Raw genomic sequence first — 56,206 nt, forward strand, 5'->3', positions numbered from 1 at the left:
AAGCCGCAGTCACCGCGCTCGCTCCTCGGGCCATGTGTGCTTGAGCAAAATAGCCTGGCTCAGCTTCCGCAAGGCCTCGATGGGCATGACCTGCAGCATTTCCGATGCCTATGGCTACCCCTGCATGTTGGAGGGTGCGATCAGGATACAACAACCGCGCGCCGACAGCTCCGATGCCAGGCTGGGTTGCCTCACGCATCATCTCTAGCAGCCAGTTTGGATTGAGCACTTCAATATCGTTGTTGAGAAGGCAGATATACTCACCCGAGCTCTGCCGAACCGCGAAGTTATTGATCGCGGAATAATTGAAAGGGTGTGGCCACCGAACGACCTTGACGCGTTTGTCCCGCGCAATCTCCTCCATGTATTGAAGCGTCTCCGGCTCGACACTTTCGTTGTCAGCTACGACTAGCTCAAGATTTGCATAGTCGGTTTCATGCAGAACTCCTTCTGCGCAGGTCCGAAGTAGCTCAACGCGGTCGCGAGTGGCCACCACCACACTGACTTTCGGTAACGGCTTAGGTGCCTCGTATTTCAGGCATACTGTGCCGAAGGGCCCAGCCTCTACTGCCTCAGCACGACCTTTCATCACACGCATCACGGCATCGAGCGTATCGGCACCGTGCTCGCGCCAAGCCATCGGGTCTGTAAGCGACGTCACGCGTCCGACATGGCTGGCACCGCTCTTGTCGGATAGCCTGAGAATGAGCTCGAACAGGTTAAGCGGAGGCTCGGCTTCACCTTGCAACAACAGATGTGATGCTGGCTCGATAGCTAATGCGCACGCAGCACTCAGATAGTCCTGAGAAAGGGCCATTCGACTGTCCCACTTAGGCTTGAGCCACATTTGCGGCTTTGCTCGCATACAGCCTAATTCAATTTCGTCGCCGTAAAGCACCGGAGCGCTGGTAGCTTGTTTGTGTCGCAACAAATGTGCCGAATAGCTCGCCAGCGAATATCGGGACAGACGGCCATCGGGCTCGAAAGGAACCAGCCACTGGATACCGCCCTCGATCGCAAGCTCCATACTCGCGGCAATCCCATTCAGTTGATTCGGGAATGTCCCGTCTATCAGTTTCAATTCCGGGTGTGTTTTGAGATCGTAGGTCACGCCGGGCCCGCGCGTGACAAAAACCTCTGAACCGTCGACCGACTGCCTGAGTGCGGACTGGATCGCCTTTTCGATCTCTTGCCTAGTATGACCGGACTTGACGTGAAGGTGAACGGCCATTCGCGGCGCTCGACCTTCGTTGCTGGCCTCCTCCACAAGATTGGTATCTTCCTCGCCCGCCTCAACGTTCCAACGCTGATTCGCAAAAGGAAGCCGGGCGATCGCCCGCTCGAGCTGCGTCCTGGCCCTCTTTCTTTTCCCGAGAATCCTCCAGCCGATTATTTTTGCCAAGCGGTGTGGTTGCGTGAACACCATAAGCGCGAGATCGCGTGGGCGCTGGCTGGATATGCTCTTTTCCAGAACCTCGGTCTCGGTCAGAACATCGCTCAGAAAATTCGAACTGTCGTGCAATGGGCTAGGCCTAATGCTGCTTTATCGTTAGGGGAGCGCTTCATACGCAAATCTAGCAAGAATTCACGATGAATCTGAAAACACTGTTCTGGTCGCTCGCGCTCCTGTTTTTGGGCGCATGTTCCAGCTTTCCTTCGAGCGGCCCCACCAGGAGCCAGATCGAGACTTCGGTTAATGACGCAGAGATAGCCGGTCTCGATATCGAGATTGTCCCCGTCGACAGCCTTGGCGCAGTCCCGCCAGCAGTCGCGCCTGTCGAGTGGCAGCTGCCGGATCTCGATGCTCGCCCAACCGATCTGATCGGGCCAGGCGACGTTCTCTCCATCACGGTTTTCGAAGCGGGCGTGTCGCTCTTCAGCGGCGATACCCTTGCACCGTCGGCTGCAGGCGGTGTCGGGTTCGACCCCGCGGTCAAGGCGCAAACGCTTCCACCGCGCCGCGTTGACGACAAGGGCTACATCGATGTCCCCTATGTCGGGCGTGTTCCCGTGCAGGGCAGCACCGTGGTAGAAGTCGAAGAACAGATACGCCGCGCGCTCAAGAACCTGTCGCAGGACCCGCAGGTACTCATCAATCGCGAACAGGTGATCGAAAACTCGGTCATCGTAGCAGGCGAAATCGCGCGCCCCGGTCGCCTCGTGCTTGAGACGAACCGGGAGAGCCTTGGCGATATCATCGCGCTTGCTGGCGGTTATCGCGGCCAAGCACACGAACTTGTGCTTCAGGTCGAGCGCGGCGAGAGCGTCGCTCAACTGCGGTTGGGTGACGTGATGTCGGGCCCGTATCGCAATCTTCGCGCGTTTCCGGGTGACAGGCTGACGATCCTTGACGAACCGCTCATGTTCTCGGTCCTCGGTGCAACCGGGCGAGTCCAGCAAATGCCGTTCCGGCGCGAGCGGATGACCGTGGTCGAAGCCATCGCGATGGCAGGCGGCCCGAGCGATGGTGCGGGCGATCCCAAGGCGGTATTCCTGTTTCGCTACGCAGGCCCTGACGGCACCGAGCCGACGGTTTATCACTTCAACCTGCTTGAAGCGCCGACGTACTTTCTTGCCCAACAGTTCGCTCTGCGCGACGATGATGTGCTGTATTTCGGTAATGCGGCCTCGAACCAACCGCGCAAGCTGATCCAGGCTGTCGGCCAATTGTTTGGCCCGATTGTCACCGCGACCACGCTTGCGAACAGTTTCGACAACGGCGGCGGTGGCAACAACACCGGTAACTAGTGAAGGCCATGGAGATGGCGATCGGATTGGTTGAGCATGCGGCAATCGCGGTCGCCATCCAGATCGCTATTGGCTTTACGACGCGGAACTGGTGGGCCGGCGGTTTGGCTGCCTGTTGCTACTTCATCGGACGTGAGCTTGCCCAGGCCGAGTATCGCTGGATCGAGGAGTATGGCGAAGGGCTGCGCGCCAATGCGCCTTGGTGGGCAGCGTTTGACAGCCGCGTTTGGACTACGGCGGATCAGTTCGCTGATTTCGTCGGCCCGATAGTCGCGTGCACCGTGCTGGCTTTCTCGATGAGCCGCCGGACGACGCAGCCTTAGTCCTCTATCGGCCGCCGCTTCCCAACAGGGGTCCAAGGCTGACCGATTTGCTTCTCCAGCCGGTCGCGCAGCTTCCAGAGCCAGCCGATCCGGCGTTCGGCAATGCCTGGGATGCTGAGCAAGTCCCCTCCGAGCCACGGCAGGAACGGATTGCGGCGCGAATAGGACCATATCTCGACGCGCTCGCCAGATCGGCTTGCAGGACCACGCGCGTGGAACCCGCCCGTATCCGCCACGACCAGCGTGTTTTCGGGAACGGCAAGCTTGATCGCCTCGCCCAGCCTCATCTGCGACAACATCGCCGAATTCACCCGCGGAGACCCGCGCGCTGACAGTCGGTCGATCGCTTTAGGGTCGGCAAGGCTGCGTTGATGTTCCCATTCGAGGCGTTCGGGCGTGAAACGATGCGACCCAGGCACATATGTGAACGGGCCGTCTTCTTCCTCGACCGGACGCAGGAACAGCCATGCCTTCATCGAGGAGTGGAAACTGTCTGCGTGCACGGTTTCCTGAGGGTCGGGATCATCGCCGCCGCAATTGCTTACGATGGTCTGGATATAATGAAGTGGTGTCGTGCGGAAGCTCGCGACGTAGTGAAACAGAGCGTTGATGTCCTTGCGCGCGAGGAACCTCTCAAGCTCGGGAACCGCCTTCAGCATCTCGGGATCGATTGCGATCCGGCGGGTAATCGCATCGCCCTGACGCATCTCGCGCGCTGGCCACCTGGTATTGAGAACCGCATCGCGCAGCGCGGCAAAATCCTCTTGCGGGATCACGTTTTCAATCTTTACGAACCCGTCGCGATCGAACGCTTCGCGCCATTCGCGCGGTACATGCCGCGCTAGGCGGCGACGGCGCCAACGACAAAGCCCGTCCGCAAGACGAACGCGCGCACGATGAAGCCCGCGCCGGTTGAGCCGCTGCGAGCCGATCAAGGGGTGGTCGAGAAAGCTCTTTGCACCCGTTGCAAGTTGCGCAGTCCAGACCGGCGCCATCAGGACTGACTTGATTGTCCCGGTCACGCTCATGCCGCCGCCGCGTCGCTCCTGCCGCCTTCGGCTGCGAGCGCCGACTTGGTCACCTCATCGATGCGCTGGAGCTGGCGCACCAGCCCCTCGAACCGATCGAGCGGAAGGGCATTTGGGCCATCCGAGAGCGCGTTCGCCGGATCGGGATGGGTTTCCATAAAAACCCCCGAGACGCCCGCCGCAACGGCGGCTCGCGCGAGAAGAGGCACGTATTCGCTCTGACCACCCGACCTCGATCCGAGCCCACCGGGCTGCTGAACCGAATGGGTGGCATCAAATACAACCGGACACCCCGTTTCAGCCATGATCGAAAGCCCTCGCATGTCTGAGACGAGGGTGTTGTAGCCGAACGAGGTCCCCCGCTCACAAAGCAGGAAGTTGTCTGGGCTATGCCCCGCGTTCTCAGCCGCCGAGCGAGCTTTGGCGACGACATTCTGCATGTCGGCAGGTGCCATGAACTGCGCCTTCTTGATGTTCACCGGCTTGCCCGTCGCTGCGACCGAGCAAATGAAGTCGGTCTGGCGAGCCAGGAATGCAGGGGTCTGCAAGACGTCAACCACTTCAGCAACAGGCGTTGCTTGCGCCGGTTCATGCACATCAGTCAGTACAGGCAGCCCGGTCTCTGCGCGGACCTTCTCGAGGATCCGCAGCCCGCCTTCCATCCCCGGCCCTCGGAACGATGTGCCCGACGTGCGATTGGCCTTGTCGAAAGAGCTTTTGAAGATCAGCAGGACACCCAACCGCTCAGCGATCTTGGCGAGTTCATCCGCAACCGAGAGCGAATGATCCTCGCTTTCGATCACACATGGGCCTGCGATCAGGAATAGCGGGCTACAGGTGTCGATTTGGCGGGAGCACAAGATCATGGCGGGACGTCCGATTAAAACTTTGAAATATCTGGTGGCTGCAAGGGGTGCAGGCGCAAGATTGCCCGTCATTGGCCTCACCTGCGTGTAAGCCAGTCTCTACCGGCTTGACATACGGGGGCGCAAGGGTCGATCAGTAGGGTTCTTTGGTCGCAACTTTTCCTGGTCGTATTTATTTCTCCGATGAACCAAGCGCTTCTGACAACACACGTGTCTTCTGCCCTGAAGACACTCGACATCGAAATCGGGGGTCTCAAGGACCTTAAACGCGCCTTGTCAGATTCCGGCTTGGGGAATGCGTTCGAGCGCGCTGTCGATGCGTTCAATTCGAACAAGGGCCGGATTATCGTCACCGGCATCGGCAAGAGCGGTCATATCGCTCGCAAGATCGCGGCGACTTTCGTATCGACCGGAACTTCGGCGCTTTACCTTCACCCCGGTGAGGCCAGCCACGGCGACCTAGGAACCATTTCGCGTGACGATGTCGTGTTCGCGATCACTTGGTCAGGGACGACGCAGGAACTGAGCGATATCGTGAACTTCTGCGGCATCAATAACCAGCAGCTGGTGGTTGCCACGGCGCACCCGCAGAGCTGGATTGGCAAGGCCGCTGACATTTGTCTGACGCTACCCATGGTGCGCGAGGCTTGCCCAAACGAGCTTGCTCCCACGTCCTCGACCACGATGCAGATGGTGCTGGGAGATGCGCTTGCCGTGGCTTTGATCGAAGCGCGCGGGTTCTCGCCTCAGAATTTCGGAATTCTGCACCCGGGCGGCTTGCTCGGAGCGAGGCTGACGACACTCGAAAAGGTCATGGCGACAGGCGAAGCGCTCCCTATGGTATCGCTCGACGCGACCCTGCGCGGTGCAACGATTGAGATGAGCCGCAAGCGTTACGGTTGCACGGCAATCGTCGATCAGGACAATCGTCTGGTGGGAGCCTTCACTGATGGCGACTTGCGCCGCTCGATCGCTGCCAATGATCTTGACGACAATATCGCGAGCCACATGTCGCCAAACCCGGTCACAGCCAGCCCGAAAATGATGGCGGTCGATGCGCTCGCCCTAATGAATGATAGCGCGGTTTCGGTACTCTTCGTGACCGAGCAGGAAGACCGGCTTGTCGGGATCGTGCACATGCATGACCTCGTCCGGCTTGGAATCGGTTGATCGCTCTTTCGTTGGGTCACGCTCGAGTTTGAGCTAGGTCAGGCGCACCATGATTTCGCCAGCAGATGACACTCGCTCTAGCGACCTGATTGTGATTCCGGCTCGCTACGGGTCGACTCGCTTGCCCGGCAAGCCGCTGCTTAAGATCGCAGGACGAACAATGCTCGAACGCGTCGTGGCCAATGCGCGTAAGGCTGCGCAGGCTGCTGGCGACTGCGATTTCGTGGTGGCGACCGACGATCAGCGCATTGCCGACCATGCGATGCAAATCGGCGTTCATGCAATCATGACCGACAGCACGCTCACCTCGGGAAGCGCGCGTGCTCATGCAGCGGCGCGTGAATATGGAACGCCTGAGCGGATTATCAGCCTTCAGGGCGACGCGCCTTTCATTCCTGCAGAAACGATTACCGCTTTGATTGATCGCCTGCGCGAAAGCGGTGCACACGTGGCAACCCCCGTGTTCCAGCTGGATTGGGAACGTCTTGATCGATTGCGCGCTCATAAGAAAGTAGCCCCATTTTCGGGTACAACTTGTCTGCGCGACAAGGAGGGTAAAGCCCTCTGGTTCTCCAAGAACATCCTTCCTGCGATCAGAGGGGAGGAAAAGCTGCGCACTGAGGCCCTGTCACCGGTTTGGCAGCACCTTGGACTTTATGCATATTCGAATGAGGCCCTCGAATGGTTCGTCGACCAGGAAGAAAGCAAATACGAGCAGCTTGAAGGGCTCGAACAGCTCCGCTTTCTCGAACACGGTTGGGCGATTGCGACGGTCCCCGTCTCGCCGCCCGATCACGCGCTGTCAGGGATAGACACAACGGAAGATCTGGCGATCGCGGAAGAAGCGATCGAGCGCTTGGGCGATCCGTTCCCGATTTGAGGATTGCGCCGCTTGCCGCGACAATCGCAAACGCTAGAAGCTCATCCATGTTTTTCATCGTCCGACACGGCAACACTTTTGACATCGCAACGCCGCCGCGTCGGATCGGCGCGCGAACCGATCTGCCCCTCACCGGGGCGGGCGTCGAACAGGGCTCAGCGCTGGGCAGATACTTCGCCGAGCGCGGCATTCAGTTTGCGCGGGCGTTTGTCTCTCCCCTGTTGAGAACGCGACAGACTGCATCGGCTATCCTTGATCATCAGTTCGAGGCTCCGCAGATCGAGCAAGCCTCATTCCTGAAGGAGATTGACCACGGGCCTGATGAAAATCAGACCGAGGACGAAGTGCTTCAGCGGATCGGAAAAGAAGCTCTCAGCGCCTGGGACCTCAAGGCTGAGGCCCCCAATGGGTGGATCGTCGAACCTGAAAAACGCATCGACGCATGGCGAGCGCTCTTCGCGCAAGGGCACGATACCTCGCCTATATTGCTCGTCACCAGCAATGGAGCGGCACGCTTTGCGCTGCTCGCAGATGGTGGGCTGCGCAAACAGGCCCAGAGGCTTGAAAGTTTCAAGCTGCCCACTGGCGGTTTCGGCATTATCGTTCGTGACGCGGATGGTGCCCTGAGCCTCAAAGAATGGGGCGTTCGACCGTGAGCCAGCCTACGCCGTTGCTGCGCGCCCCCCCCTTCCCCGGCTACCGACCTGGCAAAGCTGAGGCTCTTGCCGGCTCCGCTGCTGTTTCCGAAACCGACGCAGAAGCCGTAGTCGAAGCAATGCGCAAAGCGCGTGTTGGCGGAACCTTCTGGGGCAATCCCATTCAACTGTCTGATGAGCTTCGGGAAGCTGTCACCGTCGTCCGGTCACGCTCGCAGGATGAGCGCGACGGACTGGTGACAAATTGCGGCACAGACAAGACTATCGCTGTCGAAGCCACGGAACCGGATAACCCGGTCGATCCATGGAGCATCCTACCGCAGGCCGCGAAGTTGGTGGCGCACGGCGATGATGAATGGGTCGCTATCGCGGCGGTCTTGGGGCGGGAAATCGACGTCATCTCCTCCGGTCGATTCGGCGAGCCTGGCGAGAAGATCGAGCAACTGAAGAAGCGCGCTGCGGAGGCGATCATGCAGCCTTTCGCCGATCCGTTTTCAGGATCTTGGATCGCCCCGCTAAAAGCTATTTCGCTGCTATCCGAATGGCGGCGAGTGATTGATGCTAATCGCGGGGAGGAAGGTCATCGATTGGTCGCCGCTTGCGGGATCAGCTGGTGGAAGCGCTTTGAGATTGAGCGGTTTCTGTGGTCGCCAGGTCCTGCTCTACGCATCTTCCGTAGCTCTAGCCGCGCCCTTGCCTATGCTCAAAAACGGGACGGCGCGCTTGCGATATGGCCATCGCGCATTTCGCGGGCACTGGTTGAAGACGCTCGACGCAGAAACGTGCCGCTCGTACGGGTGGAGGACGGCTTCGTTCGCTCCGTCGGACTTGGAAGCAACCTGGTCCCACCGCTTTCGGTCATCGTCGATAGGACCGGCATCCACTTTGACCCTTCGATGGCAAGCGACCTTGAGAGAATTCTCTCCGAACACGCATTTTCCGCGAGCCTGACTGAGCGCGCCCGCCGCCTGCGCGAGATGATCGTTGCAGCGGGGATCAGCAAATACGCAAGCGGCCATTATGCTGCCGCTCGCGACCAGCGTGACAGTCATGCCAAGCGGATCATCCTCGTGCCCGGGCAGGTCGAGGATGACATGTCCGTACTTGCAGGAGGAGGTGGCCTCACTTCCAATCTCGAGCTCTTGCGCCGCGTCCGCGAGCACGAACCCGACGCAGAGATCTGGTGGCGTCCGCATCCCGATGTCGATGCGGGGCACCGCAACGGCTTCGTGGACGACACGGCGGCGCTCCAATTTGCCGACAAGATCGTTCGCGATGGGTCGATGGCCGACCTCCTCGACCAAGTCGATAGCGTGCATGTGCTTACTTCGCTGTCCGGATTCGAAGCATTGCTGCGCGGGCGCGATGTGACCTGCCACGGAACTCCCTTTTACGCAGGCTGGGGACTTACTCGTGACCTCGGCGAAGTTCCGGACCGCCGAGGTCGCACACTGACACTCGATCAACTGGTGGCGGGCGTGCTCTTGCTATATCCGCGCTATCTGGATCCCGTAACGGGTCTGCCTTGTCCGCCTGAGATCTTGATACAGCGCATGAGCGACCAGCGCACACCCAACCGACTCCAATGGGTCGCCCCGCTCCGCCGAGCTCAAGGAATAATGATGGCGCGACTGCGCAGAAGGAAACCCCGATGACCCGCGTGGTTCTGGACATCTCTCGCCTGATATCGCGGGTCCGTCATTCCCGGCCTTCGGGTGTCGATCGGGTCGAGATGGCCTACTGCCGCGGACTTCTAGCCGAGTTCGGTGACAATCTCGCATTCTCGGCCGTACACCCGACGGGGCGATACGGCCGGATCAATCGGAATGTCGTGTTGGAATATCTTGATCACCTCGAAGAGCGCTGGGCTCATCAGGGTGACATCGGCGGACAACGCTCGATCCCCGCGGTCCTGCCCTGGATGAGGCGTCTGATGCCTGTCCGCAAAGGCGTCGGCACGGCCGACGTCGTCGTGCAGGTATCGCCGCATCATCTCGATCAGACCGAAAAGAAGCGCGAGATCCTCGCACGAGAGCGGGGCAAGTTCGTGTGCTTGGTCCATGACCTGATCCCGATCGAATATCCCGAGTATGCGCGTCCCGGCGGACGGCGACTGCACGAGGCGCGGATGACGACCGTTGCCGAACTGGCTGACGTTGTGATCGTCAATTCTGCCGCCACCGGCACTTCGCTCTCAAACTGGATCGAGGCGCAGGGCAAGGCGCCGCCGCCTATTGATGTTGCCTTGCTCGGCACACAGGAATTGCCGGAAACGCTGGCGCTCGAACCCGACGATGGAAAGCCGTATTTCCTGTGCCTTGGGACCATCGAACCGCGCAAGAACCACCTGCTCATCCTGCATCTGTGGCGCAGCATGGCCCAGACGATGCCCGCCGAGGAGATCCCGAACCTCGTGGTCATCGGTAGAAGGGGGTGGGAAAACGAGCAGATCGTGGACCTGCTCGACCGCTCTCCGGCACTTGCTCCGTTCGTAAAGGAGATCAACAGCTGCGGCGACGATGAGCTCGCTGGCATGTTGCGGGGGGCAAGCGCGTTGCTGATGCCGTCTTTCGCGGAAGGCTATGGGATGCCGATTGCCGAGGCGTTGGCCTTGGGCACGCCGGTCCTTGCAAGTGACCTGGCCGCGCATAGGGAAGCCGGTGGCAATGCCCCCGACTACCTCGACCCGCTCGATGGCCCGGCCTGGCGCGCAGCCGTCCTCGATTACGCGAAAGAGGGCGCCATGCGGTCAGCACAGGTCGAGCGCATGCGCGACTGGCACGCCCCGGACTGGTCAGATCATATGAAGATTGCGGCCGAAGTGATCACTCGCACGGCGAGCTGAGCAGGGTTACTCGGCGGGCTCCAGAGCCTCTTCGGCGACGACATTCTCGCGCCGAGCCTTTTGATTGCCCTCGGCGCGGGTGCCGAAAAACCGGTCCCAAAAAATCGTCGTAACGCCGTAATTCTTGTGGGCCGCAATGAAATGGTGCTGCATATGGTGCCGTTTCAAACGCATGCCCAAAGGCCCATTCATTGACCAGTGGTGGCACGCATAGTGCGTCAGGTCATAAGCGACATATCCGCCGACAAAGCCCAGCGCGATCCAGGTACCTGCATCGCCAGCGGCGAGCCAGAGCAGCGACCAAATCAGTGCGCCAACCGGGATGCTAACGATTGGCGGCATCAGGTTGCGCAGTTCATCGCGAGGCTGTGCGTGGTGATTGCCGTGAATGACAAACACCATCTGCTGCAGCCACAGAGCCTTGGGCTCCCAGTGAAACAGCTTGCGATGTGCAAAATATTCGAAAAGGCTCCAGACGAACCAGCCGGAGGCAGTCAGAGCGATCGCCGCCAGCGGCGAGGCGGTTCCCCATCCGGCCAATAAGATGAGCGGAAGCACGATTGCCCAGGTCGCGACGAACCATCTCACGGAAATGACCGTAAGTTTCTCAAGCCATTGGTTCTCGAAAAGAACGAGGCGCTGTTCGTCAGAAGTGGGACCCTTCATGTCCTTTGACTCGATAGAAAACACATTTCGTTGTCAAGCGAGATGTGCGCTAGGACCGAGCAAACAACCTCAAGAATGGCTGCGGTGTTGCTCATGCGTGACGAATTGAAATCCAAGACCGGCAAGCTCTCGATTCTACTTACCGGAGGGTCAGGCGGATTGGGGAGTGCATTAGCCCTCCACCACGCGCGCCACGGAATTGAAATCAGCCTCTGGGGCCGCTCAGTGGAGCGCCTTTCTGAAACAAGGCAGGCGCTCGAAAAGTTGGGCGCGGTCGCCGATACGACGTCGTTCGACTTGCTAGATGCAAAAGCCGCAGTTGAGCTGATGTTGGCGCAGGATGATGGGATGAGTTTCGATGTGGCATATTTCGTCGCAGGGATAGGTGACACCCGCGGGGAAGGAGATCTTGTCGAAAGCCCGGATCAGATCCTCAGAGCGATTCGACTCAATCTGGCGGCGCCGGCCGCGATGGCCGCTGCACTCGCTGAACGGATGGCCGAGCGCGGAGGCGGGCGCATCGTGCTCATCGGTTCGGCTGCGGCGAACCACTCGCTTCCTTTTGCAGCTGCTTATTCAGCATCAAAAGCCGGACTCGCGACCTTCGCAGACGCGTTGCGAATAGCAGTGCGGCCTCATGGGGTCAGCGTGACGCTGGCCGCTCCAGGTTTCATCGACACCGCTGCCGGGCGCAACGGCTCAGCCAATCGCCCCTTCGAGATCCACGTCGATGAGGCCGCAAGGCGGATCGTCTTGGCAGCTGAACGCGGCGAAGCGAATTATGTCACGCCGTGGCAATTCAAAGCTCTGAAAGCGCTCGATATTCTTCTGCCTCGACCGATCCGAGACCGCTTTCTCGAAAGGCTCTCCCCCTAGGTCTCAGCCGTGCTGGAGCGGGCTTTCTTGGAGCTCATTTCAAGTATCGCCTGATGCAATTGTGCAGGCGAGAGGTCTTCGCGCGAATTGTCCATCGGCAAGATGCCGCCGTCGCGATCAAATCGCAGCATGACGTAAGGCGTATGCCTGTCGCCTCCGGGAGTGCTCGCTCCGGGAATGCTCGGTCGATGATCGCCAAAGAAGACCAGCAGGGCTCGCTTCTCAAGCGCCGCGATGCCTTTGCGCAAGTGGCCGAGCATGTCGTCGCCTGCCCGCACGAGACGGTCGTAGTTCTCGATCATGTGATCCGCACCCGCATCGCCATGTGGGGCCCAGGGGCCATGGTTCTCGATCGTCACCGAATAGATCAGGCGGGCGGAATCCGACTGGCGTCCTAGCTCGATAATCTTGTCGGCGACCGCTGCGTCGGTCACATATCGCCCCTCGCGCGGCGCTTTGAACTCGTCTTCGCTCACCAGTTCATCAAACCCGGCCGCGGGCAGGATCCGGTCGCGATTGTAGAAACGCATGTCATGCGGGTGGACGAAGAGACTTTGCCAACGATCCTTAGCAAGCCGGTTTGGCAGCGCGGACGATACGTCATCGAGTGCAGTCAGGTAGGGATCATACAGACGGAAACCGAGCTCTTCCTCGCCGCGGCCGAAGATTACGCCGTACTCGGTGCGCATAGTGTACGCGCCGAAGCCGCTCACCAACAGGTTGCCCCATTGCGCTGCGTCCGTGCGAGAGACTTCGAGCCAGGGAAGCGGCTCGTGATCGCTTCCAAACAGATCCTTTGGGTCGGCGTAGGATTCGCATTGAATGATCACGATCAGTTCGACTTCGTCGGCTGCTCCAGCTCTTTGATCATGGCCCTCGACCCGCGGATCGGCATGCAAGCTTGCCGGACTACTCTTCTGCCAACGCAGCCAATAAAGAAGGATCGACGGGACAAGGCCGAGTGACGTTGCGTCGCGAGCGATATTCGGCTCGTACGCGATTTTGCGCATCGTGCCGATCCTGACCCCCAAGTCCGTCAGGACGAGGCCCGCGCCAGCCAACATCGAGCCGTTGGCAGCCATTTCGAGATTTGGCCGCACGAGGATCGCGAGCACAATCGCAAGAACGGCAAGTGCAACAAGGCCAGCCGCCTTTTGAGGCTGCGTGAGAACGGAGAAGTAGAACTGCGGATGCCGGAACATAGCACCGATCAGAGCCAGATCGGTGAACAGCAACGGTTCACCAAGCATTCGATTTTTGGCGTTTGAGGCCAATACGGCCAGCAGGTGCAACGCTAGCGAGAAGATTGAAGCGAAGATCGGGTCTCCGCTCACCGCAAGAAAAAGACCGAACGGCACAAGAGTAGTGGAAGCAATCAGCCAAATCGCTAGAGGCCGCCGCATGAGTCGCGGCGCGTGTGGACGTGCAAGACCATCGATCAGCACAGAGCCGATCAATGTCGCTATCAACGCTGGCAAGAGGTCGAACATGTGCAATTCAATTCATCAACTTCGCGGGATTTCGGACCACAAGTCCCTCGCGCGATTAGGAATGTGGCGATAGAAGCCGCGCTCGTTCATTGCGAGTATTGTTTTGCTTCGCTCTAATGGCCGTGCTGCAAAAAGCACGAACCAGGGGTAGTTTGAGTGTTTTCTCATAATATCGAGGATTTTGGTGCCGAGCAGGGGCGTGAAAAGCGCGCTCTGACCGCTGGCGCGGCTCCATCGGAGCTTGACGCCGCGATTGGGTCGGCACCCGAAAATCCTCGCACCGTACTTCTCTTGCAAGGGCTGATGGGCCCGCTCTTCCGCCGTCTGGGCCAGGAACTGATCCGTTCTGGCCACAAGGTCTACAAGGTCAATTTCAATGGCGGTGACCGCCTTTTCTGGAGGCTACCAGGCGGTATCGATTTCCGCGATTCGCTGGAAAACTGGCCTGACGCGCTGCGCAGCATCATTCGCGAACGCCAGATCACGGATGTCGTATTGTTCGGCGACTGCCGCACGCATCATATGGCGGCGACGAAAGTGTGCCGCGAGCTCAATGTCCCTGTCCACGTTTTCGAGGAAGGCTATGTGCGGCCCGACTGGGTCACTCTCGAACTCGACGGCGTGAACGGACATTCGCGTTTGCCGCGCGATCCGGAATGGTATCGCAAGACCGCCGCTGCCCTCCCCGCAGTGCCTGAGCACAAGCAGGTGGCGTCGTCATTTCGTCGGCGCGCGCTTGAAGGACTGGTCTACAATTTCGCAGATGTCCTGACGCGCTGGCACTACCCGCATTGGTCGAACCACCGCCCGTGGCATCCACTGATCGAAGGCATTGGTTGGGTTCGCAAGCTTGCTCGCGGCAAAGGCCGCAGACAGCGGTCGGCTGCGGTGGTTGAACGGCTGCTTGGCTCAGACACGCCCTACTTCCTGTTCCCGCTACAACTTGCATCGGACGCGCAGATCCGGTTGCACTCACCCTTTGCCAGCATGACCGATGCGGTGATGATGGTCCTGCGCTCGTTCGCGGAGAACGCGCCTGAAGGCACGCGCCTGCTGGTCAAGGAGCATCCGCTCGACAACGGCGTCGTCGACTGGAGGCAGGAAGTGTGGTCGATGGCCAGTCTGCTCGGTATTGCCGACCGCGTCGACTATATGAGCTTTGGCGACATCGTTCCGGTGGCAGAGCGAGCAAAGGGTGTCGTTGTAATCAACAGCACAAGCGGCACGCTGGCGCTTGACATGGATGTGCCGGTGATTGCACTTGGACAGGCAATCTACGACATCCCCGACATCACGTTTCAGGACGGCCTCGACCGTTTCTGGACCGAAGCGACCCCGCCGGATCGCGGCACGTTCAATGCATTCCGCCGCGTTCTGGTTGAGCGTTGTCTGATCCCGGGCGGCTTCTTCTCGGAAGAAGCGCTCGACAAAGTGGTGCGTCACGCGGTTGCACGCTTCGAGGGCAAGGGCCTCCTGCCCGAATAACCTCGCCGCACCTCAGCCGATAGCTCAGCCGGGTGCGACGATGTTGTCGTCCGAATTGCGGTCCACGTATTTGTTGTAAGGGTCGATGCCGACAAAGGCAGGGCGGCGATCGGTCACGATAGTGATCTCCTGCTCACCCGACTGAACCGCACGGCGTTCGAGCAGGATCACATTTTCCGCTGCGAACTCTTCGCCACCGGGTCGTTCCGTGAAAAGCCCGACTTCGATCTGGTCGCTGAGATCGGCTTCGGTCTCGACCCCTTCGCCATCGGCATACAGTTTCGCCGCAGCCACGGTCAGCGTTGTTTCGAAACGTCCATCGTCGAGCTCGCGCACGACGGCTTCCTCTGCCTTCAGGTCATAGACCGTGATCCGCTGCAAGAGGTCGCGCACAAGACCGCGCTCTTCGTCGTTGCGGGCAAGTGAATAGAAGCCGTCGACGAGATCGGTCGAAGTTGCATAGGGCTGCGCCTTGAAGCGATAGCGGTCGAGCAAGCCGGACAGCATCTCGTTGACGCGCTCCTCACCGAGGCGATCCTGCAGGAGGTACATGACCACCGAACCCTTTCGGTAATGGATGTAACCCTGGTTCTCGACTTTCTCGAGCGGAAGTTCCTCGATCGCCTCTGACCCGCGCGCGGTTAAGTAATTGTCGAGCTCGAACTTGAGGAACCGGCGCATCTGGTCCTCGCCGTAAAGCTCTTTCATCACCATGAGCGCCGAATACTGCGCGAGTGTCTCGACCATGATCGTGCCGCCCTGCATGTCCGCGCTGATCAGCTGGTGAGCCCAGTACTGGTGCGCGACTTCGTGTGCGGTGATGTATGTGACGTAGTCGATCTCACCGGGGTCGGCGAGATTGGCGAGAAAGCCGATGCTCTCCGAATAGGGCATCGTCCCGGCAAATGCCTGTGCGAAGCTGGCGTATCCCGGAAACTCAATGATGCGCGCATGATCGAACTGATATGGTCCGAAGTTCGCGCGGTAATAGGCGAGCGAGCGTTCCATCCCGTCGAGCATGCGCTCGACGTTGTAGGGATGCTGCGCATCGTAATAGACCTGCAGTTCGACCCCGTCGGCCATTCGTGTCGCGATCTCATAGTCGGCTGACTGGATCGAGAAGAAGCCGAGGATAGGATTGGTCGACTGGAACCGCGCCGTGCGGCGATCGCCCTCGGTGACGTCCGAAATGCGCGAGCCTGGAGCGATGGGGACCTGGTCGGCGCTGGTCGTGATCGTGATGTCCGAATTCACCCAGTCGACATTGCCGGCATAGTTGCGATTGCGAGCCTCTTCATCACCCAGCTTGGCGGGGCGCAGTTCTGGTTCCAGCCCATAGCGACGACGGGTCGCACGGTCCTGAAGCAGCCCGCTGCGATCCATGCCGAGTTGCGGTGCAAACTCGCTGTTGTTGAGGAAAGTCCCGTTCTCGACGAGCCTTGTGCCGTAACCGGTCGTGGTCAATGCAGCATGTTCGCGCCGACTTTTGAAGGTCAACGTGCCCGTGGCATCGACTGCCATCGGCTCATCGAAGCGATAGATCCGGTGCTGATAGGTCTCGTCATTCTCGACCAGCGTCGCCCCCGGAATCTCGACCTCGAGAAGCTCAGTGTCGGGATCGGTAAGGCGCACGTGAAGTATTTCGACCGGAGCGCCCGTGTCGTTGACGAGGTTATAGGTCCCGCTCACCTCTAGCCGCCGCTCTTGTGGGAAGATTTGCACGTCGAGTGTCACGTCGGTCAGCGAGGGCGCGGCAAGCGACTGATACTGGAGATACTTCTTCTCGTATTCTGCCAGAAGTTCTTCCTGCGCATCCTGATTGCGGTAGGTGTTCTGCACATTCATCTGGTTGAAGAGAAACGCGCCCGTCCCTGCTGCAACCACAATCCCGGCAATCCCGAGCGCACCTGCACCCGAGGCGAACCGGCGAGGCAATTGGCCGATGCGCGGGGCGAGCTTGGTTTCGGTCCCACGCCGCCACAGCATGTGGGCGAGCACAGCAAGCAGCAGGGCGACACCGCCCCAATAAAGGCGCAACCACCAGCCGAGCGCGCCAGCGACAGCGTCGCCGTTCATGTCCGAGACCGGGCTGAAGCCCGTTGTCCCGTAAAGCAACAGCGGATGATCGAAGCCGAGATTGTCGAGCGTGATTGCCCCGACGAGGTAGAGCACCATGATGCCCCAGCCGACGAATTTGTTCGGGCTCAGCGCCTGCACGAAGACCGACAGGATCGCGATCAGCACCATATCGATCGTACCAGGCAGGATGTACCACATCAGGTACTTGTCGAACTCGAAGTTGAAGTAGCCCCGAAACGCCTGGATCACCATCGCGGCTGCGACCGAAATCAGCAGCGTCGAAAGCAGCACGAACGTCACAGCAATGGTCTTCGGGACCATGTAGGCCCAGCCGGGAAGCGAGGTGCTGTCGATCACTTCGTGAAACTTGCGGTCGCGGTCACGCCAGACGAGCTCGCCGCCGTAATAGATCGCGATAATCACGGGGATGATACTAAAGGTCCCGGCAAGGATCGGGATCAACGAGAACGTGGCTGGTACCGGAGGTGTGCCGTAGACTTCGTTCCCGAATGCGAGAGCGGTCACAGAGTTGAACAGGCCGATCAGCATGAGCACTCCGAATGCCGGGCTGCGAAGCACCTGGCCCATCTCGAACTTTGTGGTCTTGATCAGGCGCGCCCAGCCGGCTTTTTCCGGCTCGGTCGGCGGAAGAGTGTCGACGGTGAGCGGCTGCGTGCGAGCAAGCTTCTGCGCTTTCTTTTCCATCCGCTTGGCCTTGCGGGCCGACACACCTTTATCGGAAAAGCTGAAGCGCCAGAACGCGACGACCAATGCAAGCGCTGCAATGCCGAGAACCGCGATGCGGTTGATCAGTATCGTCCCAGTAAACTCGGGCAGCCGCGAATTGAGCTCGGCCGCGGTCCAATAGCGCGTCTCATTCGCCACCGCGCTGAAACCGAGCGGGTCAACCAGCGCTGCGAAATCGCGGTATTCCGGCTCCCCGCCGACCACGACGTTGAAGCTCACATAGGCAACGAGGAAAGCGACCACCGCGACGTATGAGTAGATCATCGAGCGCGTGATTGTTGCGACGGCGAAGAATATCGCGCTCAACAGAATAACCGTAGGCGCCGCGAACAAAGCGTAGCTAACCGCGTAGTCCGCAAACCTGTTCGGGCCGATAGTCTCCGGGTCGATCCATGGCATGAGCGATCCGAAGAAGACCGCGAAAGGCACGACGGCGAATGCCAGAAGTGCAGCGAGGGCTGCTCCGGTGAAGCGCCCTATGAGGTACGCAAAGCGCGTCACCTGCGTAGAGCGAACCATAGGCCCGAACCCGCTTTCATCGTCGCGCACAACGACGTTGGCGACAAATGCCGTGGTCACGAACATGAAGAACAGCGTCAGCACCATCTGCGTCTGCAGGATGGCGAAGGGGCTGTTTACGTTGACGTTCCCTCCCCCGCCGATCTGGATGTTCTCCGACGCTGTCGCGCCGAAGGTCAGCAGGAAGAAAATGACCAGCGCCACCCAGAAAACCGGGTTGCGCAACTGGTAACGCAGCTCAAAAAGCGCGATCGATCCGAACATTGGTGCCCTCCCCTCCTGCGCGCTTACGCAGCGACCGTTTCAGCGTTGTCGCTGCGGCGTGAGGCGGCGAGGGTCGAGAAATAGACATCCTCAAGGCCACCGTCGACAGACGTGAAGCCATCGCCAGGATCGTGGTCGCACAGAATGTGGATGATGGTGCGGCCAGCAAACAGGCGGGTCGAGATGACCTCGTACATGTTGCGATAGGCATCGAGCTCACTGCGCTCGATCGTCTTTGCCCAGATCGTGCCACGCGCCTTGTCGATTAAGTCCTTGGGCGCGCCTTCGAGCTTGATCTGACCGTTCACCAACACAGCCATCGACGGACACAAATCGGCCACGTCCTCGACAATGTGGGTCGACAGGATCACCACGACATTCTCACCGATTTCAGCGAGCAAATTGAGGAAGCGATTGCGTTCTTCCGGGTCGAGACCCGCGGTCGGCTCGTCGACAATGATCAAGTCGGGATTGCCGATCAAAGCCTGGGCGATGCCAAACCGCTGACGCATACCGCCGGAGAAGCCTGCGATCGCTTTCTTGCGCACGTCCCAAAGGTTGACCTGTGCAAGCAGGGTCTCAACCGTCTCCTTGCGTGCCGAGCGAGAAGATATTCCCTTCAGAACCGCCATATGGTCGAGCATATCATAGGCCGAAACGCGCGGGTAGACACCGAAGTCCTGCGGAAGATAGCCGAGGCGTTTGCGGAGCGCTTCAGGTTCAGCGAGGATATCGATCCCGTCGAAAGTGATCTTGCCCGAGGTTGGGGTCTGCAGCGTTGAAACCGTCCGCATCAGAGTGGATTTGCCTGCACCGTTGGGCCCCAGAAGCCCGAGCATTCCCTTGGGAATGGTCAAAGACACATCATCGAGGGCGCGCACGCCGTTGGGATAGACGTGGCTGACGTTCTGCAGTTGAAGCATGTAGTGATCCCTCCTGTTGGGCAGGAAGGTAGGTTGGTGTGTTACTTGTGTAAAGCGCCTAGGTTTAGCGCTGTCTGCCAACGGCTAATGTTGATCGACGAGGGTCTGTCCCGCTCAGCGCGCCCGTGAAGGCGCGATCAGGACGGCGTTCGCAATGAGAAGGTCGAGACCGTCAAGATAGGCACGGGTGGACGGATCGTGTGCAAATCCGATCGTCATGCCGCGCCCGGTCGGCTGCGCCAGGAGGTAAGGCTTGAAGGCAAGCTGACGGCGGTTTTCTTCCCAGACATAACCGCTGGCGATGAGATCATCCAAAGCCGCAAAGCGCAGAACGTTTGACCCTTGCGAGCGATCCAGCGGAGTAAAGATCTGAGATCCGCTGGCGAGGACCACTGCGCCATCGTCATAACCCGCAGAAAGGAAGTTCTCCTGGTCAGCCACCGTATTGAGCAGTGCCCCGGGCAGAGTGTCCGGAAGGGCCTGCTGATCAGCGATGGCTTCGCGATATTCTTCCTCGCTTTCGAATTCCTGAGCCTTCGCGAGCGCCCCTTCCGTTCCTTTCTTGCCTTCGGCTGTAAGGCCAAGAGCGGCCTCGCGTTTTACCGCGAGGAGCGGATTATCGCCGCTGGCAAAGCTGCCCACGCTGCGTCCAACTGTTACGAGCACTCCGCCCCCCTCCACGAATTCGCGCAATGTCGACAGTCCACGGCTTCCCAGATCGCTCGCAGGCGAACCATCAGGGATGAGGACGACATCATAGTCGGAAAGATCGGCGCGGCCGAAACGGTTGGTGCGAATTGGAACGACCGGAAGTCCGAGGCGCTGTTCGAGCACATAGCGCATCGCGCCTGCGCTCAGTTGCGAGATGCCTTCGTCCCAGGCCATGGCCACCTTGGGCAGAGTCAAGTCGACGAACGCTTCACTACCAAGGTTCGGACCGTCCTCGACCCAGCTGCTTTCAAGCGCCACGGTATGCGCACCAATCTCGCTGGCAAGGGCAGCCAGCTTGGCCATTTGCTCATCGGTGTTCGGGCCAGCCGGGAAAACTACGGTGCCGCGCGGATAGGTGCGCCCGTTCTGAGTGAAAGCCTCGTCAGTGGTTCGCGCCTTGAGACCATTGCGCAGAGCAAGCGTTACAAGCCGCGCCTGGCCGCTATCAGTCCAAGGAACGGCAACGGCGAAATTGCCGGAACCCTGCGCAAGCGGCGGAATGGGCGTTTCACCTGCCAGCACATCGCCCGAAACCGCGTTGCCGCACAGGTCGACGTCAACGCCCGACATCAACCCAACCGACCATGCAGTTACATCGTACAGCTCATGGGGCAGATCTTCAGAACGGCGAAGTTCCTGTTCGGTGATGAATTGCGGCGGGAGGGCGGTGTCGCGATCGAGCAGGCTGCGAACAAGGCGCGCAGCTGGCTGAGCTTGCGGCACTGCGAGATATCCCTGCGGATAAGAGCGACCGCAAGCTGACGCCGAGCCTGACCGCCTCAGGACAGTAATACCTTGCGCAGCGAGTCTGCGGCCCAAGCTTTCGGCGTTCCAGCGCCGCGATGCGAGGTCGATGATATAGGCGCCTTGGCCTGCGCCGCCTGTGGCATTGGCCGCGCGATAAGCTGCGAACTCGCTCAGGAAACGGTCCGTATTCTGCGCCACTGCTTCCGCTGTCGATATGCTCGCGATGAAATGGTTGCGAACGGTGTGGCCGTAGGTGAGCTCGCTACCATCCGGGCGCTCCCACAAGAGGCCACGAGATGACGCCTGCTCATACGTGCTGCCAATCGCGCCGTGATGCGTGTTCCAGGTGTCGCCATATCCGGGGTAAAACAGGTCGAAAATTTCGCGGGTGTAATAAGGCTCGCCCATCGCATCGAAGTATGATGCGTTGTTGCGCCCGATGATCGCATAAGCGCGGCGCTGTGCAGCGGTGATGTTCGGGTTGATCGGCTCAGCCGCTGGCGAGAAGAAGTACGTCGAGTCCCCACTCATTTCGTGCAGATCGACAACCACCACCGGGTTCCATGCACGGATCGCTGCGACCTTGCCGCGGGTCTCAGGCTGGCTGAGAGTAAACCAATCGCGATTGAGGTCGAACATGTAGTGATTGACTCGGCCACTGGGCCACGTCTCATCATGCTCCGCCGCCTGTCGGTCGCCTGCCGGCACTATGCCGGTCGCGCCGCGGAAGTGGTTCACGAAACGCGCACGCCCGTCTGGGTTCTGCATAGCGTCGATCGCGACAATCGTTTCAGAAAGTATCGCATCGACCCGCGCATCACCTTGCGCTGCGAGCAGATGATAGGCGGTCATGAGGGCGGCATCGGTGGATGAAATCTCGTTCCCGTGCACACCATAGGTGAGCCAGGTCACAGGAAGCGCATTCCCATTGCCGGTACGACCGGCAGCGATCGTCGCAAGGTCTGACTGGATGGCCTCGATCCGCGCCATGTTTTCACGCGATGTGATGATCAGGTAGTGCAGCGGGCGTCCTTCCCAGCTCGTGGCATACTGGACCATCCTCACACGATCTGGAGCTGCCTCGACCAGCGCACGCAGATAGCGGTCTGCCTCTGCTGGCGACGTGATGCGGTCACCGGGCGCATGGCCTACGGTCTCGGTGAGGGTTGGAATGTCGGGGTCGAACTGGGCATCGAGAAAAGACTGCGCGTGAGCCATCGGAGAGAGGACCAGAGCGGCAATAAGAGCCATCGCCACGGCGAGAATTCGGTCCATCAATTTGCGCATCTTTCGCCAGTCCTTCTTGGTCAAAATGGTGCCCATCAGCGCACGCCTGTTCGGCCAAACATCATTCCCGGTCAAGCTGTAGGTTTCGCCGAATGACTCTTGAGGCGTCATGACGCGTAACAAAATTGCCACGCACGGCGCCAATCTGCACGATTCAACTGTAACCTTCTTGACACACATCGCCTCTGAGTCCGACCATGGTGCATCGCAACAAACACAGGGACTGACATGAGACCTCTCAAGATTTCTGGACAGGCGCTTCTCCTCGCCGCCGCAAGCACGATGCCTTTCACTGCTTACGCTCAGACTGCTCCTGACGGGGATGAGACCGCTGAGGGGCAAGAGAACCGCATTGTTGTCACTGGTTCTCGCATCGCGATCGATCCCAATATCGGCTCTCCGGCTCCGATTATCTCGGTCGATTCCGAAGCGCTGACGCAAACCGGCACGCCCGATGTTGTCGATGTCCTGCGTGATATCCCTGCCCTTTCGACCTCGATCACCTCCGATGGTTCGATCGACAGTGTGTTCGCAGGGCAGAATATTTCGGTCGGTCAATCGGTCCTGAACCTTCGCGGTCTCGGCCCGAACCGGACGCTCGTGCTCGTCAATGGTCGCCGCCACGTTTCAGGTGTTGCGGGCGAGCAGGCGGTCGACGTCAACTCGATCCCGACCGCTCTGATCGAGCGCGTCGAAACGCTGACCGGCGGTGCATCGTCGATCTACGGTGCCGATGCTGTGACCGGCGTTGTGAACTTCATCCTGCGCGACGATTTCGAAGGTCTGCAGGCCAACATCCAGTCGGGTATCTCCGATCAGGGCGATGCATGGCGCATCAACGGGGACGTGACCTGGGGCGTCAACTTCGACGATGGCCGCGGTAACTTCGTCATCTCGGGCGAATACGCTTATGGCGAAGAACTGCAGTTCGGCGAGCGGGCCTTCTCGCGCAACAACGGCATTTTCGATGACCAGGCGAACCCGGCGTTGTTCTTCCAAACGGGCGAATTGAACGCCGCCGATACTCCGAACTTTATCGCAAATGGCTCGGTTATCGGCGGCCTCATTCCGTCATCGGCTGATGGCTTCACGCCGACTGCCACCGAGCAGGCTCTCATCGCACGGGCAGCCAATGCGCCTCGTCGTTTCATCGCATTCGACCCTCGCTTCTCGCTTTCGTCGGCAGGCGGCATCGTTGCACCAGGCGATATCGGCCTCAGCGATGGTCCTGACATCAACGGCAACGGCACGCCCGACTGCCTTGAATCCGCAGTTGGCTTCAACAGCACCTTCAATGCTGGCGCCTTCGGCCTTGCTGGCGGTTGTGCGGTCATCAACAATGATGGCTCGCTCAGCGTCTACCAAGACGGCCTGATTACCGGCCTGTTCAACCAGTTCGGCGGCGACGGCATTCCGAACAACTTCGACGTGAACTCGCTGATCCCGGAAACCGAGCGTTGGTCGGTCAACGCCAACCTCACCTACGAGATTTCGAACGCAGCAACCTTCTTCTTCGAAGGTAAGTACGTGTCGAACTCCGCCGAATTCCAGGCGCAGCCGAACACGTTCTACGATCTTCTGACGATCCGTGCGGACAACCCGTTCATCACGCCTGATCTTCAGCAGTATGTCGCGCCGCTGTTCTTCGGTGATGGCGTTGAAGAAGGCCTCTACCTTACCCGCGACCCGGCTGACCTTGGCCCGAACCGCAACCGCAACGAGTTCGAAACCTATCGTTTCGTTGCAGGTTTCCGTGGCGATACGTCGGACTACTTCTCTTACGAGGTTTCAGCGAACTACGGGAAGTTCAACCAGACCACGCTCGACGCGAACCGCGTCATCATGGACCGCTTCTTTGCGGCCATCGACGTGGTAACCGGCCCTGGCGGCAGCCCGATCTGCCGTTCAGACATCGATCCCACCGCCCCGGCGACAACGCCGTTCGGCATCCCGGCGGGCGATCCCGGCTTCTTCACCTTCAATCCGGGTGACGGTCAGTGCCGTCCTGCCAATGTTCTTGGCGGTGTAGGCGCGATCAGTCAGGAAGCGATCGACTTCATCACCACCACCGTGGTCAATGAATTCGAGCTCGAGCAGTTGGTCTTCAGCGCGATCTTCACCGGCAACACCGGCGCTTTCCTCGAACTTCCGGGAGGTCCGATCGGCTTCGCTTTCGGTCTCGAGTATCGCGAAGAGGAATCGACTTCCGAATTCGATCCGCTGGTACGCGGTGTCATTCCGGTGACCACGCCTGACGCCACCGAGGGCGCTCTCTTGCGCGACCTCGGCTTTGCGCAGAACTCGCTGGTCTTTGACCCGGCGACCATCATCAGCAATGCGGGCGGTCAGTACGATGTCTATGACATCTTCACCGAAGTCCGTCTGCCGTTCCTGTCCGGCGTGGCTTTCGCGGAAACGCTTGAACTCAGCGCTGCAGCGCGTTTCTCGAGCTATTCGACAGTCGGCGACACCTTCACTTGGAACGTCAGCGGTCTGTGGGCGCCGTCGCAGGACATCCTGTTCCGCGGCACTTATTCCGAAGCGGTTCGCGCACCGAACATCAACGAGCTGTTCAACCCGGCTCAAGGTGCCTTCTTCCGTCCGGTCGATCCGTGTGATGTCGGCAATCTGGTAACGGCAGCTGATCCGGCGCTGCGCCAGGCAAACTGCACGGCCTTCTTCAACCAGATCGGCTTCGATCCGACTTTCGGCACGGGAACCTATAGCTACGTCGATCCTCTGACCGCGCGTTTCTCGGGCTCGATCAGCGGCAACCCGAACCTGCAGGAAGAAACCGCTACCACCTGGACGGTCGGCACGCAGATCACGCCGCGCTTCCTTCCGGGCTTCGTCCTCAGCGTCGACTACTACAACATTGAGATCGAGGACGCGATCAACCCGGTTGGCTCGCAGGACATCGTCGACAACTGCGTCGACAGTGCCAGCATCGACAACGCCTTCTGCTCGTTGTTCGATCGTAACCCGGCGACCGGTGGCTTCACCTTCCTACGTCAAAGCTCGCTGAACTTCGCCCGCCAAGAAACTGCCGGTGTCGAAGCAGCGATGCAGTATCGCTTCGGTGTCGGTCCGCTTGACTTCACGCTGAATGCAAGCGGCACCTGGGTCGACAAGCTTAACGACTTCTTCGATCCGAGCGATCCGACGCTGGTCGACCCCGAGCTTGGCGAACTGCAGCGTCCAGAGTGGGCTGGCCGTGCTTCGCTTACTGCGGATTACGAGCGCTTCAGCTTCACTTGGTCGACCACCTATCTCGACTCGATGGGCCTTCGCGCCGTCGAAATCGAGGAAGTGGGCAACACTGGTGAAGACACCTTCTCGGTCGCCAACGGCCTCTCGGGCGACGCGTTCATTCACGACATTCAGTTCAGCTACGAAGCTTCGGACATGCTGAACATCTTCGGCGGTGTGAACAATGTCTTCGGTCGAAACCCGTTCGTGACAGAACAGGCCTATCCGGTAAGCCCGGTCGGCACCCTGTTCTTCCTGGGTGCGACGGTTTCGATGTAATCATCGGCTCTCAGCCAAACGCAAAGGGGGGCGAAGGTTTCGACCTTCGCGCCCCTTTGTGTGTGCGCCTGTCGCGGCCAGCGTCAGGCGTTCCCGTGCTCCTTGCGAGCAATCTCGTGTAGCCAGTCTGCATGACGCGGCGCTTTTTTGGTCTGGCTCCATTCGTCGAGCATGAGCGGCGCCACGCGCTTCAGCTCGGCATATTGTTCATCGGTTCCAATGTCCGCGGCAAGTTCGACGCGGTGGCCATTGGGATCGAAGAAATAGATCGACTTGAAGATGCCATGGTGCGTCGGGCCGAGCACATCGATACCTTCAGCTTCAATGTGCTCCTTTGCGGCAAGCAGCGCCTCTTCGTCCGGCAAGCGGAAGGCGAGGTGCTGGACCCAAGCAGGGGTGTTTTCGTCGCGGCCCATGTCTTTCTGATTAGGCAGCTCGAAGAATGCGAGGATGTTGCCGTTCCCCGCATCGAGGAAGACGTGCATGTAGGGATCATACTCGCCGGTCGAAGGGACGTGATCCTCGGCAAAGGCGGTGGTGTAGTCCATGCCGAGGACGCGGCCATACCATTCGACCGTTTCCTTGGCGTCCTTGCAGCGATACGCCGCGTGGTGAACGCCGCCCAGTTTGACAGGATGGCTCATTCTGCCGGTTCCTTGTCGGCAGTGTCGAGCACACCGCGTGCGATCTGGTCGCGCTCAATGCTTTCAAACAGCGCCTTGAAGTTGCCTTCGCCAAAGCCATCGTCGCCCTTGCGCTGGATGAACTCGAAGAAGACCGGACCAACCTGCGCCTCCGCAAAGATCTGAAGCAGAAGGCGCGGCTGTCCGCCTTCGGTCGTTCCATCGAGCAGGATGCCGCGCATCTTGAGGTCATCGGCATTCTCGCCATGACCCGGCAGACGCTCATCGAGCATCTCGTAGTAAGTCTCCGGCGGCGCGGTCATGAAGGGCACGCCGAATTCCTTGAGGCGATCCCAGCATGCGACGAGGTCTTCGCAGATCAGCGCGATGTGCTGGATGCCCTCACCGTTGAACTCGCGCAGGAACTCCTCGATCTGGCCCTTGCCGCCTTCGCCCTCTTCGTTCAGCGGAATGCGGATCTTGCCGTCAGGCGCGGTCAGCGCCTTCGAAGTGAGGCCGGTATATTCGCCCTTGATGTCGAAGAAGCGGATTTCCTGGAAGTTGAAGAGCGTCTCGTAATAGTCCGCCCAGTATTTCATACGGCCGGTGTAGACGTTGTGCGTGAGGTGATCGATCGTGTGAAAGCCCGCGCCCTCGGGATAGGGATCGACGCCCGGCAGGTAGTCGAAATCGATGTCGTAAATGGTGAGGCTCTTGCCTTCGGCTCCAGCATAACGGTCGACGAGGTACAGAATTGCGCCGCCAATGCCGCGGATCGCGGGGATGCGCAGTTCCATTGGACCCGGCTCGTTTGCGACCGGCTCAGCGCCCTGTGCGATCAGGTGATCGTATGCCTTGGCAGCATCGCGAACGCGGAAGGCCATGCCGCAGGCTGAGGGGCCATGCTCGCGCGCGAAGTACCATGCTGCGCTGCGCGGCTCGTAGTTGACGACGAGGTTGATGCCGCCCTGACGCCAAAGGTGCACGTCCTTTGAGCGGTGCTTGGCCACCAGCGTGAAGCCCATCGCCTCGAAAACCGGCTCAAGCACGCCTTTTTCGGGCGCACAGAATTCGACGAACTCAAAGCCATCAAGGCCGGCGGGATTGTCGAACAAGTCTCCGGGGTGCTGTGTCATCAATGCGTCTCTTTGTTTCAAACTGGTTACGTTTGAAACTAAATACGCTCAATCGGCCCTTTTGTCAAAGAGCATTCACTCCAATTGGGTTTGCAAGCCGGAATGGATCAGGGCAGGCTATGCGCAGTCGGAGGGACGCATGATCAAGACCAAGGGTATCAACCACGTCGCGCTTGTCTGCCGCGACATGCAGGAAACCACGAAGTTCTACACCCAGGTCTTGAACATGCCGCTGTTCAAGACAGTCGAATTGCCGGGCGGCGGACAGCACTTTTTCTTCGATTGTGGCGGCGGGAGCGCGGTTGCGTTTTTCTGGTGGGAGGACGGTCCGCCAGCCGCTCCCGGCATCGCGTCGGTCCGCAAATTCCCCATGGACGCCAAGACCGCTGTGGGGTCGATGAACCATCTCGCTTTCGACATGGCCGAAGAGGAACTCGAAGCCGCGCTCGATCGACTTGAAGAAGCTGGCGTCGAGCACACACATACTGTGGTCAATCACGATGACAGCCCCGCAGGCATGTCGCGCGAGATGCATGAGGGTGTATTTGTGCGCTCGGTTTATTTCACCGACCCGAACGGGATCATGTTGGAATTTGCGGCGACGACCAAACAATTCGGTCCCGGCGATATCACGCACAAGCCTGCAACGGCTGCAGACAGGGTGGAGGCGTAGGGCATGCCGCGCTTGAGAGAGGTGCCCAAGGACGAGGCCGACGAGAAGGTCGCGTTGCCGCTTTATGCGATGCTGTTTGGCGATCGCGATCCGGTGGCCGAACCGGGAACGGCTACAGGAACCCCAGGCGATTGGTGGACCGTTTTTGCGAACTCGCCGGCTACGCTCAAACATGCGGCGCAGGGGTTCGCCTACTACCGCGATCCTGCTCGCAAGCTTGACCCGGTGCTACGCGAGTTGGGCCAGACATGGGCGGGATGGGCTTGCGGAAGCCAGTTCGTTTTCTCACAGCACTGCAAGTCGCTACGCGGCCTTGCTTATCCCGAAGACAAGATTGAAGCGCTGCCGGTTTGGCAGACCAGCGACCTGTACGATGCTCGCGAAAGAATGGTCCTTGCCTATGCGGACAGGCTAGTGTCGCATCACGGGCGGGTTCCCGATGCGCTGTTCGAAGCGCTCAAGGCCGAATTTTCGGACGAAGAAATCCTCGAGCTCACCTACACAACCGCGATGTATATGATGCACGCCGTGATGAGCCGCGCGCTTCGCACCGAATTCGACGACCGCGACGATCCCATTACCGAAGTGCCCGCGCCCGAAGGCTTCGACGCGCTCGACTTCCTCGGTGGCAATCGCGAGAAGGACTAGGCGATCCGGGCGATGTTGCGTCCGCGTTCGTCGCGGATGACCGAAAGCTTCGCGCCGAATGGTTCGCCGCTTTCGAAGATCCTGCGTGTACCCTCGTCGGCGAGGTCGGCATTGCCTACGACCCTCTTCCCATCTGCATTTCGTCCGATCCAGACAGCATCGCTACCGCTCTTGGAATGGTTGATCGTGTAGCTTTCCAGCGTCGCGCTTTCGAAAGGCTGGTCGCTGCGGGCTATACCGTTGGTAGCCTTGGGAACCTTCACCACCCGTTCTGCGCCCCAATCGGCTGCATCGGCCGAATAGATCCCGGTCGCATATTTGCTCATCCAACCACCATTGGCGCCGACCAGAACATAGCTGCCTCGGTCAACACGCACGCGCTCCACCGCTTCGCAGATTGCATGCGCTGAATAGTTGTTCCCCGCACCGCCAAAGAAGGGAAGGCCGCCCGTGAGAGTGAGCCCGCGCGGGTCGTCATGCGCAATGCCGAAGTGATCGCACTGGTTGAATGCTGGGATTGCGAAGCACGAATAGAAATCGAGATAGCGTATGTCGGCCATCGCTTTGCCTGCGATCTCGAGAGCGCGCTCGACCGACGCAATCGATGCAGGGTTCGCCGCGAGATCGGGCCGCTCGCTTAGCTCCAACTCCGTCGCGGAAGTGACCGCGTGAATATGCACCCACTTCTCCTGCGGCACGCCGAGTTCGCGAGCCTTGCCTGCACTCGCGATGATGATTGCTGCTGCCTGATTCACCTGATCGCGCGCAACGGTCATCCGGGTGTATGGCTCCGCGACGATGCGGTTCCGATCCGTCACCGTCGCAAGTTCCTCGGCGCTTCGTTCAACCGGGGCCGCTGAATGCGGGTTTGCCGCTGCGATCTTGGTGAAGGGTTCGAAAAGCTCGCCAATGTCGCGGCGATACTCCTCCAGCCCTTTGCCAAGCTTCGCCCGCCGGGCGTTTTCGGCGATGGCGTAAAGCGGGATCGCGCCGGTCGCACCATGAGCGAAGAGGCCCATCTCCATCATGCCATCGAGGCCAAAGCCGCGATCCTCGAATTCGCCGCCGACTTTCTCGGACCAGTCCGGCTTTTCTCCCTTTGCTGCCAGAGCTAGGGCGGTCGAGATCGCTTCGGATCCGACAATGACTGCGCAATCACTCTCGCCGGCAGCAATCGCCGACGCAAATTCGCCGACATATTGCTGGTTGGTTTGCCCGCCGGTTGGCGAGAGGATCAGGCGCTCGGGGCTTGCGCCCACACGCTTCGCGACTGCGCCGGGAATGTTGTCGGGCGCACCGAAAGGCGGCTCCTTGCCGGGCCGCGACATCTCGAATGCCCGGATCGAAGCGAGCGTATCGATCGCCCCCGCGATCGATCCAACTGCGGCACTGTCGGCGATGGCTGCAGCAAGTGCGCGGCCGCTCAGATCGGCATAGGACAACGCCTCGTAACCGGGTTCGTCAACCCGTTCCGAATACTGCCCTACACCGATGATGACAGGTGTGTTGTCGGGAACCATCTTTGCGGATCAGTCGACGAAATCGTCCACGCGTTCGATGATGATAGCCGGGGCCATACCGCCGGCAGCACACATCGTCACAAGGCCGCGCTTGAGGTCACGCCGCTCAAGCTCGTCAACCATCGTCCCGATCAGGATCGAGCCGGTTGCACCGATCGGGTGACCAAGCGCAATCGAACCGCCATTGACGTTGACCTTGTCCCAGTCGAGCTCGAGGTCCCGCACGAATTTCGCGGCAACCACGGCGAACGCCTCGTTGATTTCGAACAGGTCGATATCGTCGACGCTCATCCCTGCCTTCTGGAGCACCTTCTTCGCTGCAGGAACAGGCGCGTTGAGCATCAGCGTGGGGTCATCACCCATGTTGGCAGTTGCAACGATGCGAGCCCGCGGCTTGAGGCCGTGCTTTTCGGCATAGGCTTTCGAGCAGACCAGCACCGCAGCCGCGCCATCGACCACGCCCGAGCTGTTGCCCGCATGGTGGAAATGCTGAATCTCAACGTCCGGATACTTCTGGTTTACGAGGCCGCGGAAGGTCGTGCCCTTCGCATCGAGCGGAACGTCTGCGATCTTGGTAAAAGCTGGTTCAAGCTTGGCGAGGTCTTCCATCGTTGTCTGCGGACGCGGATACTCCTCACGATCCAGAACGACGGTGCCATCGTCAAGCGTCACGGGAACCACCGACTTGTCGAAGCGGCCTTCGCTGATCGCCTCAGCGGCTCGCTGCTGTGAGCGGTAGCCAACCTCGTCGAGTTCCTCGCGGGTGAAACCTTCGATGGTGGCAATGGCGTCCCCACAAATTCCCTGGTGCGATTGCGGGTGAACGCCCTGAAGGCGCTCGTTGTAGCTGCCCATCATCATCGGCTTGATGCCAGCCTGCATCTTCTCTTTGGTCATCGCAGCGGTGAGGCTCATCATCTCGGTGCCACCTGCGACAATGCAGTCTTCCATGCCGCTCATCACCTGCGCAGCCGCAAGGTTCACCGAGGTAATGCCGCCGCCGCAGAACCGATCGAGGGTCGTACCCGAAGAGGTAATGTCATAGCCTGCATCAAGTGCAGCCATGCGGCCCATGTCGCCGCCCTGCATGCCGTCCTGCGTAGAGACCGACCAGATCACGTCATCGACGGTCGAGGTGTCGAGGCTGTTACGCTCGGCAATCGCCTTGAGAACCGTGGCAGCGAGATGCTGAGGGTGCTGTTCAGCTAGAGCGCCCTTGCCCTGCTTGCCGATCCCGCGCGGAGTGCGCACTGCGTCGATGATGTATGCTTCTGCCATTTGGGGTCTCTCTCTCGTTTTCGCCGATAATCCGGTTGACGTATCCGTAAAGCCCCTGCACTCCTTGCACAAGAATGAGTTTCATTTTGCAATCCCAAGATTCGAGAAACTGGAGAGAGAGCCTGTGTCCGAAGAAGTACTGACCGAAGTTCAGGACGGTGTCCTGATCGTCACTATCAACCGACCCGAAGCCAAGAACGCCATGACCAAGGCCGCAGCCGAGGGTATCGCTGCTGCCATGGATCGCCTCGATGCCGAAGACGACTTGCGCGTCGGCATCCTGACGGGCGCGGGCGGCACGTTTTGCTCCGGGATGGACCTCAAGGGCTTCCTTCGCGGAGAGAGCCCGACGGTCGAGGGTCGCGGCTTTGGAGGCGTTGTGCAGGCACCGCCTTCCAAGCCGCTAATTGCCGCGGTTGAAGGCTACGCGCTCGCTGGCGGGCTTGAGCTCATGATCGCCTGCGATCTCGTGGTGGCAAGCGCTGGTGCGAAATTCGGCATTCCCGAAGCCAAGCGCGGCCTCGTTGCAGCAGCGGGCGGCGTGATGATGCTGCCGGATCAGATTCCTGAGCGCATCGCCATGGAGCTCGCCCTCACGGGAGATTTCATCGACGCACCGCGCGCATACGAGCTTGGCCTTATCAACGAAGTGACCGACGGCTCGGCCATTGACGCAGCGAAGGCTCTCGCGGCTCGCATCGCAGCCAATGGTCCGCTGGCCGTGCGCGTATCCAAGCAGATCATCAAGGAATCGCGTGGTTGGGCGATGGAAGATCGCTACACCAAGCAGGCGCAGCTCATCGCGCCGGTCTTCGTGTCCGAAGACGCCCGCGAAGGCGCAGCGGCCTTCGCCGAAAAGCGCGCGCCCAACTGGAAGGGCATGTAAGTTTGAAGCTGTTGCAGGCCGCCTCCGGGAGAAGGCTGCCTGCGTAGCTTTTGGGATTCAACGAGAGAGGAACACACCATGCCCGTCATCGACGTGCCCCAGCCCGAATTCATGGAAGACGAGGAGATTTCGATCTTCGCGGATGCGGTGGGCAAATTCTATCAGCAGCATGCGCCCGAAAAGCGCGTCCAGAAATGGCGCGATGAAGGCCAGGTCGAACGCGAATTCTGGAACGAGGCCGGCCAGGCTGGCCTTCTCGGCGTGTCCGTGCCTGAGGAATATGGCGGCCACGGCGGCGATTTCCGCCACGACATCGTTGTCATCGACCAGCAGGCCAAGCACAATGTCGACGGCTTTGCTGCAAGCCTGCACAACACGATCATCCTGCCTTACCTTGTGCGCTACGGCACCGAGGAGCAGAAGCAGAAATACCTGCCCAAGCTGGTGACCGGAGAGCTTGTCAGCGCCATCGCCATGACCGAGCCAGGCGTGGGAAGCGATCTTCAGTCGATCACGACCACCGCCCTCAAGGATGGCAATGGTTACCGGATCAACGGGTCGAAGACCTATATCTCGAACGGTCAGACCGCCGACTTCATCGTCGTCGTGGCTAAGACCAACCCGGAGGAGCGCGCCAAGGGCATCTCGCTTATGCTGCTCGAAACCGAAGGCGCCGAGGGCTTCCAGCGCGGGCGCAAACTCGACAAGATCGGGCTCGATGCCGCCGACACCTCTGAGCTATTCTTCGACAACGTTTTCGTCCCGGCCGAAAACGTTCTCGGCGGTGAAGAGGGCAAGGGCTTTTACCAGCTGATGGGTGAGCTAGCACAGGAACGCCTCGTGATCGCCATGGGCGCTGCCACGGGGATCGAGAAAGCGCTCGAGACCACACTTGACTATGTGAAAGAGCGCAAGGCGTTCGGCCAGACCATCTGGGATTTCCAGAACACCCAGTTCGTGCTCGCCGACCTCAAAGCGCGCGGCACTGCTGCCCGCGTTTTCGTCAACGATTGCATCGCCAAGCTGCTCAAGGGCGAGCTCGACGTCGCAACCGCTGCCATGGCGAAATACTGGGTGACCGAGCTTCAGAGCGAAGTCGTCGACAAGTGCCTGCAACTGCACGGCGGCGCCGGCTACATCAACGACTACCCAATCGCGAAGATGTACCGCGATGCACGCATCACGCGTATCTTCGGCGGTTCGAACGAAGTCATGAAGATGCTGATCGCTCGCTCAATGTAATCGGCTCTCAGAGCGTCATGCAAAAAGGGCGGCCCGGTTTCCCGAGCCGCCCTTTTTTGTAGTCGCTTCTGGGCTTAGAACTTCGCGCGAACAACCACACCGTAGGTACGCGGTTGCAGCGAGAAGGCCGAGCGTGAGCGCGAACCGAAGCCGCCAGTACCGCGGAGCGTTGTGTTGAAGGTCACACCGCGCACGACATTGTCGGTCAGGTTGTTGACGAACCCTTCGATCGAATAGGCACCGTCGTTGAAGCGAAGACCTGCGCGCAGGTTGATAAACTCCTGCCCGTCCTGGATGTCACCGATGATCAGCCCCTGATCGCGAGCAACGTTGATCGCTCCGGCAAGACCGCCGTTATCGGCGATGAAAGTTCCGTTGGCGATAGCCGCAGTATCGAGCGCCTGAGTAGACGTGCGTTGGTCGCCTTCAAGGCGGATTTGACCCGCGAAGAAAAACTCCATGCCGTTACCAATCGGCTTCTCGTAATTGGCACCCATAATGGCGACGACGCTTGGTGCGTTCGTTAGGTCAAAGCCGCACAGCGCAGCCACCGAAAGAACATTAGTAAGCGAACCGGCACAATCGTCGGGATAGCTAGCATCGAGGATAGTGGCCGATGCCGTAACCGAAAGACTGTCGCTGACGCGGAAGAGGCTTTCGATTTCGATACCTTGCGATTCAGCAATCGGCACGTTGAACGTTTCGAAAGCGAGTCCTGTGAATTCCAAGACCTGGAAGTTCTGGAATTCCTCGTAGAACGCAGCGATGTTCAGCGTGAGGGCATCGTCGATCAAACGACTCTTGAAGCCGATTTCGTACGCATCCACTTCCTCTGAAAGGAACTGAGCGCTTACCCCGTTCAACGCAGCGGTGGTATCAAGGTTGATGCCACCCGCTTTAATGCCGTGCGTGAAGCTAGCATAGATGTTGATCGGAGCGTTTGCGAATTCGTAGCCCAAGCGAGCCGTATAGATCAGCTCTTCATCATCGAAGTTTTCCTGGAAGGTCCGAACAAGTGGCAGAACCGCAGCCTGCGGCAAGTCAGCCGGAGCAGCGAAGCCGAAACAGCCGAGCGCGAACAGCCCGCCTTGAAGCGTTGCCGGAATGGTTCCTGCTGCAGTCGCTGCTAGCGTAGCCGGGCAGATCTGATTGTTCGTTTCAGTCTGCGTGAAGCCGCCTGATTTGTCTTCCCAGATATAACGAAGGCCCAAAGTCAGTTCGAGCCCATCCACGATCTCGAGCGTGTTGTTGGTGAAAATCGCGTAGCTCTGCGCATCCTGCTGGAAACGGTTGAGCGTGCGAGTGCCATTGGGATCAACACCAGTGAACAACTGGATCGGAGCAGGACCGGCGAGACCGCCGAACAGAGCGCCGGTATTGGCATCATATTCCGAGCCGAGCAGGAACGTCGTCGTCGAATCGATCTGTTCATCGGCAAAGAAGCCGCCGATCATGTAATTCAACGCGCCGCCAAGAGCTTCGCCTTGGAAACGCAGTTCTGCAGTCCAGGTTTCGATTTCACCGTCAATACCGACATTGAAGATGTCATTCGCGGTAAAATCAGAATCGTAGAATTCCTCGTTTTCGAATTTGCGATAGGATCCGATGAAGATCAGATCCGCACTGTCGGAAACCGGGAATTCGATTTCGCCGGTGATGCCGTAATTATCGATGTCGGCTTGCGGTGCAAAATTGGCCGAGACGATTCTGTTGTCGAGAACCTCCCGAAACTCGGATTGGCCAAACGGGTTGGTCGATACGAGAGGCTGGCCATTGCCGCCGTTCGCACCGAGACCCACCGCTGCGTAAGCGCCGCCCGTCACTAATGGAGACTGATACAATTCGACCGCGCCGCAGCAGCTGGAAGTTGAATTAGAGAAGTCTGCGATCAGGCGACCGCGAACGCCGCTGTCGCCTTCAAAGCCAAGCTGTGCGCGAATGAGATACTGGTCGACATCGTTCGTATCGCCAATCACCGTCCCGGTGTCGTCGACGATGTCAAGAAAGCCATCACGCTTGCGATACGCACCGGTTACGCGCAGAGCCAGCGAGTCTTCGACAAGCGGGACGTTCACGGCACCCTGCAAGCTGATTTCGTCGAAATTGGCGTAGCCGGCGTTCACGAAGCCGCCAAATGAATCAAGTTCGGGACGCTTGGTGGTGATGTTGAGTGCACCGGCCGAAGTGTTGCGACCGAACAAGGTGCCCTGGGGTCCGCGCAGAACCTCGACGCGCTCAATATCGACAAACTCGTTGAGAGCCACACCGGGACGAGATTGATAAGCGCCGTCAATGAAAATGCCGACCGCGCTTTCAAAGCCGATGTTGTTTGAGGTGGTACCAACACCGCGAATACGTAGCACCACCGAACCCGAAGCGATCTGAGCCTGGCTGGACGTGAAGCTTGGCGCGAGATCGGTGACTTCGCGGATGTTGTCGACACCCTGATTGTCGAGAGCTTGCGGAGAAATCGCGGTCACCGCGATCGGAATGTCCTGCACGTCCTGAGCTCGGCGTGTCGCAGTCACAATGATGACACTGTCATCAGCCTGCGGTGTCGGCCCTGCCTGCGTCTCGTTATCTTGAGCGAATGCGGGTGCGGTGAATGAACTGCAGGCCATCAGGCCAGCAGCGTAGGCTGCGAGCTTACGTGTCATAGACTTCTCTCTCCTCTACCACCCAACTTGTTGGCCGGTGTGGTTCAACTCCAACTCGCGAGACTATCAGCGCTTTTCGGCCTGCCAAGTCGTGGAGGCGGGTTCCTTGGAAAGAGTTGTAGATATGTCACAGTTTGCGCTGCAGTGCAGCATAAATTGCAGCAAAAAGGAGCGAATGTGAACGAATCTTTCCCGCAGCGCGGCAAAAGACTCACAATCCAATCCGCACGCCAAACCAGAAAGTGCGCGGTACGCCGAGGTCAATCGCACCGCCAGCGTTGCGGGTGACGATGATTTCGTCGAGGAGGTTCTCCGCCCGCGCGACCAGCGACAACTCACCCTTGATCGGAATTTGAGCAAACAGATTCAGCGTCGTCGCCGCCGAAAGCAGGTCGGTTTCCTGATCGTCCTCGAACTGAGAGCTGACGTGGCGCACCGTGCCTGCGAGCCGCCAGCCTTCCACCGGCTCCCATGCCAGAGTGGCGGAAGCGGCGAATTCGGGCGTTTGCGGTGGGCGGTTGCCGTCGAGTGCAGCCGACGTGCCCTCTCCGGCGATCTCGGCATCGGTGTAAGCGAGCGACGCGTCGAAACTCACTTCGCCCAGCCGAAGCACCACGGCTCCTTCGATACCCTGCGCCTCGATGGCGGGCAGGTTCTGGCGCTGGCGAAGGTTCGGGGCGAGGGTAACATTGGCAATCGCGTTCTCGACCTCGTTGTCGAAAGCGGTGAGCGAGATGACCAGTTCATTCACCGGTTGCCAGTTGAGCCCGATCTCGAAGCCTTCCAGCCGCTCGTTCTCAAGCGCGGCGTTTGCCTGCGTCACGACCGGGAAAACCACGAAAGGCCGGTAAAGCTCATTCAAGGTCGGCAGCCGCAGCCCGGTATACGCCGCGGCGCGAAGGTCGAGGCGGCGCGTCGCGTAGAAGGACGCGCCCGCACGCCAGCTGAGCGCCCAGTCGGAGCGGTCGGGTGCCACCACTTCGCTGACCAGCGCGCCATTAGCATCGACTGCGCGGAAGAAGCCGTCCTCGATCCGCGTGTGATCAGCGCGCAGACCTCCGGTCAGCACCACTGGCCCAATCGACCAGTCGTCCTCGACGAAGAAACCAATATTGCTGTTCACTCCGCCCGCATTGCGGCTTTCGCGAAGCGCTCCGGTGAAAGCGCTGAAGGCGTCCTCGAACAGCTCCCCATCGGCGCGGCGATAGTCGGCACCTACGCGCAGGTCGTGGCCTTCGGCGATTGGTGGGCGGATCTCGAACTTGCCGCCGATCCCGGTCGAGGGTGTGTTCCGCTGATCGAGGACTCGGGTGAAGCGTGTCGATGAGATGATGACGTTCGAGAAGTTGCGCGCCTGGACATAGGCGAGAGCGTCGAAGCCCCAGTCGCCTCGCCCGACGATGCGGATGCTGGCGTCCTGTCCCTCATGCGTGGAATCCGCACCGTCGAAGCGCAGCGTGCGTTGATCGTCGAACAGGCTGACGCGCGCCTGCAATTCGACATCCGGGCTTAGCGGCGCAACTCCGCGCAGACCGACATTCCAGCTGTCGAAGGCCGCGCGCGCACTGGCAGGGACGCGCTGGCTGTCGGGAGCCGTGAAGAAGCCTTTGCCCCGATCCCAGCGTCCGCTTGCAACCGCGAAACCGCTACCCAGTTTGCCCGCAACGATGCCAGTCGCCTCGGTAGCGCCGCGATCATTGGCAAGCAGGCTCGCATTGACCCCGTCGATCGTGCCAAGCCCGGCGCTTTCCAGTTCAATTGTCCCTGCAAGCGCGCCCGAACCGAATGGACCCGAACCGCCGCCACGCGTCACGCGAATATTGCCAAGCGTCTCGGGCGCAATCGCGGAAAGCGGAATATAGCCAAAGAACGGATCGGCAATCGGCACGCCGTCGAGCAGCACAAGGGCGCGGCTGGTCGCGTTGCCGCTAAGTGCCCGCAAGGTCACGCCTTGCGCGGTCGGGTTCGACGAACGGCTGTCCGAGCGGCGGAATTGCTGAAAGCCTGCGACATTGGCTAGCACGTCGTCGAGGCGCCCCGAACCGGTCGATGTGATGGCCTCGCGGTCGAGCTCTATCGTCGAATAGACGATGTTCGAGAGCGCCGGCTCAAGTCCTTCGCCGGTAACGACAATCTGAGTGCCTTCGTCTTCTTCGTCCTGTTCGGCCTGCGCAAAAGCGGGGAAGGCGTACGAAAGAGCAAGGGCGGAAACGACAAGACGCAGGGGGATATTCATAGGACGGGGCGCCTAACGCGTCTTGCGGGCAAAGTCAGTTGCAAATTGCCATCAAGACTCGCTTTTGCCTGCGACGTGTGTTTACATTGTTGTCAATTGGCCCTGAGCGCCAAGGGGAAGAGAGAGACCTGATGTTAGCAACACCCCCAGATTTCGATGTGCTGATCGTCGGCGCAGGGATTTCCGGTATCGGAATGGCCGCGCACATGACGATGAAGGCGCCGCACCATTCCTACGCCATCGTAGAGCGACGCGAGAACCTCGGCGGGACCTGGGACCTGTTCCGCTATCCCGGTATCCGCTCGGACAGCGACATGCACACGCTGGGCTATGACTTCGAACCGTGGCGGCATGAAAAGAGCATCGCCGATGCGCCTGCAATCCTCGACTACCTCAACAAGATCGTCGACGAGCGCGGCATTCGCGAGAATATCCGTTTTGGCCACAAAGTCATAAGCGCCGACTTCCGCGAAGACGAGGCGCGCTGGCATGTGGAGATGGAGCTGGATGACGGCTCGCGCACGCGCCTTACCGCCAACTTTCTATATCTGGGTTCTGGCTATTACGATTATGACGAGCCGCATGATGCAGGGTTCGAACTTGACGATTTCGAAGGTCAGGTGATCCACCCGCAATTCTGGCCCGAAGACCTCGACTATGCTGGCAAGAAGGTCGTGGTGATTGGTTCGGGCGCGACCGCTGTGACCATCGTCCCGTCCATGGCGGACAAGGCCGCCAAGGTCACGATGCTTCAGCGCACGCCGACATGGATGTTCGCGCGTCCAGCAAAGGACCGGATCGCGAACTTCCTGCGCAAGGTGCTGCCCGATAGCGTCGCTTATGCAATCACCCGGTTCAAGAATATCCGGATGCAGGATTACGCCTTCAAGACCGCACGCAACAAGCCGCAGAAGGTCAAGGATGCGCTTTACAAGGGCATCGAGAAAGCGCTCGGCCCCGGCTACGACAAGGACGCCTTCACGCCGCCGTACAATCCGTGGGAGCAGCGGCTTTGCCTCGTCCCCGACGACGACCTGTTCGAAGCGATGAAGGCGGGTAAGGCCGATGTCGTCACCGGCCATATCGACAAATTCGAAGCGAACGGCGTGCGCCTCAAATCGGGCGAGTTGCTCGAGGCTGACATCATCGTGACCGCGACCGGTCTGAAGCTCGCGATTGCGGGCAAGATCGCAATCAGCGTGAACGGCGAAGCGGTCGATTTCTCGCAGCGCTATTACTACAAGGGCTGCATGTATTCGAACTTGCCCAACCTTGCGGTGGTGTTCGGCTACATCAACGCAAGCTGGACGCTGCGCGCGGATATCAACTCGGACTATGTCTGCCGCGTGCTCAAGGAGATGCGCGCCCGAGGCGCCGATGTCGCAAACCCGGTGCTGACGCCCGAAATGGAAGCGAACATCGAGGAAGAGGATATCTTCGCAGGCTTTTCCAGCGGCTATCTCGCCCGCGCGAAGGACATCAATCCAAAGAACGCGACCGAGTATCCTTGGCGCCTCAACCAGGAATATGTCCTCGATAGAAAGCGCATGGCGAACGATCCTGTTGCCGACGGCATCCTCACGTTCACGCGGGCCGGAGCCAACGCTCAAGCCCCCGAGGAGCAGCTCGAAGCGGCGGAGTGATTTTGGAGCCGATAGCGGTAGCAATCATGGGGGAGTTGGCTTAAGCCTGCCCCATGAATTCCCCCGACAAGATCTGGACCGCAGGCCTCGTCATTATCGGCGACGAGATCCTTTCGGGCCGCACCCACGACAAGAACATCGCGCAGGTCGCAAGCTGGCTTCAGGTGCAGGGCATCCGCCTTGCCGAAGTTCGCGTGGTAGCCGACGATGAAGATCGCATTGTCGAGGCGGTGAACGCCTTGCGAGCCGATAACGACTACCTCTTCACTACCGGCGGGATTGGGCCGACGCATGACGACATCACTGTCGATGCGGTCGCCAAGGCGCTGGGCGTCGAGGTCATCATTCACCCCGAAGCGCGCGCATTGCTCGAGCGCTATTATGCCGACAAGGGCGGACTTAACGAAGGGCGTCTGCGAATGGCGCGCGTTCCCGATGGGGCGCAGCTCATACCCAACCGCATGTCTGGCGCACCTGGTATCCGGCGCGGCAATGTCATCCTTATGGCGGGCGTTCCTCACATCACAGCTGGCATGCTCGATGCCCTGACCGGAAAGCTCGAAGGCGGCGCGCCTCTGTTGTCGGAGACTATCGGCTGCTGGATTGCCGAGAGCGAAGTCGCACACTTGCTTCGCGAGGTCGAAGAAGCGCATGAGAACTGCCAGATCGGCTCCTATCCGTTCTTCCGGGAGGGCAAGGTCGGGGCGAATTTCGTGATCCGCTCGACAAGCGAAGAAGACCTCAAGAGCTGCGTTGACACCTTGACCGATGGCCTCGCTACGAATGGATACGACTTCACTCCGGGCGGCATCTGACGCGCTCGGCCACATCCCAAACGCGGCCTTAACCCTTCTGCGCTATCGCGATCCTCGCGATGACGTGCGTCTACATCACCATCGACACCGAGTATTCCTCGGGCCTCGTGCGCGACCTTTCGGCCGATAGTCGCAAGGACAACTTCGCACGCTCGGTCGCCTGCCTGACGCCTGACGGGCCCGCCGGTGTGACGCACAAGCTCGACCTGTTCGAGCGCCACGGTATCAAGGCGGTCTTCTTCGTCGACCCCATGCCCGCACTCGTCTGGGGCGTGGCGGCGATCGAGGATGTGGTCGCGCCTATCCTTGAGGCAGGGCAGGACGTGCAGCTGCACTGCCACACCGAATGGCTGGCGCTCGCAGGCGATGCGAACCCGCTTGCCTCAAAGCGGACAGGACAGAACCTGTTCGACTTCGGCCTCGAAGAGCAGACCGAGATGCTCGACTATGCGCGCCGCACGCTTGTGGCGGCGGGTGCACCCGAACCGTCGGCTTTCCGGGCAGGCAATTACGGCGCGGACGACAACACACTTCGCGCTCTCGCCTCACTCGGCCTCACCTACGACACTAGCCACTGCCCCGCGCTTCCCAGCGGCGCCAGCCGTATCTCGCTCGGCCCCGAAGTGCGCGACCCGGTCGAGCACATGGGACTGATCGAAGTGCCCGTGGGCAGCATCGGGACGCTCGGCAAAGGCCAGCGTCACGCGCAGATCACCGCGCTCAGCCTGTTCGAGATGCGCGCCGCGATCCGTCATGCACGTGACAGCGGGCGAGAGACCTTCACGCTCGTCACCCACTCCTTCGAACTCATCAATCGCCGCAAGCTCGCGATCAACCGCATCGTGCGACGCCGCTTCGAGGGGCTGTGCAAGGCGCTTGCCTCGATGGAAGGCGTGACGACAGGCACCTACCGCGACGATCCGCCGCGCGTGGCCGAGCACGCCGCCAGCCTTCCGCTCCCCGCCAGTGCGATCCGCACCGGCCACCGCTATGCCGAGCAGCTGGTTTCCAACACGCTTTACGGAGCGCTGTGAGATGAGCGAGACCGCAGCCATCGACTTCACGATCGGCTCGCGCCGCCTGCTGTCGGTGGGCCGCGAGTTGGCGACCTGGGGCTTTAGTCTCGAAGACGTGCTCGCAAGCGAACCGCGTCTGGAACCACCCTCGCCGGGGCGTGACGGGCTGCGCGTGTTGTCGGCTCCTGTGAGCATGCTCCCCGCAATCACCGCCCGCTTCCCTCGCCATCTCGTGGGCGGACGGCAGGACTACCGTCGGCACTACATCGACATGTCGGGCAGCTACGAGGACTACCTCGCGCGTTTCTCTGGCAAGACCCGGTCGACTCTGCGTCGCAAGGGACGCAAGCTAGCCAAGGATGCGGGCGAGTATGAGATCAGCGAGCATCGCACGCCGGCCGAGGTGGATGAGTTCCTCGATGCCGCCCTGCCCCTATCAGCAAAGACCTACCAGGCGAGGCTGCTCGATGCCGGTCTGCCGGATAGCGAAGCCGCGCGAACCCGGATGCTCGAGGTAGCCGAGGCAGGCCAGATGCGCTGCTTCCTTCTTTCCATCGATGGCGCGGCCATCGCTTATCTCTCTCTCCCCGTCAGCGGGCGGACCCTGGTCTACGAGCATCTCGGTTACGATCCCGACTTCGCTCGCCTTTCGCCCGGTACTATCCTCCAACTCGAAGCGCTCCAGCGGCTATTTGCCGAGGAGCGCTTTGACTACTTCGATTTCACTGAGGGCGACGGGGCGCACAAGGCGATGTTCGGTACCGATCACGCTGAGTGCGCGAGCTTCGTTCTGCTCGATCCGACGCTTGCCAACCGGGCGCTTCTGGGAGCGCGGGCTGGCTTCGACGGGGCGGTCAGCACGGCCAAGGCCCTTGCGACGCGGACAGGTGCGCTTGCCAAGGTTCGCTCCGCTCTCAAGGCCTGATTTACGAGCGCGGGCCGGTGTGCTGGCGCTTCTGCCGCGCGGTGGCGCGTTCGGCGTCGCTGAAGTCCGCTTCCTCGTCCGAGCGGTTGGCTGCCCATGCATAGATGATCACGGCGATCAGCGCAGCGGCGCCGACCACCGGCGCAAGGCGCGCATCGGTCAGCAGCGTGGCGATGAAGAGGATGAGGCCTCCCGCGATGAGGATGGCTTTGGTGTTCATAGCAATGTCTCCTTTGCCTAACCAATGGCCGAACCGGGCGGATGGTTCACTTTTGGGTGAATGAGCAATCGGCAAGGAGGCTTGCGCGGGGAGCAACCGCTCCATTTGTCGAAGCATTCAGCGCCTGGAGCGCAAGCGAAATTCCTTGAGCCTCGCAAGCCGCGGGCTCGATGCCATCCGGCGGACCCGTGCGACCATCGCGCCGGGCTTGGATTTGAGTTCGCTCTTGTCGGTATCGCTCGAAAGCCAGGCAGACAGGGCAAGCTGCGCAAGCGCGACGAGCGCGATCAGCACGCCCACCGCCATCCCGATCATCGGGTCGTAATTGAACAGGATCGCGAACACGGCGAGCGCGGCGAACGTCACGTACCAGCCCAGCATCGAGGCCGAGGCATCATCGTCTTCCTGTTCGGGATCGATCTGTTCGGGCATTGCGAAACCTGTTTCCACCAGCATCCTCCATACAGCCTAAACCAAACGGGGGCCAGAAGCGCGTGGCTTCCGACCCCCGTATGTCAGTACGTAGCGATGTAGGAAAGCGTTACGCGCCCTCAACTTCGCCCATGTCGATCTTCAGGCCCGGGCCCATGGTCGAGGTCAGCGAGACCTTCTTCACATACTTGCCCTTGGCGCCCGACGGCTTCGCTTTCACGATCGCATCGGTGATTGCCTTGAAGTTGGCCTTCAGCGCATCGTCGTCAAACGACAGCTTGCCGATGCCGGAGTGGATGATGCCCATCTTCTCGACGCGGAATTCGACCTGGCCGCCCTTGGCGTCCTTCACGGCCTGTTCGACGTTCGGGGTGACGGTGCCCAGCTTCGGGTTCGGCATCAGGCCCTTGGGCCCGAGGATCTTACCGAGGCGGCCAACGACGCCCATCATGTCGGGGGTTGCGATAACGCGGTCATAGTCGAGATCGCCGTTCTGCATCTCTTCCATGAGGTCTTCAGCGCCAACCTTGTCAGCGCCTGCAGCGGTAGCCTTCTCGGCGTTGTCGCCGCGTGCGAAGACCGCAACCTTGACGTCCTTGCCGGTGCCCGAGGGCAGCGAAACCATGCCGCGGACCATCTGGTCAGCGTGGCGCGGATCGACGCCGAGGTTCATTGAGATTTCGACGGTCTCGTCAAACTTGGCCTTGTGCTCGCGCAGGGTCGCGATGGCTTCGTCCACCGAGTAGAGCTTTTCAGGGTTCAGCTCGGCAACGGCCTTCTGCTTCTTGGTCATCTTCGCCATTGGTTCAGCCCTCCACCACGTCGAGGCCCATCGAACGCGCGGAGCCTTCGATGATCTTCATGGCCTGGTCGATATCGTTTGCATTGAGGTCGGCCATCTTCGCTTCCGCGATTTCCTTGACCTGGCTCTGCTTGATGGTGCCGGCAGAAGTCTTGCCCGGTTCGCTCGAACCCGACTTCAGCTTGGCAGCCTTCTTGAGCATGTAGCTCGCAGGCGGGCTCTTGTAAGTGAAGGTGAACGAACGGTCCGCGTAAACGGTGATCGTGGTCGGGATCGGGGCGTTCTTCTCAAGGTCCTGCGTCGCGGCGTTGAACGCCTTGCAGAATTCCATGATGTTGACGCCGCGCTGACCCAGAGCCGGGCCGATCGGGGGTGAAGGGTTTGCAGTGCCCGCGGGCACCTGCAGCTTGATATAGCCTTCGATTTTCTTGGCCATCACTGGCCTCCTTTCGCACTGTTGCCCGCGCGATTCCGCAACGAGCTCATGTTAAGCGGTCCAGCGCTTCGATCACTCGAAGCTCCCGCACGGTTTTCTCATCTGAGTGACGAGAAGCGGCGCAGATAGCGGTTTTGCGCTGCAATGCAAGGGGAAAGGCGGCTCTTCGGGCGGGGGTTGGACCACGCAAGGGGGTGCTTTGAAAAAGTAGCGCAGCCCCGCAAGTACCTGTTGTTGAATTAGAATGTGGCGGATCGGGGTGTAGGATGTGTGACCTTTCAATCTTGCGCTAGCTGGCCTGCGCGTGAAGGCCGACCTTGTAGTGGCCGCAAGGCGAGTAGGAAAACGCTTGTTGGATCGCCCGATTCCGCCGCAGAGGTGTATTACTCGCACTAGACACCCAATTCATCTCGCCCTAACCCCAAGCGCGACTTGGATATCGAGGGATCGGACTATGCCAACGACGGATCAGCTATTCGGCTATGCGGGACAGGCCGCGATGCTTGGCTGGGTCATTCTCATCTTTCTGCCTCGGCGCTGGGCGCTCCTGACCGCGATTCCGCGTTTCGTCATCCCGCTCGGTCTTTCGCTGCTTTATGCGGGTCTTGCGATGAGCAATTTCTTCCTCGTCGAAGGTGGCGGTTATGGCTCGCTCGACCAGGTCGCGGCATTGCTCGGCAATCGCGAGATGCTGCTTGCCGGATGGGTGCATTACCTCGCTTTCGACCTCTTCATCGGCGGATGGATCGCGGTGAAGGCTGATGAGGCAGGCGTGAACCGGTTGATCCAGGCGCCGATCCTGCTGCTGACCTTCATGTTCGGTCCTGTTGGCCTTGCGCTCTTCCTGCTGATGCGCGCGGGCTATTTCGCGAAGCCAGAAGCGGCGCTTGCCAAGCAGCCCACCCAGCAGGAGGTGCCCGCATGATGGCGACCCGCCCCGTTTCCGCGCCTCGCATGGCGCTCGCGCCCGTGCTCGACGATGATCACACCACCCGTCTGAACCTGACGCTGGCGATCTTCATGTTTGCCTCGTTCCTCGTCTTCACGCCTGCGTGGCTGATGGATACGCGCCTGCTTGATAGTGCGGCGGTGTGGACCAAGCCGCAGAAGTTCAACATCTCGCTCGGCCTGCACTTCTTCACGATTGCGGTTCTCTTGCAGCTAGTCCCGCGCGAGGTGCGCACCGGGCCGGTGCTGATCGGCTTCTCTTATCTCGCAGCCATCGCGCTGGTGTTCGAATTCGTCTGGGTCTCGCTCCAAGCCGCGCAGGCCAAGCGCTCGCATTTCAACTTCGACAGCGGGTTCGAGGCGATGATGTACGCGCTCATGGGCCTTGGCGCGTTCTTCCTGATGACGATTGCCATGGCGCTCGCGGTGCAAATCTGGCGCAAGGGAGACCGGACGCGGCGCGGGCTCTGGCTTGGCGCTATCGTCGGGCTGACGGTTGCCTTCTTCTCGACGCTGTATTTCGGCTTCACCATGTCGAACAGCGGCCGCTATGTCGGCGCCGAACTGACCGGAGGCGGCGCAACCGTACCATTCTTCGGCTGGAGCCGCGAATATGGCGATCTTCGCCCCGCGCATTTCGTCAGCTTGCACATGATGCAGACGGTGCCCCTCGCTGGGTGGCTGGCAGATCGGTTCGGCTGGAACGCCGTACTGGTCGTGAGCGGCGTTTCGCTCGTTCAGCTGGCACTCGCCGCTGCTCTGTTTGCGCAAGCGCTTGCCGGGCAACCTTTCTGGCCGGTCTAGGCGGTGACGGTGATGTCGGCGGGCGGATGGCCGGCAAACCAGCGCTTCCACGCCGCTTCGAGCCCTGCCTCGAAGGCGCGCGTATAGAGCTTCGTGTCGAAGAAGGGCGCGACCGTGCGGCTTCTGGCGAGCTTCTCGCGGATTGCTGAAAGCCGGTCCGCGTCCGTGGCCAGCGCGACGATCAGCGCCTCGTATTCTGCATCCGAATGCGTGACGAGCTCGTCCAGCCCCGCCGCGTGCAGTACGCTTGCGGCCACTCGTGCAGCGAACTGATCACCCGCCCGCGTCACGATCGGCAGGCCGGCCCACAGGCAATCGCTCGCAGTGGTGTGCGCTCCCACGGGCGAGGTGTCGAGCGCAAGATCGGCGTGGCGGTGGCGGGCAAGGTGCAGAAAGCGCGACAGGTGATTTGCGAAGACCAGCCGATCTGGTTCGATCCCGCAGCGTTTTGCCTCGCTCCGCAGATTGGCTTCGGCGATCGCGTTGGAGCGGTAGAGCCACAGGACGCTTCCCTCGACAGCGTCAAGAGCCCGCATCCAGAGCGCGAAGCGGTCGCGCGTGATCTTGTAGCTGGCGTTGAAGCAGCAGAACACGAATGCATCGCCCGGCAGGCCGTGATCCGCTCGCGTGTCGCTGGGCTGACGTACCGAGGCGCTGTCATCGCCCGGCTGATAGGTGTGCGGCAGACGAATGATCCGCTCACTAACATGCGCGCGCTGCGCATCGGGCATGACAGTCGGATCGGCGAGGATGTAATCGATGAAGCCCGCCCCCATCGTGCCCGGATAGCCGAGATAGTTGACCTGCACCGGAGCAAGCCTGCGCGCAAATACCTGACTGCGCGAACCCGTTGTATAGCCCTTGCAATCGAGCGCGATGTCGATCTCCAGCTTGCGCGACAGGGCGACGATCTCGTGATCGGTCAGGCACGCAACGTCGTGAAACTGGTCAAAGGCTTGCTCGGCCAGAGCGCGGTATTCATCCTCGCGCGCCTCGCCATAGCTAAAGGCGTGGATCTCGAACAGGTCGCGGTCATGCGCAGCGAGCAGGCCAGCAATCAGGTGCATGGTCGCGTGGTCGTGAAAGTCGGCGGAGAAATAGCCGATCTTGAGCTTTTCCGGGCGCGCTGCGGGCCGTTCTATGGGTGCAGGCGAGATGGCGGCGAAACGCTGCTTCGCCCAGTTCTGCCCCCGCGTCAGCTGACGCGCGGGTGCGTCTTCGAGTGCCAGCAGCGGAAATGGCGGCACCGCCCCGCCGCTCACCCCAAGCTGCGCAATCGCACCCGCATGCTCTTCCAACGCGTCCCAGTCGCACATTTTTGCAAGCGATTGAACGAGCCCTGCCCGCGCCAAGGCATGACCGGGCTGCGCCTTGAGGACAGCCCGGTATTCCTTCACCGCTTGCGTGACTTCGCCATGCTCCTGCTCGAGCGAGCCGAGATTGAAGCGCGCTGTGACAAAGTCCGGCTGCGCTTCAAGCGCACGCTTATAGGCCTTGCGCGCATCTTCCACCCGGCCCGCTTTCTTGAGCGCGTTGGCGTGGGTGTTGTGCACCTCGGCAAGCTCGGGCCGCAGGGCGCAGGCCTGTTCCAACTGGGCGATTGCCTCGTCGAGACGCCCTTGAGCGATCAACACACCGCCCAGATTGTTGCGCGCCTGGGCGAGCGACGGGTCAATCGCGATGGCGCGTTTGTAGGCCGCCTCGGCGCCTGCCGGATCGCCCTTGTCCTCCAGCACGAGGCCGAGATTGTAAGGCGCGCCTGCGAAATTGGGGCTCAATGCCTCGAGCCGCCGGAAACTCTCTTCGGCAATCGCAGTCTGGCCAAGCACGCGTGCGCAGGCACCGGCAAGGTTCCACGCCGCCATCGTATCAGGAAATTCGCGCAGTATCGCCTGCGCTGAGCCGAGCGCGTCGGCAAACCGTTGCTGGCGATAAAGCGCGGTAAGCGCATCGATCGCCGATTGCGGCGCGACCTTTTGGGTGAGCCCGGCAATCCCGGCCGACGACAATCCGGAGCCGTCCGCCGGCCCGCTTCGCGGAACGCGGCTGATCTTCACCGGTGGCTCGCCTGATTTTCCCATGCGAAGGCGAGACTACGGACTTTGCCGAGGCGCGCCAAGAGCGTGGTGATGAAGGCGAGTTAAAGCGACGCCAGAACCCGCTTGGGATGCATGCCGTCGACATAGCCCATGAAGGGTTCATGGATCGAGTAGCCGAGCAGCTCCTGAACTCGCGCTGGCAGCTTGGCAGCCTTCTCCGGCGGCACGGCGAGCAATTGCTGTTCAAGCGGCCTGCACCAGCCCATGCAGAATTGCGGAGTGACAATGAGGCGGCGATTGTCCGACGAATTCGCTCCGCCGCGATGCCACAAGGTCCCCTTGGCGATCATTAGTGATCCAGGAGGCATGGTCGCCTTGATCGCCTGCGGATCCGCACCGTCGGGCAGGTCGTCATCGACTTTGCCGGTAAGGAAATCCTCCGGGCCGGAAGCGCCGTCAGGACGCTCGTCACCCCAAAGATGGCTTCCCGGAATGATCTCAGTCGCGCCATTGCTGTCGGTGGTCTCGGTCAGCGACCAGAATGTGCTCATCGAAAGCGGCGTGCGAGGCCGTGCAAGATTGCAATGGCTGTCATCGTAGTGCCACGGCTGCGCGGTCTCTCCCGGAAGCAGATTGATGGCGAGGCACGCATAAAGAAGGAAACTGCGCCCCAACTCGCGTTCACCGAATGCAAGCTGCAAGGGGTGCGACACGAGGTCCGCAAACACCGGGTCTTTCGCCAGCATCGCATAGATGCGGTTTGAATCCGCGCCTTCGAAATTGTTGCGCCCGCGCACGTCATGGCCAAGCCACGTCTCGAGCGCGTCGATCTGCCGCTGGATCGCCGCATCGTCGAGCACCCTTTCAAAGATCACATAGCCCTCGCGGTCGAACCGCTCGAACGTCTCGTCGAGCGAACGGCCATTCAGGAACGGCGCCAAGTCATGCGTCGGAGTGTCAGCCAGTGCGGTCGCCATTTCGAAGAGCCTCTCTTTCGCAAGGAAAGCTAGCGGCGTTGGCCGGCCATGCCAATGATTGCCTCTGCCAGGCCTGTCGCCTAGCTTGAGCGCACAAGCGAGCTGGTCCCCGCGCGCGGTTCCTACCAATCCGCATCGCGATAGGCTTTTGTGAAGGAACGGCTGACCGGCGCTGTCACCCCGGTGTCGAGCTGAAGCGCCAGCTTGCCGTCGACGCGCGTTTCGCCGCGCACTGCCTCGCGCGATACCCACCAAGAGCGGTGCACCTGCATCCCTTCGACCGGCACAGTCTCGGCTATCGCATCGCGGAGGCGCACGAGCACCAGCTCGTCGCCTCGATCCGTATGGATGCGGACATAATGTCCTTCGGACTGAAGCGCGATCAAACGCGCATCGCGCAACGCCGGTTGCAATCGCGCGAGCACTTTCGCCCCAGCCTCGGGTGCGACCGCCGTACTCGGGTCAAGAGCCACCTCGCGTTGCAACAGCAATCCTACAACGATCCGCAGGAGAACCAGCGCCCCGCTTATCACTACCGAATTGCCCGCGAACATGGGCAAGCCATCGATCGGCGCTGTTCCTCCACCCGAATTGGCGAGGAAGATCACCGGGATCATCGCCGTCGCAAGCGCCAGCGTCATCGCCAGCCACCACGCAAACGGATTGACGAGGCGCGGCGCAAACTGGTCGAGCGCAGCTTCTATAGCCAGCGCAAACAGTCCGCCGATCGCGCACATCCCGCCCCAGAACAGAACGCGAAACGCAAGCGGATAATCGTATGACCCCGTAGCTCCGATCAAGCCGAGAAACAGCCCGCCGAGCGCGGCGGTTACCGCCCATGATGCCAGCGCACGACGCCGAAAGCTTGCATTTCGCGCGACGTGAACGGTTTCCTCTCGCATTTCGTGAATTGGATCGGGCGCTTTGTTCATCGCTGCTTGAGCACCATCGCCACCCGGAGTTTCTGCCATGCCATCTGTCTATGGAAGGAGAAAACAGATGGCAAATCGAACCCCCGCATTCCTGTCGCTCGCCGCGTGTCTCTCGCTCGGGCTGGCCTCGCCGCTTGCAGCCCAGAACCGCGAACCCGAAGTGCGCGATACCCTTTCTGCAACGCTTGACCGGTTCGCGCAGGACTACGCGGACGACCCTTCGGCGGCCGACATCACTTTCGGCATCGAGGTCGACGGGATGCGATGGCATGTCGTCTCGCGCAGCACCGGCCAAGGCCGCGAAGTGTCCGTGCACCAAGGTTTCCCGAACGGCGAATACTTCTATTTCAAGACAGACCGCGAGACGCTCAACCTGATCGAGCAGGGCGTCTGGAACGGCCTCACCGCGATGGGCGCAGCGACCTCCGCCGATAAGACCCCGCTTGACGTCCTCTATAGCGAGGGGTTCGAGCGCAGTGCCCCCCACGAGAACATGACCCGGCGGCTCATCTTCCACTTCTGGACCACCGGTCTGCCTGAAACCACGCGCTTTGGGTCAGGCAATGCGCGGGTCGTTCACGGCGCGCCGGCATCGGCGCTCTACTATGATGAAGGCTTCCGCAGCGCGGTCTATCACGTACCCGCAGGGCTCGGGCGCGAGCAGGCGCCCACGATCTCGGTTCCCTTCCCGCGCATGATCGTGATCATCAAGGGCGAAGCGCGCGGGGTAATGGGTGATGCACAAATGGGCAAGGAGTTCAGCGCGCGCGAAGGCGAGATGCTGTTTTCGCCGCCCGGCATCCCGGTGACGTTCTGGAATGCCTCTGGCGAGAGCGAGCTGAGCTTTGTCTGGCTGATGTGGGGCGATGGCGCCTGATCGCAGCGATAAAACCGCTTTCGCAGCAGCGCCGGTCCTACTTGACCAGTTCGACCTGTTCGAAGTCGAGCTCGACCGGCGTTGCACGGCCGAAGATCGAGACCGAAACCTTGACCTTCGCCTTGTCGAAGTCGAGTTCCTCGACCACGCCGTTGAAGCTGGCGAACGGACCGTCGAGCACCTTGACCTGGTCGCCGATTTCGTAGTCGACGCTGACCTGGGTCTTGGGCGCGGCTTTCGCTTCCTCGACGCCGCCGAAATAGCGAGCGGCCTCTTTTTCGGAGATCGGCTGCGGCTTGTTGTTGTTGCCGAGGAAGCCGGTCACCTTGGGCGTGTTCTTCACGAGGTGATAGATGTCGTCGTTCATCCGCAGCTTGGCGAGAACGTAGCCGGGCATGAACTTGCGCTCGACCTGGACCTTCTTGCCGCGCTTCACTTCGGTCACGGTCTCGGTCGGGACTTCGATTTCCTCGACGCCTTCTGACAGGCCAAGACGGTCAGCTTCGGCGATGATCGCTTCCTTGACCTTGTTTTCAAAGCCCGAATAGGCGTGGATGATGTACCAGCGTGACATGCGTTTGGTCCTTGAGAATTCTGGCGCTTAGGCGAGGGTCAGCAGGAAGTTGGCGTTTAGGCGAGGGTCAACAGGAAGTTGACCAGCGCATTGAACAGCGAATCGACGCCGAAGAAGAACAGCGACAGGATCACCATGAAGATGAAGACGAAGATCGCGGTGCGGATCGTCTCCTCGCGCGTCGGCCATACGACCTTGCTAGTCTCGGTGCGGACCTGATTCACGAATTCGGGAATCGAGGTCTTGGTCTTCTTTGCTACGGCCTTTTGCTCGTCAGCCATCTCTCTTGCGCCTTTCGCGTGTCGCGTCGTCGATCTGATCCGGCTTTCAGGTAGGGCTCGTCGCCGCCCGGAACAAGGTCACGGAGGGGCTTTTGTGCGGCTACCAATGTCGGAATTGAAGTTGCTAATATGGTGCACGGCCGAACAAAGCAAGGGGAACCCGCAAGATTAAGGCTGGCCAAGCTACGCGCTCGCCCTTAGCGTGCGCCGCTTATCGTTGAGGGCCGTAAAGAGAGCCGGCCCACCTTCGGGGAAACAATCAAGGGGATAGCCACCAATGGCTGCAGACGTATCGGGCGCAGAAGCCTGGATCGCGCCGATTACCAACGTGTCGGATTTCATCTGGGGAGGCACCTGGAACGGGGTCGAGGTCATCCCCTTCCCGCCGATGACGATCTTGCTCCTGGGCATTGGCCTTTGGATCATGATCGGTCTGAAGTTCTACCCGCTTCGCAATCTTGGCGCGGCATTCAAGGGGCTCTTCGCCGGTCGCAAGGGCGAAGGCGACGGGGAAATCTCGCCGTTTGCCGCGCTTTCGACCGCTCTTTCTGGACAGGTCGGTACGGGTAACCTTGCCGGTGTCGCGACCGCGATTGCGCTGGGCGGGCCCGGTGCGATCTTCTGGATGTGGATCACCGCTCTTTTCGGCATGGCGCTCGCCTTTGCCGAAGGCTCGCTCGCGATCCGCTATCGTGAGCGCACCAGCGATGGGGTGCTGCGCGGCGGTCCGATGACCTATATCATGATGGGCCTTGGCAAAAAGTGGACATGGCTCGCCATCGTCTTTTGTATCGGCACGCTATTCTCCGCGCTGGTGACGGGCAACTCGATCCAGGCGAATGCCGTGGCTGATGGCCTTCAGGAACTGTTCGGGATCGAGGAATGGCTCGGCGGGCTGATCGTCGCGATCCTGGTCTTTGTCGTCATCATCGGCGGGATCAAGTCGATCGGCGGCGTTGCCGAAAAGGTCATTCCGTTCATGATGGCCGCCTATATCATCATGGCGATTATCGCTCTGATCCTCAATTTCTCGGAGCTGCCCGGTACGCTTTACCTGATCGTTTACAGCGCGTTCAATCCGGCGGCGGCGGCTGGCGGATTTGCCGGTGCTGCGATGATCATGGCCCTGCGTGCCGGTGTCGCGCGTGGCCTCTTCTCGAACGAGGCAGGGCAGGGTTCGACCGCTATCGCGCACGCAGTTGCACAGACCAACGACCCCGAAAAGCAAGGTCGCATGGCGATGCTGGGCACGTTCATCGACACGATCGTGATCTGCACCATGACCGCCCTTGTTATCCTGACCGTCCGCGGCGACTTCACCGCAGGCACCGAAGCCGTGAGCTACGCATGGCAGTCGGACCGGGTCGGTTTCGAGATGACGAGCGGCGCCTTTGCTGCGGCGTTCCCTACGGAGATTGCTGGCATCGCGATCGGCACTCTCATCGCCAGCATCGCGCTGATCCTGTTCGTGTTCACCACGCTTCTCACCTGGAGCTATTATGGCGAGCGCGCGATCACCTTCATCTATGATCGTGTGCCCGGATCGAGCCGCGGCGGCGAAAAGGTGCTGCATATGATCTGGCGCGTTGTGTGGTGCGTGGTGATCTTCCTCGCCGCAGCTCAGCCATCCGAGCTGGTCTGGCGTCTGGGCGACATTTCGAACGCAGCAATGGCCTTGCCGAACCTCGTCGCTCTGCTTCTGCTGTCAGGCGTGGTGTTCAAACTGGCTCAGGGCATCAAGGATGCAGGGCCCAACCACACGGCAGACACGCCGGAAGAGCCGAACGAGTACTGACCGGCTCTTCCGATCAGTTGACCAAAACAAAACGCGCCCGGTTCATCACCGGGCGCGTTTTTGTTTGTGCGAAGGCTTCGGGTCAGGCGTTCAGCGGCGTCCGAACCATCTCGCGAAGAGCCCCGGTTCCTCCATGGGACGCACCGCGCCGTACTTCATGCGGCGCAGGCTGGCGTCGGTGTGCGGGCGCGGGCTGGACCACTCGTCAGGGGTGCTCGAACGGATCGGCGCAGAGGTCATTGGATTGATCTCCTTGGATAATCTACTCATCGTGTGGGAAGAAAAAGTCCGCAGCAGCCGATTTGTTCCCGCGAAATGACAGGTGGCTTTTGCGCAAGTGGGGCGCCCCGCGCAAACGACGCGCCCCTCCCCCACGCGGCCCGCAGCGAAAGCGGGCCTCCCAAAAACTGTCTGGAGATTGAGTGCTGGCGTCCGGATGGTCAGTACCAACCTAGGATTTTCGCCAGCCAGCTGGGCTCGTGCATCGACTGGACCGGGCCGTAGGCGAGAGAGCGCTGGCTCGGGTCGGAATGCGGGCGCGGGCTAACCCAGTGATCGGGTTTCGAAGAGCGGAAGCTGTACTGGCTCATGATCGTCCTCCTTGAATGCGAGGGGGCTCGGATCACGCCCCTCAACTCAGCGACCAAAAAGCACGGTTCGTCTGGCGCAAACCTGAGCGGAATGGTTAGCATTCATTCATACTGACGCCCTCAAGCGCCGGGCGCGGGCCATCCGGCCCGCTTGGCTTTCCTCGCATAGGCTCGGGCGCGCGGTCGCGCTTGCGACGCCTTCGCGTCGAAATTCAGTCATCAAGATGAATTTGCGCTCGAAACGGTCGCTTCAGCAACCGCAAGGCCGTCGGGCCGTGTGAGCGAGGATTTCGCAGCCCGCATGGGCTGCGGATAACAAAAGAGAAAAATGGCAGGGGTGACAGGATTCGAACCCGTGGCCCTCGGTTTTGGAGACCGATGCTCTACCAGCTGAGCTACACCCCTGCATTGGGAAGGGCGCGCTTTATCCGCGATGCGGGCGATAGGCAACACCTCTTTGTTCAGTGCCTCGTCTCGCCGGGAGAATGTCCGCTCAATCCGTCGCAAATTAACTAGCCTGCCAATATCGCTCTGATACAGTCTGCGACATTATGCACTCGCCACTTCGCGCCACCATCCCGGTCGAGACGCTGCTGCTTGCCTATCGCAGCGGTATCTTTCCGATGGCCGACAAGCGCGAGGATCAGGACATCTTCTGGGTAGAGCCGCGCGACCGGGCGATCATTCCGCTAAGCGGCCTCCACGTCTCTAAAAGCTTGCGCAAGGTGCTTCGCTCAGACCGCTTCGAGGTTACGCATAACGAGGCCTTTACCGAAGTGATGCGCGCCTGCGCCGCGCCGCGTCCGGGCCATCCCGAAAGCTGGATCAGCGAACGCATCATGGCAAGCTACACCGGCCTTCACCGTGCCGGCCATGCGCATTCGCTCGAATGCTGGCTTACGGACGATGCGGGCGAGCGGCGGCTTGTGGGCGGCCTCTACGGTGTCTCGTTCGACAAGGTGTTCTGCGGCGAAAGCATGTTCAGCCTTGTGAGTAATGCGAGCAAGGTCGCGCTGTGTTGGCTTGTCGCGATGCTGCGTGAGGCGGGTTACCAGTTGCTCGACTGCCAATTCATGACCGACCACCTCGCCTCGATGGGCGCGGTGGAGATGCCGCAGAAGGATTACCTCGCGCTCGTCGAGAAAGCGCGCGGGGAAGCCGAACTCGGCCTTGATGTGACCTATCAACGGTTCGCCCATGGCGATCCGTACAATCCCGATTATTCGTCGCCCGGAAAGCTCATCGCGCAGTCTTTGACCCAGACATCGTAGATCGGGTGTTCGACAACGTTCAGGCTGGGATTTTCCTTAAACAGCCAGCCTGAGAAAATGCGGGCATGTTCGCTGGCTCCGCGCTCAAGCAC

General features: G+C 60.4%; 49 protein-coding genes and 1 tRNA gene (2 of these 50 only partly in view). 23 read left to right on the top strand and 27 right to left on the bottom strand.

Annotated elements, in window-relative coordinates; genetic code table 11:
• On the bottom strand, positions 1-1,522 hold the 5' portion of the coding sequence (locus AC0V6T_RS11985) for a glycosyltransferase family 2 protein (protein ID WP_486127164.1). Its footprint begins 311 nt before the window's first position; the window shows 1,522 of its 1,833 coding nt (coding positions 1-1,522); its start codon is at positions 1,520-1,522; its stop codon lies beyond the left edge, outside the window.
• Positions 1,523-1,590: 68 nt separating this feature from the next.
• Here AC0V6T_RS11985 and AC0V6T_RS11990 point away from each other — a divergent pair, with 68 nt between their 5' ends.
• Positions 1,591-2,748: a polysaccharide biosynthesis/export family protein gene (locus tag AC0V6T_RS11990; protein WP_486127166.1), complete on the top strand. Its 1,158-nt coding sequence runs from the start codon at positions 1,591-1,593 to the stop codon at positions 2,746-2,748.
• Positions 2,749-2,762: 14 nt separating this feature from the next.
• The gene (locus AC0V6T_RS11995) at positions 2,763-3,071 is read left to right on the top strand and encodes a hypothetical protein (RefSeq protein WP_486127168.1); all 309 of its coding nucleotides are present in this window, start codon (positions 2,763-2,765) and stop codon (positions 3,069-3,071) included.
• Here the strand turns inward: AC0V6T_RS11995 and AC0V6T_RS12000 are convergent.
• Together AC0V6T_RS12000 and kdsA are read right to left on the bottom strand one after the other, a co-directional pair.
• The gene (locus AC0V6T_RS12000) at positions 3,068-4,099 is read right to left on the bottom strand and encodes a phytanoyl-CoA dioxygenase family protein (RefSeq protein ID WP_486127170.1); all 1,032 of its coding nucleotides are present in this window, start codon (positions 4,097-4,099) and stop codon (positions 3,068-3,070) included. The genes AC0V6T_RS11995 and AC0V6T_RS12000 overlap by 4 nt on opposite strands.
• Positions 4,096-4,965: a 3-deoxy-8-phosphooctulonate synthase gene (gene kdsA, locus AC0V6T_RS12005; RefSeq protein WP_486127172.1), complete on the bottom strand. Its 870-nt coding sequence runs from the start codon at positions 4,963-4,965 to the stop codon at positions 4,096-4,098. The genes AC0V6T_RS12000 and kdsA overlap by 4 nt, the downstream gene beginning before the upstream one ends.
• Positions 4,966-5,175: 210 nt before the next feature.
• On the opposite strand from kdsA, the gene AC0V6T_RS12010 reads away from it, so the two are divergent.
• From AC0V6T_RS12010 to AC0V6T_RS12030, 5 genes are read left to right on the top strand one after another with little or no spacing between them, the layout of a single operon-like run.
• Positions 5,176-6,135, top strand: coding sequence for a KpsF/GutQ family sugar-phosphate isomerase (locus AC0V6T_RS12010; protein WP_241761228.1), 960 nt, complete (start codon positions 5,176-5,178; stop codon positions 6,133-6,135).
• A 49-nt stretch (positions 6,136-6,184) separates the two neighbouring features.
• Entirely contained in the window at positions 6,185-7,015 is an 831-nt protein-coding gene (locus AC0V6T_RS12015; protein WP_486127174.1) for a 3-deoxy-manno-octulosonate cytidylyltransferase, read from the top strand.
• Between the two features lie 47 nt (positions 7,016-7,062).
• A complete protein-coding gene (locus AC0V6T_RS12020; RefSeq protein ID WP_486127176.1) occupies positions 7,063-7,671 on the top strand; it encodes a histidine phosphatase family protein in 609 nt (202 codons plus the stop codon).
• A complete protein-coding gene (locus tag AC0V6T_RS12025; protein ID WP_486127177.1) occupies positions 7,668-9,326 on the top strand; it encodes a capsular polysaccharide export protein, LipB/KpsS family in 1,659 nt (552 codons plus the stop codon). Before AC0V6T_RS12020 ends, AC0V6T_RS12025 begins: the two co-directional genes overlap by 4 nt.
• Positions 9,323-10,516 (top strand): glycosyltransferase family 4 protein, encoded by a 1,194-nt coding sequence (locus AC0V6T_RS12030; RefSeq protein ID WP_486127178.1) that lies wholly within the window; start codon positions 9,323-9,325, stop codon positions 10,514-10,516. Before AC0V6T_RS12025 ends, AC0V6T_RS12030 begins: the two co-directional genes overlap by 4 nt.
• Before the next feature lie 6 nt (positions 10,517-10,522).
• On the opposite strand, the gene AC0V6T_RS12035 is transcribed toward AC0V6T_RS12030, so the two are convergent.
• Positions 10,523-11,182: a sterol desaturase family protein gene (locus tag AC0V6T_RS12035; protein ID WP_486127180.1), complete on the bottom strand. Its 660-nt coding sequence runs from the start codon at positions 11,180-11,182 to the stop codon at positions 10,523-10,525.
• Positions 11,183-11,275: 93 nt separating this feature from the next.
• On the opposite strand from AC0V6T_RS12035, the gene AC0V6T_RS12040 reads away from it, so the two are divergent.
• Positions 11,276-12,058, top strand: coding sequence for an SDR family NAD(P)-dependent oxidoreductase (locus tag AC0V6T_RS12040; RefSeq protein WP_486127182.1), 783 nt, complete (start codon positions 11,276-11,278; stop codon positions 12,056-12,058).
• Here the strand turns inward: AC0V6T_RS12040 and AC0V6T_RS12045 are convergent.
• Positions 12,055-13,308, bottom strand: a complete 1,254-nt coding sequence (locus AC0V6T_RS12045) for an LTA synthase family protein (protein WP_486127184.1) — start codon at positions 13,306-13,308, stop codon at positions 12,055-12,057. The two genes, AC0V6T_RS12040 and AC0V6T_RS12045, sit on opposite strands and share 4 nt — an antisense overlap.
• A 396-nt stretch (positions 13,309-13,704) precedes the next feature.
• Here AC0V6T_RS12045 and AC0V6T_RS12050 point away from each other — a divergent pair, with 396 nt between their 5' ends.
• Positions 13,705-15,033 carry a capsule biosynthesis protein gene (locus tag AC0V6T_RS12050; RefSeq protein ID WP_486127186.1) on the top strand — a complete coding sequence of 443 codons (1,329 nt, stop codon included), beginning with the start codon at positions 13,705-13,707 and terminating at the stop codon, positions 15,031-15,033.
• 24 nt (positions 15,034-15,057) lie between these two features.
• On the opposite strand, the gene AC0V6T_RS12055 is transcribed toward AC0V6T_RS12050, so the two are convergent.
• The 3 genes from AC0V6T_RS12055 to AC0V6T_RS12065 form a co-directional block, all read right to left on the bottom strand.
• Positions 15,058-18,642: an ABC transporter permease/M1 family aminopeptidase gene (locus tag AC0V6T_RS12055; protein ID WP_486127188.1), complete on the bottom strand. Its 3,585-nt coding sequence runs from the start codon at positions 18,640-18,642 to the stop codon at positions 15,058-15,060.
• Between the two features lie 23 nt (positions 18,643-18,665).
• Complete coding sequence (locus AC0V6T_RS12060) at positions 18,666-19,565, bottom strand: ABC transporter ATP-binding protein (RefSeq protein WP_486127190.1); 900 nt, start codon at positions 19,563-19,565, stop codon at positions 18,666-18,668.
• 114 nt (positions 19,566-19,679) lie between these two features.
• On the bottom strand, positions 19,680-22,346 hold the full coding sequence (locus AC0V6T_RS12065) for a M14 family metallopeptidase (RefSeq protein WP_486127192.1): 2,667 nt from the start codon (positions 22,344-22,346) through the stop codon (positions 19,680-19,682).
• Positions 22,347-22,538: 192 nt separating this feature from the next.
• Between AC0V6T_RS12065 and AC0V6T_RS12070 the strand changes: the two genes are divergently transcribed.
• Positions 22,539-25,838, top strand: coding sequence for a TonB-dependent receptor domain-containing protein (locus tag AC0V6T_RS12070; RefSeq protein ID WP_486127194.1), 3,300 nt, complete (start codon positions 22,539-22,541; stop codon positions 25,836-25,838).
• An 83-nt stretch (positions 25,839-25,921) separates the two neighbouring features.
• Here the strand turns inward: AC0V6T_RS12070 and AC0V6T_RS12075 are convergent, their stop codons facing one another.
• On the bottom strand, positions 25,922-26,482 hold the full coding sequence (locus AC0V6T_RS12075) for a VOC family protein (RefSeq protein ID WP_486127196.1): 561 nt from the start codon (positions 26,480-26,482) through the stop codon (positions 25,922-25,924).
• On the bottom strand, positions 26,479-27,597 hold the full coding sequence (gene hppD, locus AC0V6T_RS12080) for a 4-hydroxyphenylpyruvate dioxygenase (protein WP_007166204.1): 1,119 nt from the start codon (positions 27,595-27,597) through the stop codon (positions 26,479-26,481). Before hppD ends, AC0V6T_RS12075 begins: the two co-directional genes overlap by 4 nt.
• 139 nt (positions 27,598-27,736) lie before the next feature.
• Between hppD and AC0V6T_RS12085 the strand changes: the two genes are divergently transcribed.
• Together AC0V6T_RS12085 and AC0V6T_RS12090 are read left to right on the top strand one after the other, a co-directional pair.
• Positions 27,737-28,270, top strand: coding sequence for a VOC family protein (locus AC0V6T_RS12085; RefSeq protein ID WP_007166203.1), 534 nt, complete (start codon positions 27,737-27,739; stop codon positions 28,268-28,270).
• 3 nt (positions 28,271-28,273) lie between these two features.
• A complete protein-coding gene (locus tag AC0V6T_RS12090; RefSeq protein ID WP_486127199.1) occupies positions 28,274-28,918 on the top strand; it encodes a carboxymuconolactone decarboxylase family protein in 645 nt (214 codons plus the stop codon).
• Here AC0V6T_RS12090 and AC0V6T_RS12095 read toward each other — a convergent pair.
• Both AC0V6T_RS12095 and AC0V6T_RS12100 read right to left on the bottom strand, forming a co-directional pair.
• Positions 28,915-30,438 (bottom strand): acetyl-CoA acetyltransferase, encoded by a 1,524-nt coding sequence (locus AC0V6T_RS12095; RefSeq protein WP_486127201.1) that lies wholly within the window; start codon positions 30,436-30,438, stop codon positions 28,915-28,917. The two genes, AC0V6T_RS12090 and AC0V6T_RS12095, sit on opposite strands and share 4 nt — an antisense overlap.
• A gap of 9 nt (positions 30,439-30,447) precedes the next feature.
• Positions 30,448-31,716 (bottom strand): acetyl-CoA C-acetyltransferase, encoded by a 1,269-nt coding sequence (locus AC0V6T_RS12100; RefSeq protein WP_486127203.1) that lies wholly within the window; start codon positions 31,714-31,716, stop codon positions 30,448-30,450.
• A 124-nt stretch (positions 31,717-31,840) separates the two neighbouring features.
• Between AC0V6T_RS12100 and AC0V6T_RS12105 the strand changes: the two genes are divergently transcribed.
• Both AC0V6T_RS12105 and AC0V6T_RS12110 read left to right on the top strand, forming a co-directional pair.
• Complete coding sequence (locus AC0V6T_RS12105) at positions 31,841-32,602, top strand: crotonase/enoyl-CoA hydratase family protein (RefSeq protein WP_486127205.1); 762 nt, start codon at positions 31,841-31,843, stop codon at positions 32,600-32,602.
• Between the two features lie 78 nt (positions 32,603-32,680).
• Positions 32,681-33,844: an acyl-CoA dehydrogenase family protein gene (locus AC0V6T_RS12110; RefSeq protein WP_007166198.1), complete on the top strand. Its 1,164-nt coding sequence runs from the start codon at positions 32,681-32,683 to the stop codon at positions 33,842-33,844.
• A 74-nt stretch (positions 33,845-33,918) separates the two neighbouring features.
• Here the strand turns inward: AC0V6T_RS12110 and AC0V6T_RS12115 are convergent, their stop codons facing one another.
• Together AC0V6T_RS12115 and AC0V6T_RS12120 are read right to left on the bottom strand one after the other, a co-directional pair.
• A complete protein-coding gene (locus AC0V6T_RS12115) occupies positions 33,919-36,501 on the bottom strand; it encodes a TonB-dependent receptor (protein WP_486127207.1) in 2,583 nt (860 codons plus the stop codon).
• Positions 36,502-36,712: 211 nt separating this feature from the next.
• Positions 36,713-38,737 (bottom strand): TonB-dependent receptor, encoded by a 2,025-nt coding sequence (locus AC0V6T_RS12120; RefSeq protein ID WP_486127209.1) that lies wholly within the window; start codon positions 38,735-38,737, stop codon positions 36,713-36,715.
• Between the two features lie 131 nt (positions 38,738-38,868).
• Here AC0V6T_RS12120 and AC0V6T_RS12125 point away from each other — a divergent pair, with 131 nt between their 5' ends.
• Genes AC0V6T_RS12125 through AC0V6T_RS12140 form a run of 4 tightly spaced genes read left to right on the top strand, consistent with a single transcriptional unit; the run spans position 38,869 to position 43,136 of the window.
• The gene (locus AC0V6T_RS12125; RefSeq protein ID WP_486127211.1) at positions 38,869-40,380 is read left to right on the top strand and encodes a flavin-containing monooxygenase; all 1,512 of its coding nucleotides are present in this window, start codon (positions 38,869-38,871) and stop codon (positions 40,378-40,380) included.
• Between the two features lie 53 nt (positions 40,381-40,433).
• Positions 40,434-41,195, top strand: a complete 762-nt coding sequence (locus tag AC0V6T_RS12130; RefSeq protein WP_486127213.1) for a competence/damage-inducible protein A — start codon at positions 40,434-40,436, stop codon at positions 41,193-41,195.
• 59 nt (positions 41,196-41,254) lie between these two features.
• Entirely contained in the window at positions 41,255-42,229 is a 975-nt protein-coding gene (locus AC0V6T_RS12135; RefSeq protein ID WP_486127215.1) for a polysaccharide deacetylase family protein, read from the top strand.
• A 1-nt stretch (position 42,230) separates the two neighbouring features.
• Complete coding sequence (locus AC0V6T_RS12140) at positions 42,231-43,136, top strand: GNAT family N-acetyltransferase (protein WP_486127217.1); 906 nt, start codon at positions 42,231-42,233, stop codon at positions 43,134-43,136.
• A gap of 1 nt (position 43,137) precedes the next feature.
• Here the strand turns inward: AC0V6T_RS12140 and AC0V6T_RS12145 are convergent, their stop codons facing one another.
• The 4 genes from AC0V6T_RS12145 to rplK all read right to left on the bottom strand — a co-directional run bounded on the left by AC0V6T_RS12145 (position 43,138) and on the right by rplK (position 45,026).
• Positions 43,138-43,356 carry a hypothetical protein gene (locus tag AC0V6T_RS12145; RefSeq protein ID WP_007166191.1) on the bottom strand — a complete coding sequence of 73 codons (219 nt, stop codon included), beginning with the start codon at positions 43,354-43,356 and terminating at the stop codon, positions 43,138-43,140.
• A 117-nt stretch (positions 43,357-43,473) separates the two neighbouring features.
• The gene (locus AC0V6T_RS12150) at positions 43,474-43,806 is read right to left on the bottom strand and encodes a hypothetical protein (protein WP_486127219.1); all 333 of its coding nucleotides are present in this window, start codon (positions 43,804-43,806) and stop codon (positions 43,474-43,476) included.
• 91 nt (positions 43,807-43,897) lie between these two features.
• Positions 43,898-44,590, bottom strand: coding sequence for a 50S ribosomal protein L1 (gene rplA / locus AC0V6T_RS12155; RefSeq protein ID WP_007166189.1), 693 nt, complete (start codon positions 44,588-44,590; stop codon positions 43,898-43,900).
• 4 nt (positions 44,591-44,594) lie between these two features.
• Positions 44,595-45,026: a 50S ribosomal protein L11 gene (gene rplK, locus AC0V6T_RS12160; protein ID WP_007166188.1), complete on the bottom strand. Its 432-nt coding sequence runs from the start codon at positions 45,024-45,026 to the stop codon at positions 44,595-44,597.
• Between the two features lie 454 nt (positions 45,027-45,480).
• Here rplK and AC0V6T_RS12165 point away from each other — a divergent pair, with 454 nt between their 5' ends.
• Positions 45,481-45,951: an ABA4-like family protein gene (locus AC0V6T_RS12165; protein ID WP_486127222.1), complete on the top strand. Its 471-nt coding sequence runs from the start codon at positions 45,481-45,483 to the stop codon at positions 45,949-45,951.
• Positions 45,948-46,778, top strand: coding sequence for a hypothetical protein (locus AC0V6T_RS12170; RefSeq protein ID WP_486127224.1), 831 nt, complete (start codon positions 45,948-45,950; stop codon positions 46,776-46,778). Before AC0V6T_RS12165 ends, AC0V6T_RS12170 begins: the two co-directional genes overlap by 4 nt.
• Here the strand turns inward: AC0V6T_RS12170 and AC0V6T_RS12175 are convergent.
• The 3 genes from AC0V6T_RS12175 to AC0V6T_RS12185 form a co-directional block, all read right to left on the bottom strand.
• Positions 46,775-48,859, bottom strand: coding sequence for an O-linked N-acetylglucosamine transferase, SPINDLY family protein (locus AC0V6T_RS12175; RefSeq protein WP_486127226.1), 2,085 nt, complete (start codon positions 48,857-48,859; stop codon positions 46,775-46,777). The two genes, AC0V6T_RS12170 and AC0V6T_RS12175, sit on opposite strands and share 4 nt — an antisense overlap.
• 59 nt (positions 48,860-48,918) lie before the next feature.
• On the bottom strand, positions 48,919-49,794 hold the full coding sequence (locus tag AC0V6T_RS12180) for a phytanoyl-CoA dioxygenase family protein (RefSeq protein WP_486127228.1): 876 nt from the start codon (positions 49,792-49,794) through the stop codon (positions 48,919-48,921).
• Between the two features lie 122 nt (positions 49,795-49,916).
• Complete coding sequence (locus AC0V6T_RS12185) at positions 49,917-50,765, bottom strand: LytTR family DNA-binding domain-containing protein (protein WP_486127230.1); 849 nt, start codon at positions 50,763-50,765, stop codon at positions 49,917-49,919.
• A 28-nt stretch (positions 50,766-50,793) separates the two neighbouring features.
• Between AC0V6T_RS12185 and AC0V6T_RS12190 the strand changes: the two genes are divergently transcribed.
• Positions 50,794-51,603, top strand: coding sequence for a hypothetical protein (locus AC0V6T_RS12190; RefSeq protein ID WP_486127231.1), 810 nt, complete (start codon positions 50,794-50,796; stop codon positions 51,601-51,603).
• A gap of 37 nt (positions 51,604-51,640) precedes the next feature.
• Here the strand turns inward: AC0V6T_RS12190 and nusG are convergent, their stop codons facing one another.
• Positions 51,641-52,177: a transcription termination/antitermination protein NusG gene (gene nusG, locus AC0V6T_RS12195; RefSeq protein WP_007166181.1), complete on the bottom strand. Its 537-nt coding sequence runs from the start codon at positions 52,175-52,177 to the stop codon at positions 51,641-51,643.
• Between the two features lie 56 nt (positions 52,178-52,233).
• Positions 52,234-52,458: a preprotein translocase subunit SecE gene (gene secE / locus AC0V6T_RS12200; protein ID WP_007166180.1), complete on the bottom strand. Its 225-nt coding sequence runs from the start codon at positions 52,456-52,458 to the stop codon at positions 52,234-52,236.
• Positions 52,459-52,735: 277 nt separating this feature from the next.
• Between secE and AC0V6T_RS12205 the strand changes: the two genes are divergently transcribed.
• Positions 52,736-54,253 carry an alanine/glycine:cation symporter family protein gene (locus AC0V6T_RS12205; RefSeq protein WP_486127234.1) on the top strand — a complete coding sequence of 506 codons (1,518 nt, stop codon included), beginning with the start codon at positions 52,736-52,738 and terminating at the stop codon, positions 54,251-54,253.
• A 90-nt stretch (positions 54,254-54,343) separates the two neighbouring features.
• On the opposite strand, the gene AC0V6T_RS12210 is transcribed toward AC0V6T_RS12205, so the two are convergent.
• The 3 genes from AC0V6T_RS12210 to AC0V6T_RS12220 all read right to left on the bottom strand — a co-directional run bounded on the left by AC0V6T_RS12210 (position 54,344) and on the right by AC0V6T_RS12220 (position 55,248).
• The gene (locus AC0V6T_RS12210; RefSeq protein WP_486127236.1) at positions 54,344-54,493 is read right to left on the bottom strand and encodes a hypothetical protein; all 150 of its coding nucleotides are present in this window, start codon (positions 54,491-54,493) and stop codon (positions 54,344-54,346) included.
• 200 nt (positions 54,494-54,693) lie between these two features.
• Positions 54,694-54,843 (bottom strand): hypothetical protein, encoded by a 150-nt coding sequence (locus tag AC0V6T_RS12215; RefSeq protein ID WP_193353881.1) that lies wholly within the window; start codon positions 54,841-54,843, stop codon positions 54,694-54,696.
• A 329-nt stretch (positions 54,844-55,172) separates the two neighbouring features.
• Positions 55,173-55,248: transfer RNA gene (locus AC0V6T_RS12220), tRNA-Trp, on the bottom strand.
• Between the two features lie 146 nt (positions 55,249-55,394).
• Between AC0V6T_RS12220 and aat the strand changes: the two genes are divergently transcribed.
• Complete coding sequence (aat, locus tag AC0V6T_RS12225; RefSeq protein ID WP_486127238.1) at positions 55,395-56,114, top strand: leucyl/phenylalanyl-tRNA--protein transferase; 720 nt, start codon at positions 55,395-55,397, stop codon at positions 56,112-56,114.
• On the opposite strand, the gene AC0V6T_RS12230 is transcribed toward aat, so the two are convergent.
• On the bottom strand, positions 56,063-56,206 hold the 3' end of the coding sequence (locus AC0V6T_RS12230; protein ID WP_486127240.1) for a DUF2155 domain-containing protein. It continues 351 nt past the right edge of the window; only the last 144 of its 495 coding nucleotides appear in the window; the start codon falls outside the window, past its right edge — the gene reads right to left on this strand; it ends in the stop codon at positions 56,063-56,065. The genes aat and AC0V6T_RS12230 overlap by 52 nt on opposite strands.

Source organism: Erythrobacter sp. S158, from assembly GCF_057364915.1.

What these genes read in the sequence shown, in the direction of transcription:
- AC0V6T_RS11990 (WP_486127166.1), top strand. Translation starts at nt 1,591, where the DNA reads ATGAATCTGAAAACACTGTTCTGGTCGCTCGCGCTCCTGTTTTTGGGC.
- AC0V6T_RS11995 (WP_486127168.1), top strand. Translation starts at nt 2,763, where the DNA reads ATGGCGATCGGATTGGTTGAGCATGCGGCAATCGCGGTCGCCATCCAG.
- AC0V6T_RS12000 (WP_486127170.1), bottom strand. Translation starts at nt 4,099, where the DNA reads ATGAGCGTGACCGGGACAATCAAGTCAGTCCTGATGGCGCCGGTCTGG.
- kdsA (WP_486127172.1), bottom strand. Translation starts at nt 4,965, where the DNA reads ATGATCTTGTGCTCCCGCCAAATCGACACCTGTAGCCCGCTATTCCTG.
- AC0V6T_RS12015 (WP_486127174.1), top strand. Translation starts at nt 6,185, where the DNA reads ATGATTTCGCCAGCAGATGACACTCGCTCTAGCGACCTGATTGTGATT.
- AC0V6T_RS12020 (WP_486127176.1), top strand. Translation starts at nt 7,063, where the DNA reads ATGTTTTTCATCGTCCGACACGGCAACACTTTTGACATCGCAACGCCG.
- AC0V6T_RS12030 (WP_486127178.1), top strand. Translation starts at nt 9,323, where the DNA reads ATGACCCGCGTGGTTCTGGACATCTCTCGCCTGATATCGCGGGTCCGT.
- AC0V6T_RS12035 (WP_486127180.1), bottom strand. Translation starts at nt 11,182, where the DNA reads ATGAAGGGTCCCACTTCTGACGAACAGCGCCTCGTTCTTTTCGAGAAC.
- AC0V6T_RS12040 (WP_486127182.1), top strand. Translation starts at nt 11,276, where the DNA reads ATGCGTGACGAATTGAAATCCAAGACCGGCAAGCTCTCGATTCTACTT.
- AC0V6T_RS12045 (WP_486127184.1), bottom strand. Translation starts at nt 13,308, where the DNA reads ATGCTTGGTGAACCGTTGCTGTTCACCGATCTGGCTCTGATCGGTGCT.
- AC0V6T_RS12055 (WP_486127188.1), bottom strand. Translation starts at nt 18,642, where the DNA reads ATGTTCGGATCGATCGCGCTTTTTGAGCTGCGTTACCAGTTGCGCAAC.
- AC0V6T_RS12060 (WP_486127190.1), bottom strand. Translation starts at nt 19,565, where the DNA reads ATGCTTCAACTGCAGAACGTCAGCCACGTCTATCCCAACGGCGTGCGC.
- AC0V6T_RS12065 (WP_486127192.1), bottom strand. Translation starts at nt 22,346, where the DNA reads ATGGGCACCATTTTGACCAAGAAGGACTGGCGAAAGATGCGCAAATTG.
- AC0V6T_RS12070 (WP_486127194.1), top strand. Translation starts at nt 22,539, where the DNA reads ATGAGACCTCTCAAGATTTCTGGACAGGCGCTTCTCCTCGCCGCCGCA.
- AC0V6T_RS12075 (WP_486127196.1), bottom strand. Translation starts at nt 26,482, where the DNA reads ATGAGCCATCCTGTCAAACTGGGCGGCGTTCACCACGCGGCGTATCGC.
- hppD (WP_007166204.1), bottom strand. Translation starts at nt 27,597, where the DNA reads ATGACACAGCACCCCGGAGACTTGTTCGACAATCCCGCCGGCCTTGAT.
- AC0V6T_RS12085 (WP_007166203.1), top strand. Translation starts at nt 27,737, where the DNA reads ATGATCAAGACCAAGGGTATCAACCACGTCGCGCTTGTCTGCCGCGAC.
- AC0V6T_RS12090 (WP_486127199.1), top strand. Translation starts at nt 28,274, where the DNA reads ATGCCGCGCTTGAGAGAGGTGCCCAAGGACGAGGCCGACGAGAAGGTC.
- AC0V6T_RS12095 (WP_486127201.1), bottom strand. Translation starts at nt 30,438, where the DNA reads ATGGTTCCCGACAACACACCTGTCATCATCGGTGTAGGGCAGTATTCG.
- AC0V6T_RS12100 (WP_486127203.1), bottom strand. Translation starts at nt 31,716, where the DNA reads ATGGCAGAAGCATACATCATCGACGCAGTGCGCACTCCGCGCGGGATC.
- AC0V6T_RS12110 (WP_007166198.1), top strand. Translation starts at nt 32,681, where the DNA reads ATGCCCGTCATCGACGTGCCCCAGCCCGAATTCATGGAAGACGAGGAG.
- AC0V6T_RS12115 (WP_486127207.1), bottom strand. Translation starts at nt 36,501, where the DNA reads ATGACACGTAAGCTCGCAGCCTACGCTGCTGGCCTGATGGCCTGCAGT.
- AC0V6T_RS12120 (WP_486127209.1), bottom strand. Translation starts at nt 38,737, where the DNA reads ATGAATATCCCCCTGCGTCTTGTCGTTTCCGCCCTTGCTCTTTCGTAC.
- AC0V6T_RS12125 (WP_486127211.1), top strand. Translation starts at nt 38,869, where the DNA reads ATGTTAGCAACACCCCCAGATTTCGATGTGCTGATCGTCGGCGCAGGG.
- AC0V6T_RS12130 (WP_486127213.1), top strand. Translation starts at nt 40,434, where the DNA reads ATGAATTCCCCCGACAAGATCTGGACCGCAGGCCTCGTCATTATCGGC.
- AC0V6T_RS12135 (WP_486127215.1), top strand. Translation starts at nt 41,255, where the DNA reads ATGACGTGCGTCTACATCACCATCGACACCGAGTATTCCTCGGGCCTC.
- AC0V6T_RS12140 (WP_486127217.1), top strand. Translation starts at nt 42,231, where the DNA reads ATGAGCGAGACCGCAGCCATCGACTTCACGATCGGCTCGCGCCGCCTG.
- AC0V6T_RS12145 (WP_007166191.1), bottom strand. Translation starts at nt 43,356, where the DNA reads ATGAACACCAAAGCCATCCTCATCGCGGGAGGCCTCATCCTCTTCATC.
- rplA (WP_007166189.1), bottom strand. Translation starts at nt 44,590, where the DNA reads ATGGCGAAGATGACCAAGAAGCAGAAGGCCGTTGCCGAGCTGAACCCT.
- rplK (WP_007166188.1), bottom strand. Translation starts at nt 45,026, where the DNA reads ATGGCCAAGAAAATCGAAGGCTATATCAAGCTGCAGGTGCCCGCGGGC.
- AC0V6T_RS12165 (WP_486127222.1), top strand. Translation starts at nt 45,481, where the DNA reads ATGCCAACGACGGATCAGCTATTCGGCTATGCGGGACAGGCCGCGATG.
- AC0V6T_RS12170 (WP_486127224.1), top strand. Translation starts at nt 45,948, where the DNA reads ATGATGGCGACCCGCCCCGTTTCCGCGCCTCGCATGGCGCTCGCGCCC.
- AC0V6T_RS12175 (WP_486127226.1), bottom strand. Translation starts at nt 48,859, where the DNA reads ATGGGAAAATCAGGCGAGCCACCGGTGAAGATCAGCCGCGTTCCGCGA.
- AC0V6T_RS12180 (WP_486127228.1), bottom strand. Translation starts at nt 49,794, where the DNA reads ATGGCGACCGCACTGGCTGACACTCCGACGCATGACTTGGCGCCGTTC.
- AC0V6T_RS12185 (WP_486127230.1), bottom strand. Translation starts at nt 50,765, where the DNA reads ATGGCAGAAACTCCGGGTGGCGATGGTGCTCAAGCAGCGATGAACAAA.
- AC0V6T_RS12190 (WP_486127231.1), top strand. Translation starts at nt 50,794, where the DNA reads ATGGCAAATCGAACCCCCGCATTCCTGTCGCTCGCCGCGTGTCTCTCG.
- nusG (WP_007166181.1), bottom strand. Translation starts at nt 52,177, where the DNA reads ATGTCACGCTGGTACATCATCCACGCCTATTCGGGCTTTGAAAACAAG.
- secE (WP_007166180.1), bottom strand. Translation starts at nt 52,458, where the DNA reads ATGGCTGACGAGCAAAAGGCCGTAGCAAAGAAGACCAAGACCTCGATT.
- AC0V6T_RS12205 (WP_486127234.1), top strand. Translation starts at nt 52,736, where the DNA reads ATGGCTGCAGACGTATCGGGCGCAGAAGCCTGGATCGCGCCGATTACC.
- AC0V6T_RS12210 (WP_486127236.1), bottom strand. Translation starts at nt 54,493, where the DNA reads ATGACCTCTGCGCCGATCCGTTCGAGCACCCCTGACGAGTGGTCCAGC.
- AC0V6T_RS12215 (WP_193353881.1), bottom strand. Translation starts at nt 54,843, where the DNA reads ATGAGCCAGTACAGCTTCCGCTCTTCGAAACCCGATCACTGGGTTAGC.
- aat (WP_486127238.1), top strand. Translation starts at nt 55,395, where the DNA reads ATGCACTCGCCACTTCGCGCCACCATCCCGGTCGAGACGCTGCTGCTT.